Genomic DNA, 52,815 nt, shown 5'->3' on the forward strand with positions numbered 1-52,815 from the left:
TCCTCAACAGTCCGGATGTATGGCCGCAATCTCAATCCCATCTGCCGATCGTTCGCGAAGGCCTTGCAAAACGGGGGCGTCCATGTATGTGGGAGGGGATCGCTCAGGCTACCTGAGCGCCCCTATCCCGTTTACCGCTTCGGTGACGGCGGGGTCAGCGCGCGGCGAACGCGAACCAGCCGGTGCTGGCTGCCAGACGGCGCGGACGGCGGCCAGCACCGCGCGGCGAAACGGTCGGTGTGCGGCGCGAGGCCGATGAGCGCAGCGTCAGCGGCGAACTCGGCAGCAGCGTTCGCAGCGAGAAGCGCGAGAAAGGACGCGCGCCTGCGCGTACGCGCAGCATCGAGAAGAGCGACTGGAACCAGGCGCGCAAGCCGTCGGCGGACGAGGCTTGCCGCTGTTGCGCGAGCTGGCGGGTGCGCGTGGCGTGGTGGCGCAGCGCGCGCACGATGCGGCGCTGTGCCGGGCGGGCCGCCTTCAGGGCGACGCGCTTGATGCGGGTAGTCAGACGAGTGTGCATGGTTCGGGCGTGAGAGCGAGAGCGTCGGGAAGGGCGTCGCAGGAGATGAGCGGCGGCATGCTGAAAGGAGCACCAAGCATGCCAACTGGCGAGACCGGACGGCCCGGATGGTGGCCCGACGCGGCGGCGATCGCAGTGGATCGCGCGCAGAAGAGAGAAGCAATCGACATCCGTGCAGGCTACACGCGAATCGTGACGGGAGAAAGTCTCGGTTGTCCTACTGCGGTTAGGGGTTTATCCGTAGGGAGATCGACGCTTTTTCGCCGCTGTTGTGACCGAATTGCGTGCATCGCTGCTCCAGCGCCGTGCAGCATGCGCGCGCGCCGTTCATGCCCGTTTTACAATCGGCATATTCACCAAAACGTCAACCTGGGTAAAACGGAACGCTTCATGGCAGAGCATTCAAAAAAGGAACAGGTGCAGATGCTGCGGGAACGCGGCTTCGTGGTCGTGCCCGGACTGGTTGCGTCCGAGCGCTGCGCCGCGATCAAGGCGCTCGCGCAGCGGCAGCTCGAAGAAGCGGCGGCGCCGCTCGAGTACGAGGCCGACTTACGCTATCCCGGCGCGCCGGATTCGAAGCAGGCGCCGGGCGGTCACACGGTGCGGCGTTTGCTCGACGCCTACGTGCGTCACGAGCTCCTTCGCGAATGGGCGACCGCGCCCGAAATCAAGGGCTGGATGGAGCTGTATTTCGGCGAGGAGCCGCGGCTGTCGCGCGCGCATCATAACTGCACGATGACGAAGCATCCGCGCTACGGCAGCCTGACCGGCTGGCATCGCGACGCGCGCTACTGGTCGTTCGAGCGCGACGACCTGGTGTCGACGTGGCTCGCGCTCGGCCCCGAGACTGTCGACAACGGCGGGCTCTGGTTCGTGCCCGGGTCGCACAATACGGCGTTCACGTCCGATCGGTTCGACGAGGCGAAGTTCTTCCGCTCCGATCTGCCGGAGAATCAGGCCCTCATTCACACGGCGGTGTCGCCGGAGTTGCAGCCGGGCGACGTTGTCTTCTTCCACTGCAACACGCTGCACTCCGCGGGGCAGAATCTCACCGGCGACGTGAAGTTTTCGCTCGTGTTCACCTATCACGGCGCGAGCAACGTGCCGCTGCCGGGGTCGCGTTCGGCTTCGAAGCCAGAGGTGGCGCTTTAAGCTTGTTGCAACGTTTCAGCGCTTGCGCGAGGAGGCCGCGAGGCCGGTCAGCCCGGCGATCGTCGCGATGACGCCGCCGGTGATCAGCAGGATCGTCTTGTTGGTCGGCGCGCCGGTGAAGAGGCGCGACATGTCGTTGGCAAACGAGTGGAACGACTGGCCGCCGAAGTACAGCAGCACCACGCCGCCGACGATCAGCGCAAGCGAAATCGCCTTGATCATGAGAAGCCCTCATCGACAAAACACGGACGCGGCAGTGTATGGGAGCTGCCGGGCGGCGTCCATCCCTCGCGCGTTTGCGGCGTAGCCGCGCCATCGAAGCTGCCGGGGCCGCACTCGCGTCTGCCGCCGCACGCGGAACCCCGCCAAATCCTGCTATTCGGGCCGTCGGCCGCCGTCAGCGCGGACTGACGCGTTTGGCTAACATACCCGGTCGGGCGGCCGCGCGAGGCCGCGCTCATCCACGCACTCATCGAGGACTCACATGGCCTACGAAGCAGCATCGGAACGCTATTCAGACATGCAATACCGCGTGTGCGGCAAGTCGGGGCTCAAGTTGCCGGCAATCTCGCTCGGGCTGTGGCACAACTTCGGCGATACGACGCCGCTTTCGACGCAGCGCGAGATCCTGCGCACGGCGTTCGACCTGGGTATCACGCACTTCGATCTCGCCAACAACTACGGGCCGCCCTACGGTAGCGCCGAGACCAACTTCGGGCGCCTCTTCAAGGACGATTTCAAGCCTTACCGTGACGAGTTGCTGATCTCGTCGAAGGCCGGCTGGGATATGTGGCCCGGCCCTTACGGCCAGGGCGGCGGTTCCCGAAAGTACGTGCTGGCGAGCCTCGATCAGAGCCTGCAGCGCATGGGGCTCGATTACGTCGACATCTTCTACTCGCATCGCTTCGACGCCGACACGCCGCTCGAGGAGACCGCCGGCGCGCTCGCGACCGCAGTGCAGCAAGGCAAGGCGCTTTATGTCGGGATTTCGTCTTATTCGGCGGCGAAGACGCGCGAGATGGCGAAGCTGCTGCGCGAGCACAAGGTGCCGTTACTCATCCATCAGCCGGCGTACAACATGCTCAACCGCTGGATCGAAGGCGAACTGCTCGATGCGCTCGACGAGGTCGGCGCGGGCAGCATCGCGTTCACGCCGCTCGCGCAAGGGCTCCTGACTGGCAAGTACCTGAACGGCGTGCCCGCCGATGCGCGCGTCAACAAGCCGGGCGGCGGTTCGCTGCAGGAGGGTCATCTCAGCGCGGAAAACATCGAGCACGTGCGCAAGCTCAACGCGATCGCCGAGCGGCGCGGCCAGAGCCTTGCGCAGATGGCGCTCGCGTGGGTGCTGCGCGATTCGCGCGTGACTTCGGCGCTGATCGGCGCGAGCAAGCCCCAGCAGGTGCGCGAGAACGTCGCCGCCCTGCGGAACCTCGCGTTCACGCCGGATGAGCTCGCGGAAATCGACCGCTACGCGACCGAGGGCGGCATCAATCTATGGGAGAAGCCGTCCACCGATCAGGCGATTGGATGATGAGGCGCCGGGCCGCTACATGAGCGCCGGCAGCCCTTCGACCAGCACCACGGCGAAGGCCGCGCCGAGCAGCGCGCCCAGCACGCGCAGGACATTGTGCTTGAACGAGGACGACGTCGGCAGTGCGCCGAGAAAGAGTGCCCCGGCAAACGCCATCGGAAGGATCAGGATCAAATCGCCGATGGTGAAGTATGTCGACATGCTGTGTCTCCTTTGTCGATCGGAGTTAGTGCTTCAGCACTTACTCCGATCCCATGCTGTGGTTGTCTGGAGTTAGCGCTTCAGCACTTACTCCGATCCCATGTGTCGCGCCAAGCGGTCGTACGCATTAACTGAGTATAGGAGACAAATCGAGTGCCGCTCGCCGGCGCAGGGCTGTGCGGCGTTTAGTTTTCGATCGCCGAAAGCCCCGTGCGGCGGGGCTTGCGGGGATTCGTCGCGGGGTGCTCAGGGCGATGCGCCGCTGGTGCGCACGCTTGCGTTCAGCTTTCGTGTCAAGCGTTCGTAAGGACGATCTCCGAAACTAGAGGCATTTGTACTATCAGCTTTCGCTTTCCAGTTGCCGTTATCGCAGGAACAATTAGATGCACGCGCAACGGCTCGTTCGTCGCGCGGTTTCACCGCCGGGGCGGCTCGCCCTGGCTTCGCAGCAACATAGAACGGGGGAAATATCATGCAAGTCGGTTCGATCGTCCGGTCCGTGCATATCGCCGTGCCCGCGGGTGCGCGCGGCATCGTCATGCGCATTCTCGGGGACATGGCGATGGTGGTCTGGTATGCCGGCGAGCCCGGCGCGTCCCTGCAACTCAACACTGAACCGTTCTTTCTCGAAGATCTGATCGACACCGGCGACCTCGTGCGGCCGGCTTCCGAATTGATGCACTGAACCCGCTTTTGGCCGCCACGCCAAGCGGTCTTTTGCGTCGGTTTTGCCCGCTTGTGCGGCGGCGCGTTCGGTAACGAGCGCGCGCATGCGGCACAATGCGGGCATGAACGATTCCCGCTTCGACTCATCCTCCGATACGGGCGGCCCCGCCGCCGCCCATCCCTTCACCCGGCTCACGCCGGAATGCGTGCTCGACGCCGTCGACACCGTGCTCGCCGCCACCGGCGTGCGCACCGATGGGCGCCTGCTGCCGCTCAACAGCTACGAGAACCGCGTGTACCAGGTGGGCGTCGAGGACGGTCCGCCCGTGATCGCGAAGTTCTACCGGCCGCAGCGCTGGTCGGACGAAGCCATACTCGAAGAGCACGCGTTCGTCGCCGAGCTCGCCGCGCGCGAGATTCCGGCCGTGCCGGCGCGTATGAGCAAGGGGCGGTCGCTGCACGAATTCGACGGCTTTCGCTTCGCGATCTTCGAGCGGCGCGGCGGGCGCGCCCCCGAAATCGACCGGCGCGACACGCTCGAATGGCTCGGGCGCTTCATCGGCCGCATTCACGCGGTTGGCGCGAGCGCGCCGTACGCCGCGCGTCCGTCGCTCGATATCCGCACCTTCGGCTACGAGCCGCGCGACTACCTGCTGGCGAGCGATTTCATCCCGCCCGACGTGCGCGCGCCATACGAAGCGGCGATGAGGCTCGCGCTGGAAGGCGTCGAGCGCGCATTCGAGCTTGCGGGCGAGGTGCGCCCGTTGCGCCTCCACGGCGACTGCCATCCGAGCAACGTGCTTTGGACCGACGCCGGCCCCCATTTCGTCGATTTCGACGACAGCCGCATGGGCCCCGCGGTGCAGGACTTGTGGCTGCTGCTGCCGGGCGGCCGCGCCGACGCGTCGCACGCGCTCGCCGACCTGCTCGCGGGCTACGAGGACTTCTGCGAATTCGAGCCGCGCGAGCTGTATCTGATCGAGGCGCTGCGCACGCTGCGGCTCATTCATTACGCAGCGTGGCTCGCGCGCCGCTGGGACGATCCGGCGTTTCCCGCCGCGTTCCCGTGGTTCAACACGCAGCGCTATTGGGAAGAGCGCGTGCTCGAACTGCGTGAGCAGATCGGCGCGATGCAGGAAGGGCCGCTCTGGCCGTTGTAAGTTCGCGCCATTCACCCAAGGGTAGGTGCGCTCACCGCTTCATCATCAGCCTCAGGATCGCCCGCACGCGCCACCCATAAGGCGGCGCGATCAGCGCGCGCGTATTGAAACGCGGCTGCGTCAGCACCGGCTTCATCTTCGAGAACGTCACGAAGCCGTCGTAGCCGTGGTACGCGCCCATACCGCTCGCGCCGACGCCGCCGAACGGCAGGTCGTCGCACGCGATGTGCAGCAGCGTCTCGTTGACCGACACGCCGCCCGAGATGGTCTCGCGCAGCACGCGCTCGATCGTCGCGCGGTCCTCGTCGAAGAGGTAGAGCGCGAGCGGACGTTCGCGCGCGTTCACGTAGCGCAGCGCGTCGTCGAGCGTGTCGTAGGGCACGAGCGGCAGCAGCGGGCCGAAGACTTCCTCGCGCATCAGCGCAGAATCGTCGGGCGCGCCGGTCACCACGCAGGGCGCGAAACGCCGGATCGACGCATCGGCGCCCGACGCAACGGCGCCCGAAGCATCGGCGAGCGGATGCAGTTGCGCGCCGCCAGCGGCCGCTTCGTCGGCGAGCCGCTGCAGCCGCGCGAAGTGCCGCTCCGAGACGATCGACGTGTAATCGCGATTGCGCGCGAAGTCCGGATACAGCCGCGCGACGCACGCGCGGGCTCGCGCGATGAACGCCTCCTCCTTGCCGCGCGGCACGAGCACGTAATCGGGCGCGATGCAGGTCTGTCCGGCGTTGAGCGTTTTGCCCGTGACGATGCTGTCGACCGCCGCGTGAAAGCGCGCCCGCGGGCCGATGATCGCAGGCGACTTGCCGCCGAGCTCGAGCGTGACGGGCGTGAGATTGCCGGCGGCGGCGCGCATCACTTCGCGGCCGACATGCGTCGAGCCGGTGAAGAGCAGATGGTCGAACGGCAGCGCGCTGAAGGCGGCGCCGACCGACGCATCGCCGTTGACGACCGCGACGTGATTACGCGCGAATGTCTTCGTGACGAGCTCCTCGAAGAGGGCCGAGGTGCGGGGCGTCAGCTCGGACATCTTGATGAGCGCCCGGTTGCCGGCCGCCAGCGCGCCGACGAGCGGTCCGGCCGCAAGCAGGATCGGGTAGTTCCAGGGCGCGACGATGCCGATGACGCCCAGCGGCTGCGGCATGACCGTCGCGCGGGCGGGCTGGAGCCAGAGGCCCGCGCTCCTGCGCTGCGGTTTCATCCAGCGCTTGCCGTGCTTGAGCGCCGCCTCGATTTCGATCTTCACGAGCGCGATCTCGGAGAACAGCACTTCCTCCTTCGCGCGGTTGCCGAAGTCGGCGCTGACCGCTTCGGCGAGCGCGTCGCTGTGGTCGAGCAGCATCGCGCACAACGCCTTCAGGTGCGTGGCGCGCGTCTCCCACGATGGAAACGGCGTACGCAAGTGCGCTTGGCGTTGCTCGCGCCACAATGCTTCGAGCGCGGCATAGCCGGGCAGATCGTTTTTCATCGTCACTCCCTGATCCTGGTTGTCGCGCTCGGCGGCGCGCTTTTCGAGCGGCAGTTGTCGACGGTCACGCGGCAAACGCCCGCGCGACGATCGCCGCGTGGTCGAACGATGCCGGCAACGTGCCGTAGACACGCCCGCATTGCGCGGCGGACGCGGCGCCGTCGGCCAGGCGGGTCGCGATGAACGCGTCGGCGACCGGCGCGGGAGCATGGCGCAGCAGCAGCACCGCTTGAGCCGCGAGCACGAGTTGCTGAGCGATGCGCCGCGCACCCGCTTCGAGCGCATCCGGCGCGGCGGCGAGCGAGCCCGCAAGCCGTTCGAGCGCGGCGCGCAAAGCGGGATGCCCCTGCGCATCGGCAAGCCATGCTGCAAGCAGCGCCTGCGCGCCTTCGGGATCGCGCTCGATCGCGCGCAGCACATCGAGGCACATTACGTTGCCCGAGCCTTCCCAGATCGAATTGACCGGCGCCTCGCGATAGAAGCGCGCCATCGGGCCTTCTTCGACGTAACCGTTGCCGCCCCACACCTCCATCGCCTCGCCGGTGAATTCGAGCGTCCGCTTGCAGATCCAGAACTTCGCGGCCGGCGTGACGATGCGCCGCCACGCGCGATCTTCGGGCATTGCTGCGGCCGGGTCGCTGTCGTACGCCCGCGCGAGCCGCATGAAGAGCACCGTCGCCGCTTCGGATTCGAGCGCGAGATCGGCGAGCACGTTGCGCATCAGCGGTTGCTCGACGAGCTTTTTGCCGAAGGCGGCGCGGTGCCGCGCGTGGTGGATCGCCTGGACGAGCGCCGCGCGCATCAGCGCGGCGCTGCCGATCACGCAGTCGAGCCGCGTGTAGTTCGCCATCTCGATGATGGTCGGCACGCCGCGGCCTTCGTCGCCGATCATCACGCCGTAGGCATCGAGGAATTCGACTTCGCTGCTGGCGTTCGAGCGATTGCCGAGCTTGTCCTTGAGGCGCTGGATCTGGACGGGGTTCTTCGTGCCGTCCGGCGCGAAGCGCGGGACGAAGAAGCACGACAGCCCTTCGTGCGTCTCAGCACGCGCCGGGCCGCCCCAAGCGTGCTGAGACGCCCCCTCGGGGGGCAGCGAACGAAGAGAGCGTGGGGGGCGTTCCATCCCGCTGCGTGCGAGCACGAGGTGCGCGTCGCACTGCGGCGCCGAGAAGAACCACTTGTGGCCGACGAGCCGGTACGCGGCGCCGCGGCCCTCGCCTTCCACGGCGAACGCGCGCGTCTGGTTGCTGCGCACGTCGGAGCCGCCTTGCTTCTCGGTCATGCCCATGCCGACCATCATCGAGCGCTTTTGCGCGAGCGGAATGTCGCGCGGGTCGTGCTCGCGGGACAGCAGCTGGTCGCGCAACGCCGCATAGAGCGCGGGCTCGCGCTGCAGAACGGGGATGCTCGCGAAGGTCATCGTCAGCGGACACAGCGAGCCCGATTCCAGTTGCGCATGCAGGAAGTAGCCGGCGCAGCGCGCGGGCATCGCGCCCGGCTGCGGTTGCTCGAAGGGCAGCGCGTGCAGGCCCTCGGCGCGCAGCAGCGTCAGCAGCTGGTGCCAGCTCGGATGAAACTCGATGGCGTCGATGCGCTCGCCGCGCGGGCTGAAGGTGAAGAGCTCGGGCTCGTGCCGGTTCGCGGCGCTGGCCAGGGCGAGCGTTTCCGGCTTGCCGAGCTGCGTGCCGTCGCGGGACAGCGCTGCAAGGTGCCAGCGCGCGCCTTCACGCTCGACGGCTTCCATCAGGGCCGGGTCGCTTTCGAAGAGGTTGTAGTTTTCGAGCGGCGGAGCCTGGTTCGTGACTTCGTGCGTCGCCATGTGCGTCTCCTTATGCGATGGGCGCCTCTCTTATTGTCGCGCCGGGCGGCCTGAAATGCCCATGCATGATAGGTAGGGGCGGCGGATTCCGTTTAGAGGAATCGTTCTTGCCGCCTTTGTCGCGCCGGGGCGCCGCTCAATCCTCAGGCGTGCCCGTCAATCGGCGCGAGCGGGTATAGGCGAAGTCGTCGCCGGGCTGGCCGGGGAGCGTCTCGCGCGCGACCGCCAGCCATGCGCGCGCCGCGTGCGAGAGGTAGCCGTTCTTGCGCCAGCCGACCGCCATGCGCCACGGAATCTCCGGCTCGACGACCGGCTTGCAGGTGAAGTGCGTCGCATCGAGCCGCCGGCAATACGGCGACGGCAGGAGCGCGATGCCGACGCCCGCATGCACGAGCGCCGCCATGAAATCCCAGTGACTGCTGCGGCCGGCGATGGCGGGCGTAAAGCCGACGCCGCGGCACGCTTCCATGACGACGTCGTTGAGCGCCAGGCTCTCGTTGTAGAAGACGAAGGGCTCGCTCGCGAGATCGGCGAGACGCACGTTCTCTGCGTCGTCCCAGCGCGAGCCGCGGCGCGCGACGACCCACAACAGCTGGTTGGTCATCGGCAGCACGTCGAACATGTTCATGTCGACCGGCTGCAGCACGCCGCCCAATTCCAATTCGCCCGCGATCAGCGCCGCCTCGATCGCGCGCGAGCCGTGCTCGTAGAGCTTCAATTCGACCTTCGGATAACGCCGCCGGAATTCGGCGATGGCCGGCGTGAAAAGCGAGCCGCCCATCGGCGGAATGCCGATGGCCAGCTCGCCGCGGCCGAGCGTGCCGACGTCGTCGAGCTCGGCCTGCAGTCGAGCGTGCGCGGCGAGCACCTCCTGGCCGCGCTGAAAGACGATCCGGCCCTCGTCGGTCAGCATCATCTGGCGGCCTTCGCGCAACAGCAGCGGCGCGCCGATCTCATCTTCGAGCGCCTTGACCATCTTGCTGATGGTCGGCTGGGTGACGAACATCCGCTCGGCCGCGACGGTGAAGCTCTGCTGGCGGACCACTTCGATGAAATAGCGCAGCGCGCGGAGTTCCATGGGCAATCCTTCGCTGAAATTCCAATCTGGAATGCATTAGATGATTCTAAGTCATTTTATTTATGGCGAGGCTATTTCTATACTTTCATGCGTCAGATCAAAGAAAGGTTGCTGCCATGACCCCAAGTCGTTCCATCAGCCTCGCATCGACGCGGTTGGTTGGCGTCGCGGTGCGGGCCGGCAAGATTGCTTTCCAGACCGCGGCGATTGCCGCCGTCTGGTATGCCGCCGATTTCATCGTGCGCCGGACCGGGTTGCCGGTGTCGGGCGGCGTCGCGGGCCTGGGCCTGCTGCTCGCGCTGCTGTTCATCGGCCGCGGGGCGGCGCGCTGGATCGAGGACGGCGCCAACTGGCTGCTGTCCGACATGCTGCTGTTCTTCATCCCCGCGACGATCGCGGCCGTCAAGTACGGCGGCCTGTTCGAGAAGGACGGCTGGCGCCTGGCGCTCGTCGTGATCGCCGGGACGGTGAGCGTGATGATCGCCGTGGCGTTCGCGGTCGACAGGGCCGCGCGTTTCGAGCGCCGCCTCGCGTTGCGGCGCGTGCTTGCCGCGCGGGACGCGCGCAATTGATGGAGCGGGCGCCGGCACTCGAACCGCCGTGCCCCGAAAACGAATGAATCCCTTCACATCCCAGTTTTTCGCCGGCGTCTCCGCTCAGTGGATCGCCGCCGGTTGCTTCGTTCTGACCGTGGCGCTGTATTTCGCGATGAAGCGCGTCTACGCGAACGCAAAGAAGCCGTGGCTCGCACCGTTCATCGTGGTGCCGGTGCTGCTGATCGGCTTCCTGGTCGCCGAGCACATTCCTTATGCCCTGTACTTCCAGGACACGCGCTGGCTGCTGTGGCTGCTCGGCCCGGCGACGGTCGCGTTCGCGGTGCCTATCTACCAGTATCGCGAGTTGATGAAGCGCCATTGGATCTCGCTTGCGGCGGGCGTGACGGTCGGCATCGTCGCGGCGGTGGGCGGCTCGCTGCTGCTCGCGAAGCTGCTGCACCTCTCGCCCGATCTGCAGCGCAGCCTCATGACGCGCTCGGTCTCGACGCCGTTCGCGCTGGCCGTCTCCGACAAGATCCACGCGCCGCGGGAGCTGACCGCGCTGTTCGTGATCGCGACCGGCATGTGCGGGATGCTGCTCGGCGAGCTGGTGCTCGCGTTCATTCCCGCCAGGACGCGGCTCGCGCGCGGCGCGCTGTATGGGGCGTCGTCGCATGCGGCCGGGATCTCGAAGGCCCGCGAGCTGGGCGGCGAGGAAGGCGTGGTCGCGAGCCTCACGATGATGATGACGGGGATCGTGATGGTGATGATCGCGCCGCTCTTGCCGATGATCCTGCCGATTTAGGGTGCGAACCGCTTGACGGAGCGCGGGCTTCCCGGCCTGCGCCGCCTGCGAAACCCATCGCAAAACTTCGCTTTCCTTTGCTACAATCGCGCTTCGTTCCGAGGAGCGTTGCGACGGATTCTCATCCGCCAGGCTCGGGACGCTTCAATCGGACCACCCGCGCGTGCAGCTCGCACGACCCCCGCTGGCCGGCTCCATCGAACGGCGCTCACGTCTTAAATTTCTAGAACTTTTTAGAAAGGAGGGCGTGATGAACGCCGCAGTTATGGATTCCAAGACTCAAGATTTCGTCGTTGCCGACCTCTCCCTCGCCGACTGGGGCCGCAAGGAACTGAACATCGCCGAGACCGAAATGCCGGGTCTCATGCAGATCCGCGAAGAGTACAAGGCGCAGCAGCCGCTGAAGGGCGCGCGCATCGCGGGTTCGCTCCACATGACGATCCAGACCGCCGTGCTGATCGAGACGCTCAAGGCGCTCGGCGCGGACGTGCGCTGGGCCTCGTGCAACATCTTCTCGACGCAGGACCACGCCGCCGCGGCGATCGCCAAGGGCGGCACGCCGGTGTTCGCGTTCAAGGGCGAATCGCTCGACGAATACTGGGAGTTCTCGCACCGCATCTTCGAATGGCCGAACGGCGAGTTCGCCAACATGATCCTCGACGACGGCGGCGACGCCACGCTGCTCCTGATCCTCGGCTCGAAGGCCGAGAAGGACCGCTCGGTCGTCGCCAAGCCGACCAACGAGGAAGAGGTCGCGCTCTTCAAGTCGATCGAGCGCCACCTCGAAATCGATCCCGCGTGGTACTCGAAGCGCCTCGCGCAAGTGCAGGGCGTCACCGAGGAAACCACGACCGGCGTGCACCGCCTCTATCAGATGGAAAAGGACGGCCGCCTGCCGTTCCCGGCGATCAACGTCAACGATTCGGTCACGAAGTCGAAGTTCGACAACCTGTACGGCTGCCGCGAGTCGCTCGTCGACGGCATCAAGCGCGCGACCGACGTGATGATCGCGGGCAAGATCGCGGTCGTCGCGGGCTACGGCGACGTGGGCAAGGGCTGCGCGCAGTCGCTGCGCGGCTTGGGCGCCACGGTGTGGGTCACCGAAATCGATCCGATCTGCGCGCTGCAGGCGGCGATGGAAGGCTACCGCGTCGTGACGATGGAATACGCGGCCGACAAGGCCGACATCTTCGTGACGGCCACCGGCAACTACCACGTGATCAACCACGATCACATGAAGGCGATGCGCCACAACGCGATCGTCTGCAACATCGGCCACTTCGACTCGGAAATCGACGTCGCGTCGACGCGCCAGTACCAGTGGGAAAACATCAAGCCGCAGGTCGACCACATCATCTTCCCGGACGGCAAGCGCGTGATCCTGCTGGCCGAGGGCCGCCTCGTCAATCTGGGCTGCGCGACGGGCCATCCGTCGTTCGTGATGTCGAACTCGTTCGCGAACCAGACGCTCGCGCAAATCGAGCTCTTCACGCGCGGCGGCCAGTACGAGAACAAGGTGTACGTGCTGCCGAAGCACCTGGACGAGAAGGTCGCGCGCCTGCACCTCGCGCGCATCGGCGCCAACCTGACCGTGTTGTCCGACGATCAGGCAGGCTACATCGGCGTCGACAAGAACGGTCCGTTCAAGCCGAACCACTACCGTTACTAAGCAACAATACGGCAGTAATCGAGCCGCAATCGGGCAGAAGGCGGGCAGTGCACGGACGGACGCGATACGCGCCGCCGAGCCTGACCGCCCGATGCCGCCCAAGCCGCCGCGCCACGCTTTGTCCCGGCGCGGCGGCGCTTCATCGTGCCGGGCCAGAACCGGATAGGAGTTTTCGATGACTTGGCTGCTAACCTGGGTGATCAACGCACTCGCGCTTCTGATCATCACCTACCTCGTTCCGTCGATCCACATCCGCAGCTTCGGCACCGCGCTCATCGTCGCGCTCGTGCTCGGGCTCATCAACGCGATCATCCGGCCGGTGCTGATCGTGCTGACGCTGCCCGTCACGCTCGTCACGCTGGGCCTCTTCATTCTGGTGATCAACGCGCTGTGCTTCTGGCTGTGCGCGTCCTTGCTGAAGGGCTTCGAGGTGTCGGGCTTCTGGGCGGCGTTCTTCGGCTCGATCCTCTACAGCATCGTGTCGTGGCTGCTGTCGGCGCTGATCTTCGGCAACCGCAACCTCGTCTGAAGCGGTCGCTGCCGGAAACCCCAAAGAATCATGAAACCGATCGAAATCTCATTCGAGTTCTTCCCGCCGAAGACGCCGGAAGGCATCGAGAAACTGCGCGAGACGCGCAAGCAGCTCGCGCTTCTGAAGCCCAAATTCGTGTCCGTCACGTTCGGCGCCGGCGGCTCGACGCAGCAAGGCACGCTCGACACCGTCCTCGAGATGGCCGCCGACGGCCTTGAAGCCGCGCCGCACCTGTCGTGCATCGGCTCGTCGAAAGACAGCCTGCGCGGGATCCTCAACCAATACCGCTCGCATGGCATCCGCCATATCGTCGCGCTGCGCGGCGACCTCCCTTCGGGGATGGGCGAAGTCGGCGAGCTGCGCTATGCGTCGGAGCTCGTGAGCTTCATTCGCGCGGAGCATGGTGACTGGTTCTGGATCGAAGTGGCGGGCTATCCGGAATACCACCCGCAGTCGCGCTCGCCGAAGCACGATCTGGAGAACTTCGCGCGCAAAGTGAAGGCCGGCGCCAACTCGGCGATCACGCAGTACTTCTTCAATGCGGACGCCTACTTCCGCTTCGTCGACGACGCCCGCAAGCTCGGCGTCGACGTGCCGATCGTGCCGGGCATCATGCCGATCACGAATTTCTCGCAGCTGATGCGCTTCTCGGAGATGTGCGGCGCGGAAGTGCCGCGCTGGGTCGCGCGCCGGCTCGAGAGCTTCGGCGACGATCGCGAAGCGATTCGCGCCTTCGGGCTCGATGTCGTGACGGGTCTGTGTCAGCGGCTCGTCGACGCGGGCGTGCCGGGGCTGCACTTCTATACGCTCAATGCCTCGGCGGCGACCAAGGCGATTTGCGAGCGCCTGGGCGTTTGAGCGGTTCGGTTTGCGCACGGCTCGCCGTCGTGCGCAGGCGTCGCCTCGCCTCACCTCACCGATCGGCGGGCCGCAGCCGCGGCTCGTCTTTCTTTTCCCTCCGGTGCATCCATTACCGCCGCTTATCGTTCGTAAGATCGGCGTAATCCCCACCTTCGCCGCAAAAAATATTGACTAAGCTACGATCACGTCGCTGAACGCATCGCTCGAACCAGAACGGTTACCCAAAGGAGCGCGTCATGTCGAAAGATCGCCGGCTGTCTGTCTTGCGCAAGATCGCCTGTTTCTTGGCTTTCGGCTGTGTTTTCGCCGCCGGGAGCCTCTCTGCGGGCGCCGCGTCGCTGCCCAACAAGACCCTCGTCTACTGTTCCGAAGGCAGCCCCGCCGGCTTCGACGCCGCGCAGTACACGACGAGCGTCGAGTTCAGCGCGTCGGCCTACACCGTCTATAACCGGCTCGTCGAATTCGAGCACGGCGGCACGAAGGTGGAGCCGGGGCTGGCCGAATCGTGGGAAATCTCCCCGGACGGCCTCACCTACACGTTCCACTTGCGCCACGGCGTGAAGTTCCAGACGACCTCGTTCTTCAAGCCGACCCGCGAGTTCAACGCCGACGACGTGATGCTGACGTTCGAACGGATGTTCGATCCGAACCACCCGTTCCGCAAGGCTTACCCGGTGCAGTTGCCGTACTTCACGGACATGGGGCTCGACAAGAGCATCGCGAAGATCGAGAAGCTCGACCCGTACACGGTCCGCTTCACGCTGAACGCGGTGAACGCGCCGTTTCTGCAGGAAATCGCGATGCCGTTCGCGTCGATCCTGTCGGCCGAGTACGTCGAGCAGCTGATGAAGGCCGGCAAGGCGTCCGACATCAATTTCTATCCCGTGGGGACGGGGCCGTTCATTTTCCGCAGCTACACCAAGGACGCGACGATCCGCTTCGACGGCAATCCTGACTATTGGAAGCCGGACGTCGTCCAGGTCGGCAAGCTGATTTTCTCGATCGCGGTCGACCCGGCCGTGCGCGAGCAGAAGCTGCGGCAGAACGAATGCCAGGTGATGAGCTATCCGCGCCCGCAGGATATTGCGGGGCTGAAGTCCGATCCCGATCTGCAGCTGCCGAGCGAAGTTGGCTTCAATCTCGGCTATCTCGCCTACAACGTGACGCACAAGCCGCTCGACAACGCCCAAGTGCGCCAGGCGCTCGACATGGCGATCAACAAGAAGGCGATCATCGATTCGGTGTATCAGGGCGCGGGGCAGGCGGCGACCAACCCGATGCCGCCGACGCAATGGTCGTATGACAAGAGCCTGCGCGACGCGCCGTACGATCCGGACAAGGCCAAGGCGCTGCTCGCCCAGGCCGGCTTCCCGGACGGATTCGACATCACGCTCTGGGCGATGCCGGTGCAGCGCCCGTACAACCCGAACGCGCGCTTGATGGCCGAGATGATCCAGGCCGATTGGGCGAAGGTCGGGGTGCGCGCGAAGATCACCACCTACGAGTGGGGCGAGTACATCAAGCGCGGCCACGCGGGCGAGCATGATGCCATGCTGATCGGCTGGACCGGCGACAACGGCGATCCGGACAACTGGCTCGGCGTGCTGCTCGGCTGCGATGCGGTGAACGGCAGCAATTTCGCCAAGTGGTGCTACAAGCCGTTCGAAGAGCTGATCCAGAAGGGCCGCACGACCACCGATATCGCGGAGCGCACGAAGTACTACACGCAGGCGCAGCAGCTGTTCAAGCAGCAAGTGCCGTTTACGCCGATTGCGCACTCGACGGTCTACCAGCCGCTGCGCAAGAACGTCACGGGCTTCAAGATCGATCCGTTCGGGCCGACCCAGTTCTGGTACGTCGGACTCAAATAGAGCGTCTGCGGTTCGATGACGCGGCCTTGTGAGGCACCGCGACGCGGGGCGGGGCACGTTCGCTGCCGGCTTGGCAATGCCTAATTTCCTCCGCTTGTTCGCGTCGGGGAAGGTCAGTAATATCGCGCTACGCCGGCCAGGGCCCGGCTTGAAAACTGGAGGAAACATGATTCAAACCCGACTGTTGCACGCCTTGCGTACCACCGCGCTCGCCGGCGTTGCCGCAGCGGTATCGTTGGGCGCTGCGACGATCTCGCACGCCGCGATTCCGAACAAGACGCTCGTCTACTGCTCAGAAGGCAGCCCCGCAGGCTTCGATCCGGGTCAATACACGACCGGTACGGATTTCACGGCCAACACGTTCACCGTCTATAACCGCCTCGTCGAGTTCGAGCGCGGCGGCACCACGGTCGAGCCTGGCCTTGCCGAGAAGTGGGACGTGTCGCCCGATGGCCTGACCTACACGTTCCACCTGCGCCACGGCGTCAAGTTCCAGACGACGGCCTACTTCAAGCCGACGCGCGAATTCAACGCGGACGACGCCGTGTTCACGTTCCAGCGCATGCTGGACCCGAACCAGCCGTTCCGCAAAGCCTACCCGGTGCAGTTCCCGTACTTCACCGACATGGGCCTCGACAAGCTGATCACGAAGGTCGAGAAAGTCGACCCGTACACCGTCAAGTTCACGCTGAAGGAAGTGAACGCGCCGTTCATCCAGAACATGGCGATGGAGTACGCCTCGATCCTGTCGGCCGAATATGCGGACCAGCTGCTCAAGGCCGGCAAGGCCGCGGACATGAATCAGTATCCGGTCGGCACGGGTCCGTTCATTTTCCGCAGCTACACGAAGGACGCGACGATCCGCTTCGATGGCAATCCTGACTATTGGAAGCCCGACGCGGTGAAGATCTCGAAGCTGATCTTCGCGATCACCCCCGACGCGGGCGTGCGGGTGCAGAAGCTGAAACAGAACGAGTGCCAGGTGATGGCCTATCCGCGCCCGGCCGATATCGCGACGCTGAAAGCCGATCCGAACCTCGACATGCCGTCGCAGCCGGGCTTCAACCTCGGCTACCTGTCGTACAACGTGACGCACAAGCCGCTCGACAACGTGCAGGTGCGCCAGGCGCTGGATATGGCGATCAACAAGAAGGCGATCATCGATTCGGTGTATCAGGGCGCGGGGCAGGCGGCGACCAACCCGATGCCGCCGACGCAATGGTCGTACGACAAGAACCTGAAGCTCGCGTCGTACGATACGGCGAAGGCGAAGGACCTGCTGACGAAGGCCGGCTTCCCGAACGGCATCGACATCACCCTGTGGGCGATGCCGGTGCAGCGCCCGTACAACCCGAACGCGCGCCTGATGTCGGAAATGATCCAGGCTGACTGGGCCAAGATCGGCGTGCGCGCGAAGATCGTCACCTATGAGTGGGGCGAGTACATCAAGCGCGCCCACGCCGGCGAGGACGACACGATGCTGATCGGCTGGACCGGCGACAACGGCGATCCGGACAACTGGCTCGGCACGCTGCTCGGCTGTGATGCGGTGAACGGCAGCAACTTCGGCAAGTGGTGCTACAAGCCGTTCGACGACCTCGTCAAGAAGGGCCGCGAAACGCCGGACCAGGCGCAGCGCTCGCAGATCTATACGCAAGCGCAGCAGATCTGGGCGCAGCAGCTGCCGTATTCGCCGATCGCGCACTCGACCGTCTATCAGCCGGTCAGGAAGACCGTGACCGACATGCGGATCGAGCCGCTCGGCTATCTGCGTTTCGACGGCGTCGGCGTGAAGTAACAGGCTCGCCGTAAGGCGGGCAAGGTACGCTTCTTGGCGTACGCCGACAGTCCACGCAATCGTCCGGCGACGAGGGGAGGCCCCCCTCGTCGCCGTTCGCGCTTTTCCTCCTCGAAGATTTAGGGACGAACCATGTTCCGATTCGTTTTGCGCCGCATCGGCATGGTGATACCGACATTCATCGGCATTACCATCCTCGCTTTCGCGCTCATCCACCTGATACCCGGCGACCCGATCGAGCTGATGATGGGCGAGCGCGGCGTCGACCCCGCGATGCACGCCGCAGCTCTCCATCAGCTCGGGCTCGACCAGCCGCTGCCGCTGCAGTATTTCCACTATGTCGGCCGCGCGCTGCACGGCGATCTCGGGATGTCGCTGATCACCAATACGAGCGTGATGGGCGAATTTCTCGCGCGCTTTCCGGCGACCGTCGAGCTGTCGTTCTGCGCGATGCTGTTTGCGCTCGCCGTCGGCCTGCCGGCCGGCGTGTTCGCCGCGCTCAGGCGCGGCACCATCGTCGACCACGGCGTGATGGGCACCGCGCTCACCGGCTACTCGATGCCGATCTTCTGGTGGGGCTTGATCCTCATCATGGTCTTTTCGGGCTATCTCGGCTGGACGCCGGTGTCGGGCCGCATCGACGTCGAATATGACCTCCCGCATGTGACCGGCTTCTTTTTGATCGACGCGCTTCTCGCGCCCGATGAGGGCTCGTTCAAGTCGGCGGTGAGGCACCTGATCCTGCCGGCGATCGTGCTCGGCACGATTCCGCTCGCGGTCGTCGCGCGGATGACGCGCTCGTCGATGCTCGAAGTGCTGCGCGAGGACTACATCCGCACCGCGCGCGCCAAAGGGCTTTCGCCCGTGCGCGTGGTCGTCGTGCATGCGCTGCGCAACGCGCTGATTCCCGTCGTCACCGTGATCGGCCTGCAGGTCGGCACGCTGCTCGCGGGCGCCGTGCTGACCGAGACGCTGTTCTCGTGGCCGGGTGTCGGCAAGTGGCTCATCGATGCGATCAGCCGGCGCGACTATCCGGTCGTGCAAGGCGGGATCCTGATGATCGCGACGCTCGTGATCGCCGTGAATCTCGTCGTCGATTTGTTGTACGGCGTGCTCAATCCGCGCATTCGCCATACGAGGTAAGGGTAGATATGGCAGATATTCAAAACACCGTCCCCCAAGCGGTCACGCCGCCAAGCGGCCGCGTGCTCGCGCTGCGCGAATTCTGGGCCAACTTCTCGCGCAATCGCGGCGCCGTCACGGCGGGCATCGTCGTGCTGGTGCTCATCTTCGTCGCGATCTTCGCGCCGCTGATCGCCCCGCACAGCCCGATCGAGCAGTACCGCGATTCCGTCAAGATCCCGCCCGCGTGGCTCGACGGCGGCAACTGGAAGTTCGTCCTCGGCACCGACGAAGCGGGCCGCGACATCCTCTCGCGCCTGATGTACGGCGCGCGGATGTCGTTCTGGATCGGCTTTGTGTCGGTCGTGCTCGCGCTGATTCCGGGCATCGTGCTCGGCTTGATCGCCGCGTTCTTCGACAAGTGGGCCGACACGCCGATCATGCGTCTCATGGACGTGCTGCTCGCGCTGCCGTCGCTGCTGCTCGCGGTGGCCGTGGTCGCGATCATCGGCCCCGGCCTCACGAACACGATGTTCGCGATCGCAATCGTCGCGCTGCCGGGCTATGTGCGCCTGACACGGGCGTCGGCGCTCGGCGAGTTGCAGAAGGAGTACGTGACCGCGTCGCGCGTGGCCGGCGCGGGCACGCTGCGGCTGATGTTCTCGCAAGTGCTGCCGAACTGCACGGCGCCGTTGATCGTGCAGGCGACGCTCGGATTCTCGTCGGCGATTCTCGATGCGGCCGCGCTCGGCTTCCTCGGCCTCGGCGTGCAGCCGCCGGCCGCGGAGTGGGGCGCGATGCTGGCCTCGGCGCGCGACTACATCGAAAACGCCTGGTGGATCGTGACGTTGCCGGGCCTGTCCATCGTGATCTCGGTGCTCGCGATCAACCTGCTCGGCGACGGGCTGCGCGACGCGCTCGACCCCAAACTGAAACGGATGGCCTGACATGAAGAACAATCTTCTGACCGTCCGCAACCTGCGCGTGAATTTCGGCGGCCTGCCCGCCGTCGATGGCGTCGACATCAACATCGCCCCGGGCGAGGTGATCGGCATCGTCGGCGAGTCGGGCTCGGGCAAGAGCGTGACGATGATGGCCCTGATGGGCTTGATCGACGCGCCCGGCATCGTGACCGCCGACGAAATCACCTTCGACGGCAAGGACCTCCTGAAGGCGACGGCGAAGGAACGCCGCAAGATCGTCGGCAAGGACATCGCGATGGTGTTCCAGGATGCGCTGACGAGCCTGAACCCGAGCTACACCGTCGGCTATCAGATCAAGGAAGTGCTGAAGTTGCACGAGGGGCTGCGCGGCGACGCTTTGCACAAGCGCGCGATCGAGCTGCTCGACCAGGTCGGCATTCCCGACGCGAAGAACCGCATCACTTCGTTTCCGCACCAGATGTCGGGCGGGATGAACCAGCGCGTGATGATCGCGATGGCCGTCGCCTGCAACCCGAAGCTCCTGATCGCCGACGAGCCGACCACCGCGCTCGACGTCACGATCCAGGCGCAGATCATGGACCTGCTCGTGAAGCTGCAGAAGGAGCGCGGCATGGCGCTCGTGCTGATCTCGCACGACCTGGCGGTGGTGTCCGAGGTCGCGCAGCGCGTCGCCGTGATGTACGCGGGCGAGGTGATCGAGACGAACCGCGTGCCAGATATCTTTGCCGCGCCGCATCATCCGTACACCGAGGCGCTGCTCGCGGCGATTCCCGAGCACAACGTCGGTGCGATGCGGCTCGCGGCCTTGCCGGGCATGGTGCCGGGCCGCGACGACCGGCCCAGGGGGTGTCTGTTCGCGCCGCGCTGCAAGTACGTGGTGGACGATTGCATGAAGGCGCGTCCGGGGCTTGATATGCTTGCTGCGCCCGACGAACGCATGCGGGCGCGCTGCATCAAGCCGCTCAATCTCGATCTGTCGAGCCGAACGCACACCCCCGCCGGGCACGGAGGCGCATGATGAACGCAGTACCTCAAACGCCTCACGCGCAGCATGGCGAGGATCTCGTGCTCGTCGCGGACCAGCTGGCGAAGCACTATCAAGTCCGGCGCGGGATGTTCGGCCACGGCACCGTCAAGGCGCTCAACGGCGTGTCGTTTGCGCTGACGCGCGGCAAGACGCTCGCGGTGGTCGGCGAGTCCGGCTGCGGCAAGTCGACGTTGGCGCGCCAGCTCACGATGATCGAGCCGCCGACTTCCGGGCGGCTCGTCGTCGACGGCATCGACGTTGCGAGCGCCGACAAGACGAAAATCGCGCGGCTGCGCCGCAACGTGCAGATGGTGTTCCAGAACCCGTTCGCGTCGTTGAACCCGCGCAAGACCGTCGAGCAGACGCTCGGCGAGCCGCTTGCGATCAACACGAGCCTGAGCGCGGCCGAGCGCGCCGAGCGCATCGCGCAGATCATGCGCACGGTCGGCCTGCGGCCCGAGCACGCGAAGCGCTACCCGCACATGTTTTCGGGCGGGCAGCGCCAGCGCGTGGCGATCGCGCGCGCGATGATCCTCGATCCGCAGATCGTCGTGGCCGACGAGCCGGTGTCGGCGCTCGACGTGTCGATCCAGGCGCAGATCCTGAACCTCTTCATGGACCTGCAGGACCAGTTCAAGACGAGCTACGTGTTCATCTCGCACAACCTGGCCGTGGTCGAGCACGTCGCCGACGACGTGATGGTGATGTACTTCGGCAGCGTGGCCGAGCTCGGCGACAAGAAGACGGTCTTCGCGAAGCCGCGGCATCCGTATACGCGCTCGCTGATGTCGGCGACGCCGGCGATCTTCGAGTCCGACCGGCGCATCAAGATCAAGCTGCAGGGCGAGCTGCCGTCGCCGCTCAATCCGCCGTCGGGCTGCGCGTTCCATCAGCGCTGCCCGTATGCGGTCGAGCGGTGCCGCAGCGAAGTGCCGCAACTGCGCGAAGTGGATGGACGGCAGGTGGCGTGCCACCGCGCCGAGGAGGTGGGGGAGGCGGATGCCTGAAGCGCGGGCGGCGCGTCGCATTGCGCGCCGCTTGCACGGAGGGGGCCGCAGCGCCGCCTTCGCGCGGCGCTGGACAGCGTTCCTCTTGGCGAGCGCTGCGCTTGCGCTCATCCCGCCGGGCTTCGGCGTACCGATAGGTATGGCGCGTGCGGCCGGCGCGCCGGGCAATACGGCGATGCCGCCCGCACATTTGCCGGTTCCGGCGAGCGGGCCGGCGGTGCCGCCCGCGACCTCTCAGCCTCGGGCGTCGCTGCCGGGCTTCCATCCGCCGCCGCTGCCGTCCACGAGCGGCGGCACGACGGCAAGCGGGCCGGTGACGGTGCAGCCGGCGCACATGCCGTTCTATGTCGCGACCAAAGGGCAGACGACGATCTATCTGCTCGGGACGCTGCATGTCGGCGACCCGTCCGACTATCCCGCCGGTCAGCCGTTTCGGCGGCCGATCCTGGCCGCGTTGGCGGCGTCGCCGACGCTCGCGCTCGAGCTGTCTCCCGATGATTTGATCGAGTCGCAGGACGACGTGACGAAGTACGGCGTCTGTGCGCGCGAGTGCCTGCCGCGCTTGTTGCCGGAGGCGCTGTGGCACAAGCTTGCGCAGCGTTTGCGCGGCAATCCGGCGGCGCTCGATGAGATCAAGAAGACGCGGCCCTGGCTCGCGGCGCTGCTGGTCGAGACCTACGACTCGCTTGCGGCCGGGCTGCAGACGGAGTACGGATCGGAAGCGCAGTTACAGAACGTTTATCTGAAGACGAAGGGCAAGGTGGTCGGGCTCGAGACACTAGGCGAGCAGATGCGCGCGTTCACGGGGCTGACGCTTGCCGAGCAGCGCGAGATGCTTGCGCAGGACCTTCAGCAGACGCCTGCGCAAAATGTGGCCGATGTGATGGAGTTGCATCGGTTGTGGCGGATTGGGGATGTGGATGCGATCGCGGCGTGGGCTTCGGCGAAGTCCGACAAGCTCGCGCGCTCGCAGCCGGTTTCGGATGCGATCGACAACAAGATCGTTTATGAGCGGAATCGGCGGTTTGTCGCGCGGATGCTGTTGATTGCCGCGCCGAATAAGCCAATCTTCGTGGCGATCGGGGCGCTGCATCTCGGCGGGCCGAAAGGCGTGCTGGGGCTGTTGCGCCAGCATGGGTTTGTGGTGGAGGCGGGGTGACGCAGCCCGCATATCCGGGCTGCGCCGTAACGAAGAACAGACTTGGCCTTGCCGAACTTCTTAGAGGCTTGGCGATTTCTGACTGGTTTCTTGAGCGCTGCCCGGTGACTTCGGTACGACTGGCTGATTGCGCGTCCAGTTAATGAACCCGTTAAGCATCGGGTGAAACAGTGGATCGTCAAGTCCCGCCATGTTGAACGCGGTAGTGTCGATCAGCAAAACCGGCTTTCCAGTCGAGGCGTCAGTTGCTTTTAATGTTCCTTCGAACATATAACCACCTTTGAACACCGCATTGGGTTCGACGATCAAGAACGGACCGATTTCCTTGCTAAGATTATTTAGCCCAACCAGATCCGATACGCTCGGGACCTTGGCGCCCAGGTTGCGTTCGATAACAATCTGCTGCAAGTCGTCCTTCGTGACGACTTTCTTGAAGGTATTCATATCCTTGAGCGCCGCGACAAAGAAATCTACAAAGCGCGGGTTCGGCTGTTCGGCGTTGATCTTCAAGTAAACCATTTGCGTATATGCCGGGTCGAATTTCTCGGCGACACGCACGTCTTCGGGTTTGAGTGCGGAATGAGTTGCATAGAGACCTGTGGCGGCGTCAGGTTTTGCCACTTGAAGAGTCGTATTGCAGCCTGCAAGAAGGCCTGCAAGCAATATAGTACCGACAACGAGGCGCATTTATCCCTCTCGAGAGTTTGTTTGTCTCCCCCATATCGGCATGTCGATTGAAAACTTTAGCCGGCAAATCCAGATTCTGAAGGCCTGCTTTCTGCGGCCCGGAGTGTCAAATCTAGGTAAATCACAATGCACGGAAGAAAAGAACTTGCTTTCTTTGTCGTGTCGTTCATCGTGACTCAACAGTCTTTTGCTCTTTCTGTCGATGAGTTGAAGCGCGGTCTTGAGCAAGCCTCCGAAGTGCCGACGATGATTCATCGTGTGTGGCGAGCCAACGAACTCCGTGACCCCAGTCTCCCGGCTGGGGCGCCAGCTTCACCAATCCGGTCTTCTCCGGCGACACCCCGCGCCTTCACAAAAACATCAGCCAGTTCAACAAGAAAATATTGACGACAAGCAACGTCAACGCCGTCGGCACCTGCGCTTTAATGACCGCATTCTTATCCGGCAACTCCAGCAACGCCGCCGGCACGATATTGAAGTTCGCCGCCATTGGGGTCATCAACGTCCCGCAGTAGCCGGAGAACATCCCGATTGCCACCATCGTCGCCGGGTTGCCGTGAAACCCGTTGACGAGAATCGGCACGCCGACGCCGCCCGTCATCACCTGAAACGCGGCGAAGCCGTTGCCCATCACCATCGTGAAGAGCGCCATGCCGACGCAGTAGACGATCACCGCGACGACGGGAATCGTCAGCGCCGGCACGAAGAGCCTGTTGCCGAGGCGCGTGGCGTTGGCGCGGCGCGCGTCTTCGGACGGCATCTTCGGCTTACCCGCCGTCACGCCGCCAAAGCCCGCGATCAGCGCCATCACGACCACGAGCGCACCGACGGCTTCGACCGGCAGCTTGTCGCCGGCGAGGAACACGAGCGCGTACAGGACCCAGAAGCCGCCCGCCGTGAAGCGCCGCGGATGTTCCTTGTCGACGAGCTTTTCTCAGAATCGCGCCGGGGATGCCCGGCGCGGGTTCGCTACATGCGGCTCTTATGTTGGTCTCGTTTTTGAGGCCGCTTGGACTGCATTTGACGAGCGCCTTGCGGTGATGCAAGGCGCTCGTTGTTTCTAGATGGGTGGCAGCGCCGATCCCGCCGGGGCGGCAATCAGGCGATTCCGACCGCTCAGGCCCGCAGCGCGCTGGCCGGATGCACCTCGATGCCGTTGTCCTCGAGCGCGCTGCGGATCCGCTTCGCGAAGTCGAGGGCGTGCGGGCCGTCGCCGTGCAGGCAGATCGTCTGCGCGTTGAGCGGCACCCACTTGCCGTCGATCGCCTTGACCTTGCGCTCGCGCACCATCGTGAGCGTGCGCTCGAGCATCTCGTCCTCGTCGTCGATCAGCGCGCCCGGCTCGCTGCGCGGCACGAGCGAGCCGTCGGAGCGGTAGCCGCGGTCGGCGAAGACTTCCTCGATGGCGGTGAGCCCGGCGCGCCGCGCGACTTCGACGAAGCTGCTGTTCGCGAGGCCGAACACGGCAACCGACGGATCGAAGTCATGCACGGCCGACACGATCGCATCGGCGATCGCCGGATCGCGCGCGCCCTGGTTGTAGAGCGCGCCGTGCGGCTTCACGTGGACGATGCGTCCGCCCTCGGCCTGCGCGATCGCGGACAGCGCGCCGAGCTGGTAGAGCACGCCGGCGTAGATGTCGCCGGCCGGCAGGTCCATCTCCTTCCTGCCGAAGTTTTCCGGATCGTTGAAGCTCGGGTGCGCGCCGATCGCCACGCCTTTCTGGACGGCCCAGCGCACGCAGTCGCGCATCGCGTTGGCGCCGCCCGCGTGCCAGCCGCACGCAATGTTCGCCGAGCTGACGAAATCCAGCAGAGCCTCGTCGAATCCACAGCCTTCGCCGAGATCGGCATTCAAATCGATTTCCATGGTGGTGACCTCTTTCATATGCTCAAGCGGCGCGCGTCCGGCCACGCAGCCGCTCCTCATGCATGGCGATTGCGGCGTCGATCTGCCGCAGATACGCCCGTTCTTCGTGGAGCGCGGAGAGCGCTTCTTCTTGCGTTGTCGGGATGAAGCGCAGGCTGCCGTTCAGGCGCACCTGCGCGAGCTTCCAGAGGTCCGCGCGGATCACCGCGCCGATCTTCGGATAGCCGCCCGTGGTTTGCGCGTCGCCCATCAGCACGATTGGCTGGCCGTTGGGCGGCACCTGGATCGTGCCCGGCAGCACCGCGTGCGACAGCAATTCCGTCGGCCGCGTGCGCGCGAGCTGCGCGCCCGCGAGCCGGTAGCCCATGCGGTTGCTGTTCGGCGTCACGACCCATTCTTCTTCCCAGAAGGCGTTTTGCGCATCCGCGGTGAAGCCGTCGTACTCCGGGCCGCGCAGCACGCGGATCGGCACGGCCCAGTCGGCGCCCGGCCCGTGCTTGCCGCGCCGCACCGGCTGGTGCGCGAGCAGCACGAAGCGGCACCAGGCCGGCGCCTTCACGCCGAACTCCGGCGCGTCGGGCGACACGAGCGCATCGGGCGAGAACAGGTTGCCGACCGGCAGGCGGTCGCCGTCCTTCAGCGCGCGGCCGCCCAGGCCGCCGAAGCGCGCGCCGAGATCGGTGCTGCGCGAGCCGAGCATCGGCAGCACGTCGATGCCGCCCGCGACGCACACATACGCGCGCATCCCGCGCTTTGCCGCGTGCAGGATCAGTTCCTGACCGGGTTTCACCGGCAGGCTCCACCAGGAGTAGACCGGCTTGCCGTCGAGCGTCGAGCCGAACTCGGTGCCCGTGACAGCGACGCGCGTCGCGCGCGCAAAGCGCAGCACTGCCGGTCCCATCGTCACTTCGAGCGCGGCCGCCTGCGGACGGTTGCCGACGAGGCGATTGCCGACTTCGAGCGCGAGCGTATCGAGCGCGCCGCCTTGGGCGATGCCGAGGTGCCGCCAGCCGGGGCGTCCGAGATCCTGGATCGTGGTGAGCAGCCCGGCGCGAATGACGTCGATCATCGGTGGATCCCCGCGACGGTGAAGCGCACCCGGTCGCCCGGCTGCAGCAACGTGGGCGGCGTGCGCGCCGGATCGAACAGCGTGAGCGCGGTGCGGCCGATCAATTGCCAGCCGCCGGGCGCCGCGGCTGGATAGATGCCGGTCTGCGCGCCGCCGATGCCGACCGAGCCCGCCGGCACTTCGAGCCGGGGCGCGGCGCGGCGCGGCGTATGGAGCGCTTCCGCCAGTCCGCCCATGTAGGCGAAGCCGGGCTGGAAGCCGAGGAAGAAGACCGTGTAGTCGCCCGCTGCATGCCGCTCGACCACTTCGTCCGGCGTGAGCCCCGTGTGCTCGGCGACCGCCAGCAGGTCGGGCCCGAACTCACCCCCGTACTGGACCGGCACCTCGACTTCGCGTCCGGCCGCCGACGCGTCCGGCTCGCGCTCCATGGCGGCCGCGAGTTCGGCCGCGAGCGCCTCGCTGCCGGTGGCGAGCGGGTCGAAGACGAGCGTCAGGTTGTTCATGCCCGGCACGACCTCGAGCACATGCGGCCAGTGCCGCGCTGCCTCGGCCGCGGCCCAGATGCGCCGCTGGCAGTCCAGTGTCGCGGGAGGCGGCGCTTCGCAGACCAGCGCGCAGTCGCCGAACGGATAGATTCGAGGTTGGCTCATCGGTATGAAGAACGGTTGATCGATGGCGGCGCAGGGGTGAACGACGCACCGCGCCCGTCGAAGTCGATAGGGTACATTGTCAATAAAATATCGAGAAATTACCAATAAGCGTTTTTGCTAGGAGTACAACGGCGTGTACGCGTCGTACACTTCGGGCTCGTTCACTTTCGTCTTGACAATGACCGACATGTCGCGTCACCCGACCAAGATCGTTTCCTCGGAACATCTCGTCTCTGAAACGAGTGCGGAATTATCCGAGTTCGAATATGGCCTCATCATGGCAAGCAACGCATTCAATCGCTGGATGGTGCGCTGCATGTCGGCCGCGGGTGCGAAGGACATGACGGCGATCGAAGTCTCGCTGCTGCATCACGTGAGCCATCGCGAGCGCAAGAAGAAGCTCGCGGACATCTGCTTCGTGCTGAATATCGAAGACACGCACGTCGCCACATACGCGCTGAAGAAGCTGGTGACTAGAGGGTACGTAAAAAGCGAAAAGACAGGCAAGGAAGTGTTCTTTTCCGCTACTCAGGCGGGGCGCGACCTTTGCCTGCGGTACCGCGAGGTGCGCGAGAGCTGCCTGATCGCCACGCTCAAGGAAAGCGGCCTGACCAACCAGCAGATCGGCGAGGCAGCGCAGCTGATGCGCAACGCATCCGGCTTGTACGACACCGCGGCGCGCGCGGCGGCGTCGCTGTAGGCGCTGGTTTGGGGGCAAGCGTTCGGCGGAATAGCCCTGACAATTCGCATGGGAGATCTCGGCAGTTTCGCGGCGAGCATCGCGCAGAATACTTATTGATGTTGGCTGCTCTACAACAGTGGGCTGACTATTGCCCGGTCGACACGGTCGTGGATGCGTGGTGAGAGAGCGGCGCGACTTGACGCTCGGCACGATGCAAGAACTGAGATAGTCGTAAGAACGCGCTTATATTCCGATCGAGTAAATATTCTTTTTGCATTGATCGATATCATGCTCCAGTTCCAGTGAGAGCATTCCTCAATATTTAGAGATGCAAAGGGACATACAATGAGCGGCTGGGCCGATTGACGGCGTGTTCGTCATCTAACGTCGGTGCTCATGCATGTCACTTGGCGCGCCTTTAAAGCTCGGGAGGATAATTCATGGAATTGTATGTTAAATACGGTGCGCCCACCGGAATGTAAGTGCTCGTAGAGCAAATATACACAAAATCCGGCATGCCATCTATTGCGAACACTGTTGGCCCTACGTTGTTTCAGATTTCTCGGACGGTGCTTCAAGTTTATAGTCTTGGCGATATTTATATCGATGGAAAACTAGTTGATGCTTCATCGATGACGATGTGGGACATGATCAAGGGCTCGCTTGGCATCGGAGTGACGAGCAGGCCGAGTGGTCAAACGTCTCTTAAGCTTGAGTATTCGGGGTTTTATAATGAAATTCAACCCTTGCCGGAAATTAGGGCGATTGTGCCAAGAGCTTTAAGTGCGGAGTATGCCTTCGATGTCAGATCGCCATATATCTATGGTCACGATCCTTTAAGTAGCATCCGCCTTTACAGAAACCCCGCGGTGACCTTTGTGCAAGCCGATGGCGGAAGGTCGCCCGCTACTGCTATCGCGAAATTTAATCAAGGCAATCATGAGTTGAAAACTCTGGATTCTGCGCTTCAGATTTCTCAGGCGATAAGGGAGCTTGAGGGTAGTAATCCGGCTCTGCGGTTTTAGTTTTTGTGTAAATGAATAGCTTGGCCAGTGACAAGCTCCATGCGCAGAATGAGGTAAGCGTATTTTGCGTGATTCTGCGCGTCAAGCAAGAGGTGATGTGATGTTTAAAATCATTGTGCTGGTTTCTGCTGTGGTTTTTCTGTTTGCTGGGAATTTCTTTTATAATTTTGCTCTCTTAAATGTGGTTGGTGGATCGGGCATAAGTTTAGTGGCTATGAATGTGCGCGGAGTGTTCTATCACCGATTGCAAATGATTGGAGCGAGTAGCTTCCTAGGGTTTTCGGTTGGACTTGGGGTGTTGGCATGTAGACAATTTTTGAATTCACCGGCCGCCCGTCGAGGCGCTGTTGCGGCTTTGGTGATTTTGACAGTTGCGTCACTCATGACCTCATTTTTGTTCGTCAAAAAAGAAACTAGGCTTGCAGTGGAGGCCGTGGGGAGTATGGGAGGCACTTCACTCCCGCTTGAAAGCATCCCGCTGTATCAGGTTGGGTTACTGCCAGGCCTTTGTGTACTGGGCTACGCTGCCATAGTATTTATTTTGTGTCTAAAAAGAAAAGATGCCTGAAAATATCGTTAAAGTCGTTGCGAAGGCATGGCTTCGCGGCTACGGACGAATGTTAAAATTTTCCGGTCGGGAGGTTCGGGCCGATTTTTTTATTTCTTGGTGGTTCACTATTCCGTAGTCTATCTAGTGACTTGGGTCGTGACTGATCGGCTTGGAGTTAAAAATCAAAGTTCAGAAATTTTGATTTTTATAATTGGATTAATTTCTCTTGTATCCACGCTGTCATATAACGTCAGGAGGCTTCACGACAGTAACCGCTCCGGAATTTTGTGTGCAGGATATTTTTTATTTGTTGCCCCGGTCGTAATATTGGTTTCTCTGTTGTTGCCGCCGCGAAATGCCGGAAATCGACACGGCCCGGATCCTAGGTCGGATCAATGCATATAACTCCCCGCATCCGTCACAATTGCATCAAGCGGCACATCATGCGCTTCGCGCGGCAGGTCGTTGATTCGACATGCCTCGAACGCAACACCCACGGTAGCGGGCCGAACTGCTCCCGGCCACGCGGCGAGCGTGCGGTCGTAGTAGCCGCCGCCATAGCCGAGCCGATAGCCGTCGCCATCGAAACCCACGCAGGGAATCAGCAGCAGATCGGGCACCAGCACGCGCGCCGATTCCGGCTCGGGAATCCGGTGATGGCCGATTTTCATCGGCATGCCCGGCGCCCACTCATGAAACTCGAGCGCCGTGCCGATAACCGGAATGACAGGCAGCGCGGCTTGCCGGCGAGCGTCGAGCGAGAGCCATTCGGCGAGCGCGTCGCGCGCGTCGAATTCGCCGGTCAGCGGCCAGTAAAAAGCGGCGACGCGCGGTGCGTAGTGTTCCAAAATATCGAGGATACGAGCGCCGAGCGCAGCGGCGGCATCGGGCGCGCAGCACGCGGTTTTACGCGCTTCAAGCAGCATTTTTCGCAGCTCGCTTTTCCGTTTTGCAGCGGGGTTGCGTGCTATGCTTTCGCTCAATTTTTGTGCTCCAGAAACAACGCAGAAACAAGATGTCGAAACGATTTCATCGAGTATATCGCGCGGTCAGCTACGTTCTTGCCGCTGCGACGCTCGTCGCGTGCGGCACGGCTTCCGCCGTGCGTCCGGCGCCTCTTTCCCAGCTCTCCGGCGACGATCAGATCTTCATTCAGTTGCGTGAGGCTGCCCGCAACAATGATCCCGATCGCGCGGCGCAATTGGCGGGCATGATCCCCAACTACCCGGCGCCGTCGTACCTCGAATACTTCCAGATCAAGCCGCAGCTGTTCGACGGCGCGGGGCACGCGCGCGTCGACGCGCCCGATGCGCCGGTGCTCTCGTTCCTGCAGCGCTACGACGGCACGGCGATCGCCGATCGCCTGCGCAACGACTACCTGACCGTGCTCGGCGCGCGCCACGACTGGCCCAATTTCGACGCGCAATATCCGCGCTTCGTGCTCAACGACGATACGCAGTTGAAGTGCTACGCGCTCGAATCGAAGCTCTCGCGCGGGCAGAACGTCGCGGATGCGGCGCGCGCGTTGCTCGTCGAGCCGAAGTGGTACGGCGACGGCTGCATCGACCTGATCACCGCGCTCACGGCCAGCAAGCAGTTCACGGCCGACGACGTCTGGCAGCAGATCCGCCTGTCGTTCGAGCAAGGGCAGACGTCGACGGGCGGCAAGCTCGTCGACGCGCTCGGCGCGGCCGCGCCCGATCCGGTGCTGTTCCAGCAGGCGGCCACCACGCCGCCGCTCCTGCTCGCCAAGGGCGTCACGCCCGACACCACCTCGCATCAGCTCGCGCTGCTCGCCATCACGCGCATGGCGGCCAACGATCCGGCCGCCACCGCGGCCACCTTCACGTCGCTCGCGCCGTCGCTCGCGTCGCCGGAGCGCGCGATCGGCTGGGGCACGATCGCCTATCAGGCGGCGGCCAGGCAGATTCCTGGCGCGGTCGACTGGTTCCGCCTCTCGGCGAACGCGCCGCTTTCGTGCCCGGCCTACGAATGGCGCGTGCGCAGTGCGCTCCTGGCCGGCGACTGGACGATGGTGCGCTGGTCGATCGAGCAGATGCCGGCCGAGCTGCGGAACCGTCCGGCCTGGGTTTACTGGCATGCGCGCGCGCTCAAGCAGGCAGGCGACGTCGTCAACGCCAACCAGGAGTTCGAGCAGATCGCGGGCAACTTCAGCTTCTACGGCCAGCTCGCGTCCGAGGAGCTTGGCCAGAAGATCGCGATTCCGCCGCAGACCAAGGTGACGGATGCCGAGGTCGAGCAGGCGGGCCAGACGCCCGGTTTCGCGCTCGCGCAGCGCTTCTATGCGATGAACCTGCGGCTCGAAGGCAACCGCGAATGGAACTGGCCGCTGCGGCAGATGACTGACCGGCAGCTGCTCGCCGCCGCGGAGTACGCGCGCCGCATCGAACTGTTCGACCGCACCGTGAACACCGCCGATCGCACGCAGGTCGAGCATGATTTCTCGCTGCGGTATCTGTCGCCGTTCCGCGATATCGTCGAGCGCGACGCGCAGTCCACGGGGCTCGACGTCGAGTGGGCCTATGGCCTCATCCGCCAGGAGTCGCGCTTCATCATCAATGCGCGTTCGGAAGTCGGCGCGGGCGGGCTCATGCAGCTGATGCCGGGCACCGCGCAGATGGTCGCGAAGAAGATCGGCCTGGGCCCGCTCTCGCGCGCGCAGATGAACGACATCAACACCAATATCCTGCTCGGCACGAACTATTTGTCGATGATCTACAATCAATTCGACGGTTCCGCCGTGCTCGCGACGGCCGGCTACAACGCCGGTCCCGGCCGGCCTCGCCAGTGGAAGGCCAACTTGCCGCGCGGCGTGGAAGGCGCGATCTTCGCGGAAACGATTCCGTTCAACGAGACCCGCGATTACGTCAAGAACGTGCTGTCGAACACGGTCTATTACGCGGCACTGTTCGAAGGCAAGCCGCAATCGCTGAAGGAGCGGCTCGGCTACATCATGCCGTAGCGTGTAGCGCGTAGCGCGCGCCGCGCGGTCCTTCAGGCACCGCGCGGCAAGCTGGCCGTAGCGCCAGCCGTTGCAGCGGCGTCTCTCCACCCAGGGAGTCGAAGATGCGACATCAATCCATTGCACTCGTGGGCGGCTCCGGATTCATCGGCAGCCATCTCGCCAATGCGCTCGTCGCAGCCGGCAAGGACGTACGGATCGCCACCCGGCGCCGCAGCCACGCCAGCCATCTCACCCTGCTTCCGCTCGACGTCGTCGAAACCGACGTGTTCGATCCCGTGCAGCTCGCTGGTTTCGTCGAAGGGGCGGATGCGGTCGTCAACCTCGTGGGCATCCTGAACGGGCGCCGCGGCGATCCTTACGGCCCCGAGTTCGCGAAGGCGCATGTCGAATTGCCGTCGAAGATCGTCGCGGCGTGCGAAGGCAAGGGCGTGCACCGCCTGATTCATATCAGCCCGATCGGGGCCGATCCGCGCGGACCGAGCATGTACCTGCGCTCGCGCGGCGACGGCGAGAAGGCCGTGCGCGCCTCGACGTCGCTGGCGGCGACGATCTTCCGCCTCTCGGTCGTGTTCGGCCCCGAGGACACCTTCCTCAACAAGCTCGCGTTCCTGCAGCGCGTTTTTCCCGTGATTCCGCTTGCCAAGCCGGATGCGAAGTTCCAGCCCGTCTATGTCGGCGACGTCGCGAAGGCGATCGTCAACGTGCTCGATCTCGATGCCGCGAGCGGGCATACTTACGAACTCGGCGGCCCGCAGGTCTATACGCTCGAGCAGCTGGTCAAGTTTTGCGGCGACACGATCGGCCGCAACGCGCGCATCGTCCGGCTGCCCGATGCGTTGGCGCGCCTTCAGGCGCTGTCGTTCGAGATGCTGCCCGGCGAGCCGATGCTTGCGCGCGACAACCTCGATTCGATGAAGATCGACAGCGTCATGAGCGGGCCGCTCGCGCCGGAGCTGGGCGTCGAGCCGGCCAGCATCGAAGTCATCGCTCCGGTGTACCTGAGCGGCGCGTCGCTGCGCTCGCGCTTCAACGCGTTTCGCGCGCACGCGGGGCGCTGAGCGGTCCCCTGTCTCATCAACCTTCCTCTTGCCAAGAACATGAAGCTGATAATCGGTGACAAGAACTATTCGTCGTGGTCGATGCGTCCGTGGGTGCTGATGAAGCATTTCGGCATCCCCTTCGAGGAGGTCCTGATCTGGCTGAACGAGGCCGATACGAAAACGCGCATCCTCGAGCATTCGCCGTCGGGCAAGGTGCCGTGTCTCGTGACCGATGACGACCGCTCCGTCTGGGAATCGCTCGCGATCTTCGAGATGCTCGCCGAGCTTTATCCGCAGCACGCGCTGTGGCCGCGCGATGCGGCGGCGCGCGCGCAGGCGCGCAGCATCGCCGCCGAGATGCATGCAGGGTTCGGCGAGATGCGCTCGTCGATGTCGATGAACATCCGTGCCGCGCGGCCGGGTAAAGGCGCGACGCCGGGCGCGCTCGCCGACGTGGCGCGCATCGACGCGATCTGGAGCGCGTGCCTGGCCGAATCGGGCGGCCCATTCCTGTTCGGCGAGTTCGGCATCGCCGATGCGATGTATGCGCCCGTCGTGATGCGCTTCAACACCTATGTTCCGAAGCTGTCCGAGGCGGCGCAGGCGTATGTCGCCCACGTCAACGCGCTGCCGGCGGTGGGCGCCTGGGTCGAAGCAGCGAAGCGCGAGCCGCATCCCGTCGCCTATCTCGACCAAGACGAATGAAGATCTACGCGGTAGGCGGCGCGATCCGCGACGAACTGCTCGGCATGCCGGTGTCCGATCGCGATTACGTCGTGGTCGGCGCGACGCCCGAGCAGATGGTCGCGCAGGGATTCCGGCCGGTCGGCAAGGATTTCCCGGTGTTCCTGCATCCGCAGACGCAGGAGGAATACGCGCTCGCGCGCACCGAGCGCAAGACCGCGGCCGGCTACCACGGCTTCCAGTTCTTCTACGCGCCCGATGTCACGCTCGAGGAGGACTTGGCGCGCCGCGACCTGACGATCAACGCGATGGCGCGCGAGGTGCGTCCGGACGGCGAGCTGACCGGACCGGTCATCGATCCGTTCAACGGCCAGGCGGATCTTCGCTCGCGCGTCTTCCGCCATGCCGGCGAGGCGTTTGTCGAGGATCCGGTGCGCATCCTGCGGCTCGCGCGTTTTGCCGCGCGCTTTCACGATTTCACGGTGGCGCCCGAGACGCTTGCGCTGATGAAGACGATGGTCGCGGCGGGCGAAGTCGATGCGCTCGTGGCGGAGCGCGTGTGGCAGGAGGTGTCGCGCGGGCTGATGGAGAAGAAGCCCTCGCGGATGTTCAGCGTGCTGCGCGAATGCGGCGCGCTCGCGCGGATTCTGCCCGAGGTCGACGACCTGTTCGGCGTGCCGCAGCGCGCGGACTACCACCCGGAAGTGGATACGGGCGTGCACGTGATGATGGTCGTCGACCACGCGGCAGCGCAGGGCTACACGCTGCCCGTGCGCTTCGCGGCGCTCACGCATGATCTCGGCAAGGCGACGACGCCCGAGGACGTGCTGCCGCGCCACATCGGCCACGAAGGGCGCAGCGTCGATTTGCTCGAGCCCCTGTGCGACCGGCTGCGCGTGCCGAACGAATGCCGCGAGCTGGCGATGCTCGTCGCGCGCGAGCACGGCAATATTCATCGCGTGATGGAGATGGGGGCCGCCGCGCTCGTGCGTCTCTTCGAGCGCAGCGATGCGCTGCGCAAGCCGGCGCGTTTTGCGGAGTTCCTGCAGGCGTGCGAGGCGGATGCGCGCGGACGTCTCGGGTTCGAGGCGCGGGCGTTTCCCGAGGCCGCGCGGTTACGCGATGCGCTGATCGCGGCGCGCTCGGTCGACGCCGGGGCTGTGGCGCAGGCCTGCGCGGGCCAGCCGGAGCGGATCAAGGAAGCGGTGCATCAGGCGCGCGTGGCAGCCGTGGCCGAAGCGCTCGGGGCAAAGTGACGGCGCCCGAGGCGTAGCGCGCCGCCGCCGGGCTGCTCAGGCAAACGAGATCACGAGCTTCTTGCCGCACGCCGCGGCGTATTTCCTGAGCGTGGCAAAGGACGGCGAGTGCTTTTCGCTCGTGAGCGAGGCTTCGAGCCGCGAGACGGCGGATGCGGTCGTCCCCATGCGCTCGGCGACCTGCGCCTGCGTCAGCCCGGCCTCGCGGCGCGCCGCCAGGATCGCGCGGAGCGCCGAATATTCGTCGTCGAGCGCGTCATAGGCTTCTCTGACCGCGGGATCGGCGAGCAGGCGCGCCGTGTCCTCGGCGGTGTGCGGCACGGGGGCGAAGCCCCCGGTGCGCTCGCGCTTGGGTTGTGCCTTAGCCATTGCGTACCTCCTTCAGACGCGCGCGGGCTTTGCGCAATTCATGATGTGGCGTTTCCTCAGTCTTCTTGACGAAGGAATGCAGGACGACGACCTGTTGACCTGCGTGGGTGCAATACAAGACGCGTCCGATGCCTTCGCGCCCCATGGGGCGCAGCTCGAACAGGCCGTCGCCCATCGCGCGCGAGTGCGGCATGCATAGATTCGCGCCGAACTCCTGCATGAGATCGAGCAGCCGGAGATAGTCCGCAAGAATGCCGGTAGGCAGGGCAAAGACATCCCGTTTGACCCGCTCGTTGTAGTAGGTGACGGTCCAGTTCATGGGGATGTTAGCAAAATTGCTAACATACGGCAAAGCCCTCTATCGCTGAATTCCGCCGGACGGCCAACGCGCCGGCTGACGCATCAGAACGTCAAAGCACCCGCACCAGCAACGAAAGCACCAGCGACACCACCACCGTCGACATGAACGGAAACGGATACTCGCGCCCGCCGATCTTCAGCGTGAAGTCCCCCGGCATCCGGCCGATGCCGAGCTTCCTGAGCCACGGCCACGAGCCCGACAGGATCGCGATCGCGAGGAAGGTGGTGAGGAGCCAGCGGATCATCGCGCCGCTCAGAGCGTGTGCGAGCGGTCGCCGCGCGCGAAGGCGTCGAGCGTGCCGTCGATGCCGCGCGAGAACGCGATCACCTTGAAAAGCTCGCCCATCTCCGCTTCCGAGATCAGCTTCTGCACGGCGTTGGCGGCCGGCAGGAAGCGGGCGGCGTCGCGCGGGTCGAGCTCGGCGAGGGCTTCGGTGATGCCCGCGTTCAGCAGGAAGCGCGCCTGCGACGTGTAGCCGAGCAAGTCCGCGCCGGTCTCGACGCCGGCCTCGGCGATGCCCGTGAATTCGACGTGCGCGGTGATGTCCTGCAATCCCGGGTAGACGAACGGGTCGCCGTGCGCGCGATGCCGGTAGTGGCACATCAGCGTGCCCTGCGCGCGCTGCTGATGGTAGTACTCGTGGCGCGGAAAGCCGTAGTCGATGAAGAACGCCGCGCCGCGCGCGAGCATCGTGCAGATCGTGCGCGTGAAGGCTTGGCCCGCTTCGTGCGTTTCGGTCACGTAGTCGCCGGCGATGCCGGTTTCCTCGATGTCGGCGAGGCGGACGGCATCTGCCGTTGTGCTCACTGGCCGGTCTTCGAACGCGAGCGCGCCGTCCTTGAGCGCGACGCCGCGCTCGTGCCACGCTTCGCCGGTGTGCGAGAACAGACGCACCGGCATGGCGTCGAGCACTTCGTTGCCGATCACGACCCCTTCGAATGTCTCCGGCAGCGCGTCGAGCCAGCGCACGCGCGCCGCGAGCGTCGGCGCCTGCGCCTCGATCGTTTCGCGCTGCCGCTCGCGCAGCTCGCCGGAGAGGTCGACGATCGAGTAGCTGTCGAACGAGACGCCGAGCCTGTCGAGCGCGGTGAGGAGGCCCGCTGCCAGCCTGCCCGTGCCCGCGCCGAATTCCATCAGATGTCGCGTGCCGCTCGCTTCGAGCGCCTGCGCGAGCGGCTGCGCGAGCGTCGCGGCGAAGAGCGGCGACAGCTCCGGCGCGGTGACGAAGTCGCTGCCGTCCTCGGCGCGGCGGCCGAATTTGACGGCGCCGCCGCTGTAGTAGCCGAGCCCCGGCGCGTAGAGCGCGCGTTCCATGTAGCGGTCGAACGGCAGCCAGCCGCCGGCCGTGGCGATCTCGCCGCGGATCAGCGAGACGAGCTTTTCGGACGCGGCGAGCGCGGTCGGTCCGGGAGCAGGTAAACTGTCGGGTTGGTGAGCTTTCTGATTCATCCCGGCATTGTAAATGACCGTCTCCTCCGACATCCCAGGCAATTCCGCGGCCAGCGGCGCGAGCGCCGCCGCCCGCGTCGTGCTGATCACCGGCGCGGCGCGCCGGATCGGCCGTGCGCTCGCGCTCGGCTTCGCCGCGCGTGGCTGGGACGTCGCCGTGCATTTCAGCACGTCGCGCGAGGAGGCGGAGGCGCTCGTCGCCGAAATCTGCGCGCTCGGCCGCCGCGCGGCGGCGTTGCGGGCCGATCTGGCCGTCGAGGCGGAGGTGGCGCGGCTCGTGCCCGCCTGCGCCGCGGCGCTCGGGCGGCCCTCGTGCGTCGTCAACAACGCGTCGCGCTTCGCCGAAGACCGCGCGCAGGACATCGGCTACGACAACCTGCTGACGTCGATGGCGGTCAACGTCGGCGCGCCGCTCGTGCTGGCGCGCGCGCTCCACGACGCGACGCCCGCGTCGGCCGCCGAGGACGAAAGCCAGCGCGCGGTCGTCATCAACGTGCTCGACCAGAAGCTCTACAACCTGAATTCCGACTACCTGTCGTACACGCTGTCGAAGGCCGCGCTGCGGACGGCAACGGTGACGCTGGCCCAGGCGCTCGCGCCGAAGGTCCGCGTGGTGGGGCTCGCGCCGGGGCTGACGCTGCAATCGGCCGACCAGACGCCCGAGGGCTTCGCCGCCGCGCACCGCGTGACGCCGCTTGGCCGCGCGTCGCGGCCCGAGGATCTGGTCGCGGCGGCCTGCTATCTCGCCGATGCGCCGGGCGTGACCGGCACCACGCTCGTGGTCGATGGCGGCCAGCACCTCGTGCCGCTGCCGCGCGACGTGATGTTTTTGACTTGAGCTTGTGAACGGTGCGCCGCGGCCTTCGGGCCGGCGCCGGCCGCACACCGGCGCGAGCGCTTTTACTGCGTGCCCGCCACGCACTTTTTGGATTGGAACGAACATGTCAGCCGCACTCTCGCACCCCCGGCTCGCCGACTGCCGCAGGCTTTTCCTGCGCAACTACGAGGTGTACATCAACATCGGCGTGCACGACTTCGAGAAGCGCGGCGAGCAGCGGGTCATCATCAACGTCGAGCTGTTCGTGCCGCTCGCGCTGTCGACGCCCGTCGAAGACAAGCTGCGCGAAGTCGTCGACTACGATTTCATGCGCGCGACGATCGCCAGGCGCGTTGGGCAGGGGCACATCCACCTGCAGGAGACGCTCTGCGACGACGTCGCCAAAGTGATGCTCGAGCACCCGCACGTGCGCGCCGTAAGCGTATCGACCGAAAAGCCCGACGTTTATCCGGACTGCGACGCCGTCGGCGTCGAAGTCTTTCGCATCAAAGAGGTTTGAGCATGAATGCTTCCGGGATCCTGACGAGCGGCGCCGAACCGGCCGCTGCCGAAGAGGCGAGCGAGCGCCGTGCGCTCACGCGCCGCGAGCAGAAAGAGGCGTACGAGAACAACAAGCTCTTCAAGCGGCTCGCGCGCCAGGTCGGCCAGGCGATCGGCGACTACAACATGATCGAGGACGGCGACAAGGTGATGGTGTGCCTGTCGGGCGGCAAGGATAGCTACGCGATGCTCGACGTCCTGATGCGTCTGCGCGAGCGCGCGCCGATCGACTTCGAGATCGTCGCCGTCAATCTCGACCAGAAGCAGCCGGGCTTTCCCGAGCACGTGCTGCCCGAGTACCTGGCGAAGCTCGGCATCCCGTTCCACATCGAGAACCAGGACACCTACAGCATCGTCAAGCGCCTCGTGCCCGAAGGCAAGACGACCTGCTCGCTGTGCTCGCGGCTGCGGCGCGGCATCCTGTACCGCGTCGCGGGCGAGCTCGGCGCGACCAAGATCGCGCTCGGCCACCATCGCGACGACATCCTGCAGACGCTGCTCCTGAACCTGTTCTACGGCGGCAAGCTGAAGGGGATGCCGCCGAAGCTGCAATCGGACGACGGCAAGAACGTCGTGATCCGCCCGCTCGCCTACGTGAAGGAGACGGATCTCGAGAAATACGCGGAGCTGCGCGAGTTTCCGATCATCCCGTGCAACCTGTGCGGCAGCCAGCCGAACCTGAAGCGAGCGGAGATGAAGGCGCTGATCCGCGAGTGGGACAAGCGCTTTCCGGGCCGCGTCGAGAACATGTTCAACGCGCTGTCGAACGTGGTGCCCTCGCACTTGATGGATGCCGGGCTGTTCCCGTTCGCGGGCCTGCGCGCGACGGGCGAGGCCGACCCGGCGGGCGACATCGCGTTCGACGAGGAGCCGTGCTCGACCGATGCGCCGGACGCCTCGCCGGGCGGGAGCGGCAAGCCGATCTCGATCGTGCAGTTCGACGATCTCTGATCTGACCAAGGATGGCGCGAGACTATCGCGCCATTTTCTTGTCGGCCCGCGCCGGGCCGCCCCCAAGTGTACTGACCGCCCCCTCGGGGGGCGGCGAACGAAGTGAGCGTGGGGGCAGTTTCTTTTCCAGCATCGCTTTTACTTCGGGCCATTCCGTGTCGATGATGCTGAAGCGCACGGAGTTGCGCCTGCGTCCGTCCGGCATGATCCGCTCGTTTCGCACGATGCCTTCCTGCTTCGCGCCGATGCCGAGGATCGCGGCGCGCGACTTCGCGTTCAGCTCGTCGGTCGTGAATTGCACGCGCACGCATTGCATTGTCTCGAATGCGCAAGCCAGGAGGAGGTACTTCGCCTCCGTGTTGATGCCGGTCCGCTGGGCCGACGCCGCGAGCCACGTCGAGCCGATCTCCAGCTTGCGATTGTCGCGGTCGATTTTCCAGAAGCGCGTGGTGCCGACGATCTTTCCGGTGTCGCGCCTCGCGATCGCGAACGGCATCACGGTGCCGTCCCGGCGGCCCGCCAGGGCTCGCTCCAGGTACGCGTCGATCGTGTCCGGCGCGGGGACGACCGTGACTTTCAGGTTCCATAGCTCGCCGTCCTTGGCCGCGTCGAGGAGCGCCGCTGCGTGGCCGTACTGCAGCGGCAGGAGTTCGACGGTCTTTCCTGTCAGGGTGGGCTGCTCGGCGGCGGGGGTGTCGAGAATCATCGGGAAGGGCGGCGTTGTCGGCGAAGATGGGGGCATCGTACGAGGCTGGGACGTAGCGGGCAAGAGCCGGCTTCGGCGCGGAACCCGCGCGGGCTCGTGGCTCTAGACGGTGCGTCTGGCGTGGCTCTTTTGGTGGAGCCACGAATTCCGTAGATTAAGCATTTGTCCGGCACCTCGCCGGTGCTTCACCCACCAAGAGACGCCCTTATGTCTTCCACGACGAACATCTATCAGCAACCGATCGGGGAGCCACTCCCCGAATGGACTGCGCGTCCTCAGCCGCCGCGTGTTTCCCTCGACGGCCGATATTGCCGGCTCGAGCCGCTCGACGCCACCCGCCACGCCGCCGGCCTCTACGACGCCTACAGCCGAGCCGACGGCGGCCGCGACTGGACTTACATGTCGGCCGGGCCGTTCGCCGATGCCACCGCCTATCGCGAGTACGCCGAGCGGACCGCCGCGAGCCGCGATCCACTGCACTACGCGGTGATCGACCTGAAAACACAGCGCGCGGTCGGCACGCTGGCGCTGATGCGCATCGATGCGGCCAACGGCGTGATTGAAGTCGGTTTCGTCGCGTTTTCGCCGCTGCTCCAGCGCACGCCGGTCTCGACCGAGGCGCAGTATCTGCTGATGAAGCACGTCTTCGACGATCTCGGCTACCGCCGCTACGAATGGAAGTGCGACAGCCTGAACGAGCGCTCGCGCCGGACGGCGGAGCGGCTCGGTTTCCAGTTCGAAGGGATTTTCCGCCAGGCCATTGTCTACAAGGGACGCAGCCGCGATACGGCGTGGTTCTCCGTCATCGACAAGGAATGGCCCGCACGGCGCGCCGAGTTCGAGCAATGGCTCGCGCCGGAGAATTTCGACGAGCAAGGCGTTCAGCGCCGCTCGCTGACGGAAATTCGCGGCGCGTGAGACGCAGGCGAGCAGCAGGCGGCAAGGCGCGGTAACGAGAGGCAAGGGAGCGGCAAGGCGCCCCCGCGACAGGCTCGCGGCACGGCGTCCGGCGCGGGGAAGGAGCGTGCGGAAGCCCTCACGGCAAGCGTGGGACGCCAGACCCCACATGTTAGAATGGCCCGCTCAAAACTCCTCTCATCGCCGATGCCATGAACATCGTGATTTTGGCGGCAGGCACCGGCAAGCGCATGCGTTCGGCGCTGCCCAAGGTGCTTCATCCTCTGGCCGGCAGGCCGCTTCTGTCCCACGTCATCGATACCGCCCGCACGCTGAAACCCGTGCGGCTCGTGGTCGTGGTCGGCCATGGCGCCGAGCAGGTGCGCGCGGCAGTCGCCGCGCCCGACGTCCAGTTCGCCGTGCAGGCCGAGCAGCTCGGCACGGGGCATGCGGTTCAGCAGGCGCTGCCGCTGCTCGACCCGGCTCAGCCGACGCTCGTGCTCTACGGCGATGTGCCGCTCACGAAGGCGAGCACGTTGAAGCGCCTGACCGACGCGGCCGTCGAAGGCCGCTACGGCGTGCTCACCGTGACGCTCGACGACCCCGCCGGCTACGGGCGCATCGTCCGCGACCAGGCAGGCTACGTCCAGCGCATCGTCGAGCAGAAGGACGCCACGCCCGAGCAGCAGAAGATCCGCGAGATCAACACCGGCATCGTCGTGACGCCGACGGCGCAGCTCGCGATGTGGCTCGCGTCGCTGAGGAACGACAACGCGCAGGGTGAGTATTACCTGACGGACGTCGTCGAGCGCGCGATCGAAGCGGGCTTCGACATCGTCACGACGCAGCCCGACGAGGAATGGGAAACGCTCGGCGTGAACAGCAAGGCGCAGCTCGCCGAGCTCGAGCGCGTGCACCAGCGCAACGTCGCCGATGCGCTGCTCGCGGCGGGCGTCACGCTCGCCGACCCGACGCGGCTCGACGTGCGCGGCACGCTCGAATGCGGGCGCGACGTCTCGATCGACGTGAACTGTGTGTTCGAAGGCCGCGTGACGCTGGCCGACAACGTGACGATCGGCCCGAACTGCGTGATCCGCGATGCGGCGATCGGCGCGGGCACGCGCATCGACGCCTTCACGCACGTCGAAGGCGCGCAGGTCGGCGCGCAAGTCGTGCTCGGCCCGTACGCGCGCCTGCGTCCCGGCACCACGCTTGCGGACGAAGCCCACGTCGGCAACTTCGTCGAAGTGAAGAACGCGGTGCTCGGCCATGGCTCGAAGGCGAATCATCTGACCTATATCGGCGACGCCGACATCGGCGCGCGCGTGAACGTCGGCGCGGGCACCATCACCTGCAATTACGACGGTGCGTTCAAGCACCGCACCGTGATCGAGGACGACGTCTTCGTCGGTTCGGATACGCAGCTCGTGGCGCCGGTGCGCGTCGGGCGCGGCGTGACGATCGCGGCGGGCACGACAGTCTGGAAGGACGTGCCCGAGGGCATGCTGGTCCTGAACGACAAGACGCAGACGTCGAAGAGCGGCTACGTGCGCCCGACGAAAAAGAAGAGCTGACCGGTCCCGGCAAGTCTTCTCGGCCGCCCGCGCCTGAATGCACCTGAGCGCGGGGGCCGAACACTCATGAGCAAAGGAATCGAACACCATGTGCGGCATTGTTGGCGCGGTAGCGCAACGTAACATCGCTTCCATCCTGGTCGAAGGGCTGCGACGCCTCGAATATCGCGGCTACGATTCGTGCGGCGTCGCCGTGCTGGCCGACGGCGCATTGCGCCGGGCGCGCAGCGTCGCGCGCGTGGCGGACCTCGACGCGCAGGTGCGCGAGTCGGATCTCGACGGCGTGACGGGCATCTCGCACACGCGCTGGGCGACGCACGGCGCGCCCGTCACCGACAACGCGCACCCGATCTTCTCGCGCGACACGGTGGCGCTCGTGCACAACGGCATCATCGAGAACTACGAGTCGCTGCGCGAGATGCTGCGCGGCAAGGGCTACGAGTTCGCCTCGCAGACCGATACCGAAGTCGTCACGCACCTGATCCACAGCCTGTACCGCGGCGACCTTTACGCGGCGGTGCGCGAGGCCGTCAAGCAGCTGCACGGCGCCTATGCGATCGCCGTCATCCATAAGGATCAGCCGCACACGGTCGTGGGGGCGCGCGCGGGCTCGCCGCTCGTCGTCGGTCTGGGCGAGGGCGAGAACTTCCTCGCCTCGGATGCGCTCGCGCTCGCGGGTAGCACCGAGCGCTTCATCTTTCTCGAGGAAGGCGACGTTTGCGAGCTCTCGCTTAACGGCGTGAGGATCGCCGATCGCGACGGCAACGACGCCGTGCGCGAAGTGCGCACGGTCGTCGCTTACGGCGGCGCGGTCGAGCTCGGGCCGTATCGCCATTTCATGCAGAAGGAAATCTTCGAGCAGCCGCGCGCGATCGCCGACACGATCCCGCAGGCCGAAGCCTTCGACGCCACGCTCTTCGGCGAGAAAGCGGCCGAGGCCTTCGCCGGGATCGACAGCCTGCTGATCCTCGCGTGCGGCACGAGCTACTACTCGGGGCTCACCGCCAAGTACTGGCTCGAATCGATCGCGAAGATCCCGACGCAGGTCGAAATCGCGAGCGAGTACCGTTATCGCGATTCGGTGCCGAACCCGAAGGCGCTCGTCGTCGTGATCTCGCAATCGGGAGAGACGGCCGATACGCTCGCGGCGCTCAAGCACGCGCAGTCGCTGGGCCACCGGCATACGTTGTCGATCTGCAACGTCGGCACGAGTGCGATGGTGCGGCTGACCGAGCTGGCGTTCCTCACGCACGCGGGCCGCGAGATCGGCGTGGCGTCGACCAAGGCGTTCACCACGCAGCTCGTCGCGCTGTTCGTGCTGGCGGTGACGCTCGGCAAGATGCGCGGGCATGTCGATGCGGCGCAGGAAGCGGGCTACATCAAGCAGCTGCGGCACTTGCCGGCTGCGTTGAACAGCGTGCTGGCGCTGGAGCCGCAGATCATCGCGTGGTCGGAGGAGTTCTCGCGCAAGGAGAACGCGTTGTTCCTCGGTCGCGGGCTGCACTATCCGATCGCGCTCGAAGGGGCGCTGAAGCTCAAGGAAATCTCCTATATCCACGCCGAGGCGTATCCGGCCGGCGAACTGAAGCACGGGCCGCTCGCGCTCGTGACGGAGGCGATGCCGGTCGTGACCGTGGCGCCCAACGACGCGCTGCTCGAAAAGCTCAAGTCGAATATTCAGGAAGTGCGGGCGCGCGGCGGGCAGCTCTATGTGTTTGCCGACGCGGATACGCGCATCGTCAACGACGAGGGCATCCATGTGATCCGCATGCCCGAGCACTATGGGCTGCTCTCGCCGATCCTGCACGTCGTGCCGCTGCAGTTGCTCGCGTATCACACGGCGTGTGCGCGCGGGACGGATGTCGACAAGCCGCGCAATCTGGCGAAATCGGTGACGGTCGAGTGAGAGGGGAGGGGCGGGCGTCGCGAGCGGCCCGCCTTCATGCGATCGACTCACGGCCCGCGGACGCCGCGTCCGCGGGCCGTGAGTCGAGTGAAGCGGATTACGACTTCGCGGGCCGGCCGGTCTTGACCGGTTCCAGCGCCGAAACCGCCGCGATCAGACGCTTTTCCGGCGCGAACGCCAGCATATGCAGCCCGGCGCGCAGCAGCTCGCTCTTCTTGACCGAGATGCCGGCGGCGACGCAGCGCTTCTTGAGCTCGTCGATCTTCTCGTAGTCGGACTTGGGCATCGTGAAGCTGTCGCGCACGACCTTTTCCTTCTTGGCGCGGCGCGCTTTCTCTTCGGCTACGGCGGGGGCGGCTTCCGTCTTCTTGGGAGCGGCGTCTGCCTTTTTGGTCTTGCGGGCTTCAGCCGGCTTTGCAGCGGCTTTCTTGGCGGTTGCCTTCTTGGCGGGGGCCGCTGCCTTGCTGGCCTTGGCAGGCTGCTTTTCCTGTTTTTCCGCTTCGGCGGCAGGTTGCGCGGCGCTCTTGGGGAAGTGGAACTTCTTCTTGGTCGGCTCTTTGATGACGGGTGTGTTCATGTCGATTCCTTGGAAACAGTAAAAACAGTATATACGATTTATATTGAAATTCCGCGGGGCGGCCATCCGCCGTGGCGGCGGTTGGGCACGCCGCCGTATCGCGCTTCTGTCTGATGATTGGGTGCGGACGCGGCGTTTGAAAAAAGTGCGATCGAGAGATGCCGGCGGCGTTCGAGGCAGTGCTCGAAAAGCTGTCACCGGCTTGCAAAACTGGCTCGGCAAGATGCCGGGTACAAAAAATACGTAACCGGGGCGAAGCAGTGACCAAAAAACACCATGTGCTGTTTCTCTGCAGGGAGAACGCGGCACGCAGCATCATGGCGGAGGCCTTGTTGCGCGAGTTGGGCGGGGGGCGTTTCGAAGCGTTCAGCGCGGGGGCCGATCCCGCCGCGCGCGTTCATCCGCTTGCCATCGCGCAGCTGCGCGCCGGGATTTCCGATCTCGGCCTGCTCGGTCCCAAGAGCTGGCTGGAGTTCACCGGCGAATGGGCGCCGCGCATGGACCTCATCGTCGCGATGGACAGCAGCGTCGCCGAATATCACGCGCCTCGCTTTCCCGGCGAACCCGAGTTCTACGAGTGGAGCTTCGCGAACCCGCTCGCGGAAGGCATGAACGACGAAGAAAGGACGCGTTCGTTCGAGAGCGTCTTCTGGCAGATTTTGCGGCGCATCAGCGTCCTGATTGCCTTGCCGCATTACACCTTGGGGGTGCCGGCGGCGCATCGGCCCGTCGGCGCGGGCGAAACGCTTCTACAGGATTGACGGGTCACGGCGGGCGGCTGCAGCGTCACTGAGCGCGCATTCGGGCAATTCGCCGAACTGCCATGCAAATCGCCCTCGTATCGCCGAATTGTTTTACGGCTTCACCTTCTACACTGCTTTCCATGGAGCGAGTTGTTGAGCCCATCGGCGCGGTCTCCCCCCGCGTTGGTTGTCCGTACCAGTACCCTGTGTTTGGCAGTTCGAGCAGTTGCAGTGGTAGTCGCAGTCGAAGCAAAGGTAAGCGCGGTAACGGTATCTGCAGCAACGGTAGTGGCAGTGCACGCAGCAGACGCACCCAGCAGTCGTAGCTCAGGCGGTATCAGCAACATGGAAATGCAGTTGGGGTTAGTAACGAGGAGTAGGCGCGGGCCAATCGAAGCAGCAAGCAGTCAGCAACAATAGCTTCACCTGTGATGAGAAGACGTCGGCAAGCATCCACGCGCCTGCTCGATCCGTGACTCATCCACCGGAGCCCTGTTTCCCGCGAAACAGGGCTCTTTTTTTATCCGCCGAGCGCCGACAGCACCAGCGCATGCGAGCGGCCGATCCAGATCGCGGCATCGCGATGATCGCGCAGCGGATCGCCGGTATTGGGATGCACGAAGACGTCCAGCTCGCCATGATTCAGCGAGAGCCAGGCGACGATCGGCGCGAAGTGCTCGTTCTCGAAGGCAAGCTGATACGACCACTGCGGATGCGGCCCGACGGGGCGCTCGTGAAAGCGGCCGAGCGTCAGGATGTCGGCGAAGCGCGCTTCGATCGCCTCGCGCAGCGTCCAGGCTGCGTCGCGGCTTGCGGCGTCGAAATACACGTGTGCGTGCCAGTTCGCGATGTCGGCGGTATCCAGGTAGGTCATGGTCGGCTCGGAAACGTTGTTGGGTCGATGCCATCGCGAAGCCTGCGCGGGCTTCGTGCGTCGAGCGTGTCAGTTCGCGTGGGCGTACTCGAAGCTCAGCCCCTCGGGAGACGGCGCTTCCACCACGCAATTCCTGCCCATTGCCTTCGCGCTATACAGCGCGGCGTCGGCTCTCGCGAGGACCGTGGCGAGCGTGTCGCCGTCGCCGAATTCGTCGACGCCCGCGCTGAACGTGCAAGCGATCGCGCCCGATCCGGAGGGCGCCGGCGACGCCGACACGGTGCTCTGCACGGTGCGCAGCAATTGCGCTGCCTCGGCCTTGCCGGTCGACATGAACAGCACCGCGAACTCTTCGCCGCCGAGGCGCCCGAGGACGTCGGTGCCCCGCAGGCCTTGCGACAGCACCGAGACGAAGTGCGCGAGCGTCCGGTCGCCGGCGGCATGTCCGTGGCGGTCGTTGACGCTCTTGAAGTGGTCGATGTCGAGAATCGCGATCGAGAGCGTTATCCGCGCGGCGCATGCCGTGCGCAGCAGTGCTTCGACACGCGCGATGAAGGCGCGGCGCATGAGCGCGCCGGTCAGCTCGTCGATGGTCGCGAGCCGCTCCATGCGCTCGGCGAGGCGGTCGTGGGCGAGCATCACGATGCCGATCGACAGGCAGGGCAGCGTCACGATGCCGAGCCCGAGGAGGGCGGTGTTCAACGGCGTGGGCTCGAGCAGTGCTGTCTGATGCGTCCAGCCGAGCCCGTAGGCGAGGCTCCGGCCGACGTGAAAGAGCGTCCCGAGCAGCGCGGCAATCGATACGAACAGGTAAGCGTACTGGGGCCGGTGCGGCGGCCGGAAGCGGTACGCGACCCACGCGATGGCGAAGCGCACGTAGGCGAAGAACATCGACATCAGCATCACGCGCACGTCGAGGTTCGACGAGACGAAGTTCCAATAGGTGAGCGCAAGGAAAAGCGCGCCGCATCCGGCAAGCTCCAGCGGGCGCCAGACGGGGCGCCCGAAGAACTGCCGGCAGCCTTGCAGCATCAGGTACGCGCCGGCGAGGAGCAGTGTGCTCGCGGTGAAGTAGACGAGGTTTTCTGGCTCGTGGCCGCGCAAGGCGAGCACGGTGAGCGCGACGGTGACGAGCGCATAGGCCGAGAACCAGCGGGTGAGCCCTGGGATGGCGGCGCGCAGCAGCGAGCCGAACACGCCCATGCTTATCGCGCAGGAGAGAATCGCGATGCCGATCAGGGAGACGGGGCTCAGCATGGTGTGCGGCACGACTGCAAACGGAATTGGCTGCCACTATAGCAGCGCTTCGCAACCGCTCAGGAAAGTTTTGACGGGCGCAGGCGGCGTTATCGAAAGCTCGGGCCATCACTCCTGCAACTGCTGTGCTGCAATATCCTCGAGCGAGCGTCCGCGCGTCGGCACGCCCATCAGCACCACGGCCAGCGCGCCGATGACGAGCACGGTCGTGGTCGCGCCGAACACGCCCGCGAAGCCGAGCAGCGGATACACGTAGCCGACGAGGATCGGCGCCGCGATCGCGCCCAGCCGCCCGATCGACGATGCGAGCCCGACGCCCGTGGTGCGCACGCCGGTGGGAAACACTTCCGGCGTGTAGGCATAGACGCCCGCATACGTGCCGTTCATGAAGAACGAGAGCAGGATGCCGGCGATCATGATGCCCGCGTCGCTGCGCGTGAGCGCGAGCCCGAGCGCCGACGCGCCGCCCAGCACCATGTACGACGCGATCGTCGCCTGCCGGCCGATCTTTTCGTTGAGCCACGCGCCGGTGAAGTAGCCCGGTATCTGCGCGAGGTAGATCACGAGCGAATACGAAAAGCTCTTCGTGATGGTCATCCCGCTTTGCACGAGCAGGCCCGGAATCCAGGTGAAGAACGCGTAGTAGCTGAAGGTGATCGACAGCCACATCAGCCAGGTCATCGCCGTGATGCGCGCGAGATGGTGCGACCAGAGCGCCTTGACGTTGCCGGCGAGCGAGCGGCGGGCCGCCGCCACCGGCGCCGCGCCCGCTAGCGCCGCATCTTCGGGTGCGGCTTCGAATTGCACGCCATCGGCTGCCAGCTCGGCCTCCGCGCGGGCGACGATCGCGTCCGCCTCGTCATGGCGGCCTTGCGCTTCGAGCCAGCGCGGCGACTCGGGCAGCGCGCGGCGCCACCACAGGAGCATGACGATCGGCAGCGCGGTGATCACCATGACGGCGCGCCACGCTTCCGAGCCGAGCGGGATCACGAGGTAGCCGAGCAGCGCGGCGGCGACGAAGCCGAACGAGAAGAACCCGGCCAGCGCGCCGGTGAACGCGCCGCGATAGCGCCGCGCGACGAACTCGGAGAGGAACGGCGCGACGATCGCGCTTTCGGCGCCCGTGCCCACGCCCGCGACGATCCGCGTGCCGAGGAAGAACGGCCAGTCGTGCGCGACGGCGCTCGCGAGCGACGCCACGCAGTAGATCACGAGCGCCCACATCATCACGCGCCGCCGGCCGATCAGGTCGCCGAGCATGCCGGCCAGCATCGCGCCGAAGAAGTACCCCATGAAGGTGCCGCTGCCGAGCACGCCCGTCTGCACGCTGGTGAGTCCCCACTGCTGGCGCAGCACCGGCAGCAGGAAGGCCAGCACCGCGGCGTCCATCGCGTCGAACGTATAGCCGAGGCCGCCCATCAGCAGCAGGCGGCGATGAAAACGCGCATAGGGCATGCGCTCGATACGGGCGGCAATCGATGTCATGGCGTCACCTGCAAGGAAAGGTGAACCGAAACGGTACTGCGGCGCGGCGTTCGCTTATGCGCTTTCCAGCTCATTGAAGTGGATGTGGCCTTCCTTCATCACGAGCGGAATGTGATCGCCCTGGCCGAGCAGGCAGTCGACCGACGCGAGCGGATTGCCGTCGACGACCAGCACATCGGCGATCGCGCCCGGCGCGAGACGCCCGAGCTTGCCGGTCATGCCGAGCACCTCGGCGCCCACCAGCGTCGCGCTTGCGATGATCTCGGCCGGGCTCAGCACCTGCGCACGGATGCGGAACTCGTCGCTCTGCAGGCGCTGCGCCTCGCCGAGCAGGTCGGTGCCGAAGCCCATCCGCACGCCGGCGCGCTTGAGGATTTCGAGCGAGCGCAGGCCGGCTTCGTGAACCGCTTCGACCTTGGCCACGCTCTCCGGCGGCAGGCCGTATTTCTCGCCTTCGCTCGCGAGCGCGTCGTAGGTGACGAGGGTCGGCACCACGAACGCGCCGTGCTCGGCGACGAGGCGCGCGGTGGCGTCGTCGATCAGGTTGGCGTGCTCGATCGTGCGCACGCCGCAGCGCACCGCTCGGGCGATCGCCTCCGCCGTGTAGGCGTGCGCGAGCACGTAGGTGCCCCGCGCGCGGGCCTCTTCGACGATCGCGCGGATTTCGTCTTCTGAATAGCCCCATGCGCCGACCGGGTCGGTCGGCGAGGAGACCCCGCCCGAGGCCATGATCTTGATCTGGTCGGCGCCCATCTGCAGCTCTTCGCGCGCGGCGCGGCGCACCGCGTCGACGCCGTCGGCCACGCGCCCGAGCGCGCCCACGCGCACGCAGCACTGGCAGGGCATGTCGGGGGCGATGAAGTCGTGGCGTGCGCGCATGTCGGCGTGGCCGCCGGTCTGGGAGAGCGCGCGTCCCGAGACGAACATCCGCGGACCCTCGGCGAGCCCGCTCTCCACGGCCTCTTTGAACGGAAAGCCCGCGCCGCCCGCGTCGCGGATCGTCGTGAAGCCGCGGCGCAGCATCGCGCGCATCAGCGGCAGCGCGCGCAGCGTCACGAGCACGTTGGGCAGCGTGGCGATGCGCGGCAGGTTGAATTCGATGGCGATGATGTGCGCGTGCAGGTCGATCAGGCCCGGCATGATCGTCTTGCCTTTCAGGTCGATGACCGTCGCGCTCGCGCTCTTGATCGGCTTGTCCGAGATCTCGCGCACGGTCTTGCCTTCGACGAGGACGTCATGGCCGGGCAGCAGTTCGGGTTGCGTAGGGTCGAGCAGGGCGCCGTTGCGGAACAACACGGGGTTCATCGTGGGGGTCTCCGGTTCCAGTGAGTGGGTCGCCGCGTCGATGGCGCGGCTGTTGGTGTGGTGAGCGGACGGGCCTGGGAGTTCCGTGCCCGCAGGACGCGGACGTCCGGCGAGGCCGCGCCGCATTGATCTTTGTGCATAGGATGGTATACCGTTCCCGGTGGCTGAAACGTCGAACGTCCGGTTCCGACGATCCCAGACAATCCACTACGCGGTTTCGACCGCCTCACGCGAATTCCTCACCATGTCGTCCCTCCTCAAAATCGAACGCAGTGTGAAGACCCTGCGCGAGCTGACGCTCGACAAGCTGCGCGGCGCGATCGTCCAGGGCTATTTCAAGCCGGGCGACCGGCTGGTCGAGCGTACGCTCTGCGATGAGCTCGGCGTGAGCCGCACCGTCGTGCGCGAAGTCCTGCGCCATCTGGAAACGGAAGGGCTCGTCGAGATCATCGCGCATCAGGGGCCGATCGTCGCGCGTCTCGATCCGGCGCAGGTGGACGAGATCTACGAGCTGCGCGGCCTGCTCGAGGCGCACGCGGCGCGCGCCTGTGCCGAGCATGCGGCGCCGGAGCTCGTGGGCCGGTTGCGCGAGGAGCGCCGCGAGATCGAAGACGCGTTCCGCAGCAACGACTTGCCGCGCGTGCTCGAGTACACCGAGCGTTTCTACGAGACGATGTTCGAAGGCGCCAACAAGCCGATCGCGCACGATGTCGTGAGGTCGCTGAACGCGCGCATCAACCGGCTGCGGGCGCTGACGATCGCGGTGCCGGGGCGCGGCGACGAGTCGAACCGCGAGATGAATGCGCTGCTCGACGCGATCGAGCGGCGCGACGGCGACGCGGCCTCGGCGGCGTCGTTCGCGCATATCCGGCGCGTCGCGGAGCTTGCCAAGGCGGTGCTGGCGCAGGGCGCGGGCGACGCTTGATCTTTCTGCCTCCGGCATCGGCGGCGTGCTCGCCGGCCGGGCTACATGCCCGGATAGTTCGGCCCGCCGCCGCCCTCGGGCGTGACCCATACGATGTTCTGCGTCGGGTCCTTGATATCGCAGGTCTTGCAGTGCACGCAGTTCTGCGCGTTGATTTGCAGGCGGTCGCTGCCGTCGTCGTGCTTCACGAACTCGTAGACCGCCGCCGGGCAGAAGCGCCCCTCCGGCCCCGCATAGGTGCGCAGGTTCACGTTCACCGGTACGCTCGCGTCCTTCAACGTCAGATGCGCCGGCTGGTTCTCCTCGTGGTTCGTGTTCGAGATGAACACCGAGGACAAACGGTCGAACGTCAGCTTGCCGTCCGGCTTCGGATACGCGATCGGCTTGCATTGCGAGGCGGGCTTGAGCATCTCGTGGTCCCAGTGCTGGTGGTGCAGCGTCCACGGCACGTTGCCGCCCAACAGCTTCTGCTCGATGCCCACCATCAGCGTGCCCAGGTACAACCCCTTGCTCATCCACTGCTTGAAGTTGCGCGCGCGGTGGAGCTCGCTGTAAAGCCACGAAGTCTTGAACGACGCCGGATAGGCGGCGAGCTCATCGCCCTGGCGGCCCGCCTGCACCGCCTCGAACGCCG

Annotated in this window: 53 protein-coding genes, 2 pseudogenes and 1 riboswitch; of the genes and pseudogenes, 32 read left to right on the forward strand and 23 right to left on the reverse strand. The window is 65.4% G+C overall.

Going from position 1 to position 52,815, the window contains the following annotated elements:
• Nucleotides 1-154 precede the first annotated feature (154 nt).
• Nucleotides 155-520 carry a hypothetical protein gene (locus tag FAZ69_RS31845; protein WP_136899264.1) on the reverse strand — a complete coding sequence of 122 codons (366 nt, stop codon included), beginning with the start codon at nucleotides 518-520 and terminating at the stop codon, nucleotides 155-157.
• 390 nt (nucleotides 521-910) lie between these two features.
• Here FAZ69_RS31845 and FAZ69_RS31850 point away from each other — a divergent pair, with 390 nt between their 5' ends.
• Entirely contained in the window at nucleotides 911-1,672 is a 762-nt protein-coding gene (locus FAZ69_RS31850; protein WP_136899266.1) for a phytanoyl-CoA dioxygenase family protein, read from the forward strand.
• 15 nt (nucleotides 1,673-1,687) lie between these two features.
• Here FAZ69_RS31850 and FAZ69_RS31855 read toward each other — a convergent pair whose 3' ends face one another.
• Nucleotides 1,688-1,894, reverse strand: coding sequence for a DUF3185 family protein (locus tag FAZ69_RS31855; RefSeq protein ID WP_136899268.1), 207 nt, complete (start codon nucleotides 1,892-1,894; stop codon nucleotides 1,688-1,690).
• 262 nt (nucleotides 1,895-2,156) lie between these two features.
• Here FAZ69_RS31855 and mgrA point away from each other — a divergent pair, with 262 nt between their 5' ends.
• Nucleotides 2,157-3,203, forward strand: a complete 1,047-nt coding sequence (mgrA, locus tag FAZ69_RS31860) for an L-glyceraldehyde 3-phosphate reductase (RefSeq protein WP_136899270.1) — start codon at nucleotides 2,157-2,159, stop codon at nucleotides 3,201-3,203.
• A 15-nt stretch (nucleotides 3,204-3,218) separates the two neighbouring features.
• On the opposite strand, the gene FAZ69_RS31865 is transcribed toward mgrA, so the two are convergent.
• On the reverse strand, nucleotides 3,219-3,404 hold the full coding sequence (locus FAZ69_RS31865; RefSeq protein WP_136899272.1) for a hypothetical protein: 186 nt from the start codon (nucleotides 3,402-3,404) through the stop codon (nucleotides 3,219-3,221).
• A 472-nt stretch (nucleotides 3,405-3,876) separates the two neighbouring features.
• Here FAZ69_RS31865 and FAZ69_RS31870 point away from each other — a divergent pair, with 472 nt between their 5' ends.
• Together FAZ69_RS31870 and FAZ69_RS31875 are read left to right on the forward strand one after the other, a co-directional pair.
• A complete protein-coding gene (locus FAZ69_RS31870; RefSeq protein ID WP_136899274.1) occupies nucleotides 3,877-4,089 on the forward strand; it encodes a hypothetical protein in 213 nt (70 codons plus the stop codon).
• Nucleotides 4,090-4,192: 103 nt separating this feature from the next.
• A complete protein-coding gene (locus FAZ69_RS31875) occupies nucleotides 4,193-5,230 on the forward strand; it encodes a serine/threonine protein kinase (protein WP_136899364.1) in 1,038 nt (345 codons plus the stop codon).
• 31 nt (nucleotides 5,231-5,261) lie between these two features.
• Here FAZ69_RS31875 and FAZ69_RS31880 read toward each other — a convergent pair whose 3' ends face one another.
• The 3 genes from FAZ69_RS31880 to FAZ69_RS31890 all read right to left on the reverse strand — a co-directional run bounded on the left by FAZ69_RS31880 (nucleotide 5,262) and on the right by FAZ69_RS31890 (nucleotide 9,595).
• A complete protein-coding gene (locus FAZ69_RS31880) occupies nucleotides 5,262-6,698 on the reverse strand; it encodes a coniferyl aldehyde dehydrogenase (protein WP_136899276.1) in 1,437 nt (478 codons plus the stop codon).
• Between the two features lie 64 nt (nucleotides 6,699-6,762).
• Nucleotides 6,763-8,517 (reverse strand): acyl-CoA dehydrogenase family protein, encoded by a 1,755-nt coding sequence (locus FAZ69_RS31885; protein WP_136899278.1) that lies wholly within the window; start codon nucleotides 8,515-8,517, stop codon nucleotides 6,763-6,765.
• A gap of 136 nt (nucleotides 8,518-8,653) precedes the next feature.
• A complete protein-coding gene (locus FAZ69_RS31890) occupies nucleotides 8,654-9,595 on the reverse strand; it encodes a LysR family transcriptional regulator (protein WP_136899280.1) in 942 nt (313 codons plus the stop codon).
• Nucleotides 9,596-9,711: 116 nt separating this feature from the next.
• Here FAZ69_RS31890 and FAZ69_RS31895 point away from each other — a divergent pair, with 116 nt between their 5' ends.
• The 12 genes from FAZ69_RS31895 (at nucleotide 9,712) to FAZ69_RS31950 (ending at nucleotide 22,926) form a co-directional block, all read left to right on the forward strand.
• Nucleotides 9,712-10,167, forward strand: a complete 456-nt coding sequence (locus FAZ69_RS31895; RefSeq protein ID WP_136899282.1) for a CidA/LrgA family protein — start codon at nucleotides 9,712-9,714, stop codon at nucleotides 10,165-10,167.
• Nucleotides 10,168-10,210: 43 nt separating this feature from the next.
• Nucleotides 10,211-10,936, forward strand: a complete 726-nt coding sequence (locus FAZ69_RS31900; protein WP_136899284.1) for an LrgB family protein — start codon at nucleotides 10,211-10,213, stop codon at nucleotides 10,934-10,936.
• Between the two features lie 94 nt (nucleotides 10,937-11,030).
• A riboswitch (S-adenosyl-L-homocysteine riboswitch) is annotated at nucleotides 11,031-11,153 on the forward strand.
• 33 nt (nucleotides 11,154-11,186) lie between these two features.
• Complete coding sequence (gene ahcY, locus FAZ69_RS31905; RefSeq protein WP_136899286.1) at nucleotides 11,187-12,605, forward strand: adenosylhomocysteinase; 1,419 nt, start codon at nucleotides 11,187-11,189, stop codon at nucleotides 12,603-12,605.
• A gap of 175 nt (nucleotides 12,606-12,780) precedes the next feature.
• Nucleotides 12,781-13,134, forward strand: coding sequence for a phage holin family protein (locus FAZ69_RS31910; RefSeq protein ID WP_136899288.1), 354 nt, complete (start codon nucleotides 12,781-12,783; stop codon nucleotides 13,132-13,134).
• Nucleotides 13,135-13,164: 30 nt separating this feature from the next.
• On the forward strand, nucleotides 13,165-13,995 hold the full coding sequence (gene metF, locus FAZ69_RS31915) for a methylenetetrahydrofolate reductase [NAD(P)H] (protein ID WP_136899290.1): 831 nt from the start codon (nucleotides 13,165-13,167) through the stop codon (nucleotides 13,993-13,995).
• A gap of 239 nt (nucleotides 13,996-14,234) precedes the next feature.
• Nucleotides 14,235-15,869, forward strand: a complete 1,635-nt coding sequence (locus FAZ69_RS31920; RefSeq protein WP_136899292.1) for an ABC transporter substrate-binding protein — start codon at nucleotides 14,235-14,237, stop codon at nucleotides 15,867-15,869.
• 166 nt (nucleotides 15,870-16,035) lie between these two features.
• On the forward strand, nucleotides 16,036-17,667 hold the full coding sequence (locus FAZ69_RS31925; RefSeq protein ID WP_136899294.1) for an ABC transporter substrate-binding protein: 1,632 nt from the start codon (nucleotides 16,036-16,038) through the stop codon (nucleotides 17,665-17,667).
• Nucleotides 17,668-17,799: 132 nt separating this feature from the next.
• Complete coding sequence (locus FAZ69_RS31930; RefSeq protein ID WP_136899296.1) at nucleotides 17,800-18,810, forward strand: ABC transporter permease subunit; 1,011 nt, start codon at nucleotides 17,800-17,802, stop codon at nucleotides 18,808-18,810.
• A gap of 8 nt (nucleotides 18,811-18,818) precedes the next feature.
• The gene (locus FAZ69_RS31935; protein ID WP_136899298.1) at nucleotides 18,819-19,736 is read left to right on the forward strand and encodes an ABC transporter permease subunit; all 918 of its coding nucleotides are present in this window, start codon (nucleotides 18,819-18,821) and stop codon (nucleotides 19,734-19,736) included.
• 1 nt (nucleotide 19,737) lies between these two features.
• A complete protein-coding gene (locus tag FAZ69_RS31940) occupies nucleotides 19,738-20,751 on the forward strand; it encodes an ABC transporter ATP-binding protein (RefSeq protein WP_136899300.1) in 1,014 nt (337 codons plus the stop codon).
• Entirely contained in the window at nucleotides 20,751-21,767 is a 1,017-nt protein-coding gene (locus FAZ69_RS31945; protein WP_136899302.1) for a peptide ABC transporter ATP-binding protein, read from the forward strand. Before FAZ69_RS31940 ends, FAZ69_RS31945 begins: the two co-directional genes overlap by 1 nt.
• Nucleotides 21,760-22,926, forward strand: a complete 1,167-nt coding sequence (locus FAZ69_RS31950; protein ID WP_136899304.1) for a TraB/GumN family protein — start codon at nucleotides 21,760-21,762, stop codon at nucleotides 22,924-22,926. The genes FAZ69_RS31945 and FAZ69_RS31950 overlap by 8 nt, the downstream gene beginning before the upstream one ends.
• 60 nt (nucleotides 22,927-22,986) lie before the next feature.
• Here the strand turns inward: FAZ69_RS31950 and FAZ69_RS31955 are convergent, their stop codons facing one another.
• From FAZ69_RS31955 to pxpB, 5 genes and pseudogenes are all read right to left on the reverse strand, one after another.
• Complete coding sequence (locus tag FAZ69_RS31955) at nucleotides 22,987-23,613, reverse strand: hypothetical protein (protein WP_136899306.1); 627 nt, start codon at nucleotides 23,611-23,613, stop codon at nucleotides 22,987-22,989.
• A gap of 349 nt (nucleotides 23,614-23,962) precedes the next feature.
• Nucleotides 23,963-24,541: pseudogene (locus FAZ69_RS31960) on the reverse strand (5-oxoproline transporter, DUF979 family subunit); the annotation flags it as partial.
• 188 nt (nucleotides 24,542-24,729) lie between these two features.
• Entirely contained in the window at nucleotides 24,730-25,482 is a 753-nt protein-coding gene (pxpA, locus tag FAZ69_RS31965; RefSeq protein WP_136899308.1) for a 5-oxoprolinase subunit PxpA, read from the reverse strand.
• Nucleotides 25,483-25,504: 22 nt separating this feature from the next.
• A complete protein-coding gene (locus FAZ69_RS31970) occupies nucleotides 25,505-26,551 on the reverse strand; it encodes a 5-oxoprolinase subunit C family protein (protein WP_136899310.1) in 1,047 nt (348 codons plus the stop codon).
• Nucleotides 26,548-27,201, reverse strand: a complete 654-nt coding sequence (gene pxpB, locus FAZ69_RS31975; RefSeq protein WP_136899313.1) for a 5-oxoprolinase subunit PxpB — start codon at nucleotides 27,199-27,201, stop codon at nucleotides 26,548-26,550. Before pxpB ends, FAZ69_RS31970 begins: the two co-directional genes overlap by 4 nt.
• Before the next feature lie 187 nt (nucleotides 27,202-27,388).
• Between pxpB and FAZ69_RS31980 the strand changes: the two genes are divergently transcribed.
• The 4 genes from FAZ69_RS31980 (at nucleotide 27,389) to FAZ69_RS34505 (ending at nucleotide 29,863) form a co-directional block, all read left to right on the forward strand.
• Nucleotides 27,389-27,901 (forward strand): winged helix DNA-binding protein, encoded by a 513-nt coding sequence (locus FAZ69_RS31980; RefSeq protein ID WP_136899366.1) that lies wholly within the window; start codon nucleotides 27,389-27,391, stop codon nucleotides 27,899-27,901.
• Between the two features lie 464 nt (nucleotides 27,902-28,365).
• A complete protein-coding gene (locus FAZ69_RS31985; protein ID WP_136899315.1) occupies nucleotides 28,366-28,908 on the forward strand; it encodes a hypothetical protein in 543 nt (180 codons plus the stop codon).
• Between the two features lie 100 nt (nucleotides 28,909-29,008).
• A complete protein-coding gene (locus FAZ69_RS31990; RefSeq protein WP_136899316.1) occupies nucleotides 29,009-29,476 on the forward strand; it encodes a hypothetical protein in 468 nt (155 codons plus the stop codon).
• Nucleotides 29,477-29,503: 27 nt separating this feature from the next.
• Nucleotides 29,504-29,863 carry a DUF805 domain-containing protein gene (locus tag FAZ69_RS34505; RefSeq protein ID WP_136899318.1) on the forward strand — a complete coding sequence of 120 codons (360 nt, stop codon included), beginning with the start codon at nucleotides 29,504-29,506 and terminating at the stop codon, nucleotides 29,861-29,863.
• Here the strand turns inward: FAZ69_RS34505 and FAZ69_RS32000 are convergent.
• Nucleotides 29,851-30,441, reverse strand: coding sequence for a 5-formyltetrahydrofolate cyclo-ligase (locus tag FAZ69_RS32000; RefSeq protein ID WP_136899320.1), 591 nt, complete (start codon nucleotides 30,439-30,441; stop codon nucleotides 29,851-29,853). The genes FAZ69_RS34505 and FAZ69_RS32000 overlap by 13 nt on opposite strands.
• Before the next feature lie 32 nt (nucleotides 30,442-30,473).
• On the opposite strand from FAZ69_RS32000, the gene FAZ69_RS32005 reads away from it, so the two are divergent.
• The 4 genes from FAZ69_RS32005 (at nucleotide 30,474) to FAZ69_RS32020 (ending at nucleotide 35,424) form a co-directional block, all read left to right on the forward strand.
• Nucleotides 30,474-32,441, forward strand: a complete 1,968-nt coding sequence (locus tag FAZ69_RS32005; protein WP_136899322.1) for a lytic transglycosylase domain-containing protein — start codon at nucleotides 30,474-30,476, stop codon at nucleotides 32,439-32,441.
• Between the two features lie 104 nt (nucleotides 32,442-32,545).
• Entirely contained in the window at nucleotides 32,546-33,502 is a 957-nt protein-coding gene (locus FAZ69_RS32010; protein ID WP_136899324.1) for a complex I NDUFA9 subunit family protein, read from the forward strand.
• A gap of 39 nt (nucleotides 33,503-33,541) precedes the next feature.
• On the forward strand, nucleotides 33,542-34,189 hold the full coding sequence (locus tag FAZ69_RS32015; RefSeq protein ID WP_136899326.1) for a glutathione S-transferase family protein: 648 nt from the start codon (nucleotides 33,542-33,544) through the stop codon (nucleotides 34,187-34,189).
• Nucleotides 34,186-35,424, forward strand: coding sequence for a multifunctional CCA addition/repair protein (locus tag FAZ69_RS32020; protein ID WP_136899328.1), 1,239 nt, complete (start codon nucleotides 34,186-34,188; stop codon nucleotides 35,422-35,424). Before FAZ69_RS32015 ends, FAZ69_RS32020 begins: the two co-directional genes overlap by 4 nt.
• Before the next feature lie 36 nt (nucleotides 35,425-35,460).
• Here the strand turns inward: FAZ69_RS32020 and FAZ69_RS32025 are convergent, their stop codons facing one another.
• The 4 genes from FAZ69_RS32025 to FAZ69_RS32040 form a co-directional block, all read right to left on the reverse strand.
• A complete protein-coding gene (locus tag FAZ69_RS32025) occupies nucleotides 35,461-35,793 on the reverse strand; it encodes a helix-turn-helix domain-containing protein (RefSeq protein WP_136899330.1) in 333 nt (110 codons plus the stop codon).
• Nucleotides 35,786-36,112 carry a type II toxin-antitoxin system RelE/ParE family toxin gene (locus FAZ69_RS32030; RefSeq protein WP_169708837.1) on the reverse strand — a complete coding sequence of 109 codons (327 nt, stop codon included), beginning with the start codon at nucleotides 36,110-36,112 and terminating at the stop codon, nucleotides 35,786-35,788. The genes FAZ69_RS32025 and FAZ69_RS32030 overlap by 8 nt, the downstream gene beginning before the upstream one ends.
• A 91-nt stretch (nucleotides 36,113-36,203) precedes the next feature.
• Complete coding sequence (locus FAZ69_RS32035) at nucleotides 36,204-36,398, reverse strand: DUF2905 domain-containing protein (RefSeq protein ID WP_136899334.1); 195 nt, start codon at nucleotides 36,396-36,398, stop codon at nucleotides 36,204-36,206.
• Between the two features lie 8 nt (nucleotides 36,399-36,406).
• Nucleotides 36,407-37,603: a class I SAM-dependent methyltransferase gene (locus tag FAZ69_RS32040; RefSeq protein ID WP_136899336.1), complete on the reverse strand. Its 1,197-nt coding sequence runs from the start codon at nucleotides 37,601-37,603 to the stop codon at nucleotides 36,407-36,409.
• A gap of 13 nt (nucleotides 37,604-37,616) precedes the next feature.
• Between FAZ69_RS32040 and FAZ69_RS32045 the strand changes: the two genes are divergently transcribed.
• The 3 genes from FAZ69_RS32045 (at nucleotide 37,617) to ttcA (ending at nucleotide 39,932) form a co-directional block, all read left to right on the forward strand.
• Nucleotides 37,617-38,441: an SDR family oxidoreductase gene (locus FAZ69_RS32045; RefSeq protein ID WP_136899338.1), complete on the forward strand. Its 825-nt coding sequence runs from the start codon at nucleotides 37,617-37,619 to the stop codon at nucleotides 38,439-38,441.
• Between the two features lie 103 nt (nucleotides 38,442-38,544).
• Nucleotides 38,545-38,940: a dihydroneopterin aldolase gene (locus FAZ69_RS32050; RefSeq protein WP_136899340.1), complete on the forward strand. Its 396-nt coding sequence runs from the start codon at nucleotides 38,545-38,547 to the stop codon at nucleotides 38,938-38,940.
• Nucleotides 38,941-38,942: 2 nt separating this feature from the next.
• On the forward strand, nucleotides 38,943-39,932 hold the full coding sequence (ttcA, locus tag FAZ69_RS32055) for a tRNA 2-thiocytidine(32) synthetase TtcA (protein WP_136899342.1): 990 nt from the start codon (nucleotides 38,943-38,945) through the stop codon (nucleotides 39,930-39,932).
• A gap of 22 nt (nucleotides 39,933-39,954) precedes the next feature.
• On the opposite strand, the gene FAZ69_RS32060 is transcribed toward ttcA, so the two are convergent.
• Nucleotides 39,955-40,638, reverse strand: a complete 684-nt coding sequence (locus FAZ69_RS32060) for a GNAT family N-acetyltransferase (protein ID WP_136899344.1) — start codon at nucleotides 40,636-40,638, stop codon at nucleotides 39,955-39,957.
• 207 nt (nucleotides 40,639-40,845) lie between these two features.
• Here FAZ69_RS32060 and FAZ69_RS32065 point away from each other — a divergent pair.
• From FAZ69_RS32065 to glmS, 3 genes and pseudogenes are all read left to right on the forward strand, one after another.
• Nucleotides 40,846-41,553, forward strand: a pseudogene (locus FAZ69_RS32065) (GNAT family N-acetyltransferase); the annotation flags it as partial.
• A gap of 194 nt (nucleotides 41,554-41,747) precedes the next feature.
• A complete protein-coding gene (glmU, locus tag FAZ69_RS32070; RefSeq protein ID WP_136899348.1) occupies nucleotides 41,748-43,109 on the forward strand; it encodes a bifunctional UDP-N-acetylglucosamine diphosphorylase/glucosamine-1-phosphate N-acetyltransferase GlmU in 1,362 nt (453 codons plus the stop codon).
• Nucleotides 43,110-43,197: 88 nt separating this feature from the next.
• Nucleotides 43,198-45,015, forward strand: coding sequence for a glutamine--fructose-6-phosphate transaminase (isomerizing) (gene glmS, locus FAZ69_RS32075; RefSeq protein ID WP_136899350.1), 1,818 nt, complete (start codon nucleotides 43,198-43,200; stop codon nucleotides 45,013-45,015).
• Between the two features lie 97 nt (nucleotides 45,016-45,112).
• On the opposite strand, the gene FAZ69_RS32080 is transcribed toward glmS, so the two are convergent.
• A complete protein-coding gene (locus FAZ69_RS32080; RefSeq protein ID WP_136899352.1) occupies nucleotides 45,113-45,592 on the reverse strand; it encodes a hypothetical protein in 480 nt (159 codons plus the stop codon).
• 260 nt (nucleotides 45,593-45,852) lie between these two features.
• Between FAZ69_RS32080 and FAZ69_RS32085 the strand changes: the two genes are divergently transcribed.
• Nucleotides 45,853-46,353 (forward strand): arsenate reductase ArsC, encoded by a 501-nt coding sequence (locus tag FAZ69_RS32085; protein ID WP_136899368.1) that lies wholly within the window; start codon nucleotides 45,853-45,855, stop codon nucleotides 46,351-46,353.
• 502 nt (nucleotides 46,354-46,855) lie between these two features.
• Here the strand turns inward: FAZ69_RS32085 and FAZ69_RS32090 are convergent.
• The 4 genes from FAZ69_RS32090 to FAZ69_RS32105 form a co-directional block, all read right to left on the reverse strand.
• Nucleotides 46,856-47,209 (reverse strand): DOPA 4,5-dioxygenase family protein, encoded by a 354-nt coding sequence (locus FAZ69_RS32090; protein ID WP_136899354.1) that lies wholly within the window; start codon nucleotides 47,207-47,209, stop codon nucleotides 46,856-46,858.
• A 69-nt stretch (nucleotides 47,210-47,278) separates the two neighbouring features.
• Nucleotides 47,279-48,466, reverse strand: coding sequence for a GGDEF domain-containing protein (locus tag FAZ69_RS32095; RefSeq protein ID WP_136899356.1), 1,188 nt, complete (start codon nucleotides 48,464-48,466; stop codon nucleotides 47,279-47,281).
• 108 nt (nucleotides 48,467-48,574) lie between these two features.
• On the reverse strand, nucleotides 48,575-49,951 hold the full coding sequence (locus FAZ69_RS32100) for an MFS transporter (protein WP_136899358.1): 1,377 nt from the start codon (nucleotides 49,949-49,951) through the stop codon (nucleotides 48,575-48,577).
• Between the two features lie 54 nt (nucleotides 49,952-50,005).
• Complete coding sequence (locus FAZ69_RS32105) at nucleotides 50,006-51,256, reverse strand: metal-dependent hydrolase family protein (RefSeq protein WP_136899360.1); 1,251 nt, start codon at nucleotides 51,254-51,256, stop codon at nucleotides 50,006-50,008.
• Nucleotides 51,257-51,500: 244 nt separating this feature from the next.
• On the opposite strand from FAZ69_RS32105, the gene FAZ69_RS32110 reads away from it, so the two are divergent.
• Complete coding sequence (locus FAZ69_RS32110) at nucleotides 51,501-52,181, forward strand: GntR family transcriptional regulator (protein WP_136899362.1); 681 nt, start codon at nucleotides 51,501-51,503, stop codon at nucleotides 52,179-52,181.
• 41 nt (nucleotides 52,182-52,222) lie between these two features.
• On the opposite strand, the gene FAZ69_RS32115 is transcribed toward FAZ69_RS32110, so the two are convergent.
• A partial coding sequence (locus FAZ69_RS32115) for a 4Fe-4S dicluster domain-containing protein (protein ID WP_169708838.1) occupies nucleotides 52,223-52,815 on the reverse strand: 593 nt, incomplete at its 5' end.

Source organism: Trinickia terrae (genome assembly GCF_005144415.1).
Classification (GTDB): domain Bacteria; phylum Pseudomonadota; class Gammaproteobacteria; order Burkholderiales; family Burkholderiaceae; genus Trinickia_A; species Trinickia_A terrae.

Excerpts from the sequence above, each read along its gene's own strand:
- FAZ69_RS31900 (WP_136899284.1), top strand. The coding sequence starts at position 10,211 with ATGAATCCCTTCACATCCCAGTTTTTCGCCGGCGTCTCCGCTCAGTGG.
- FAZ69_RS32025 (WP_136899330.1), bottom strand. The coding sequence starts at position 35,793 with ATGGCTAAGGCACAACCCAAGCGCGAGCGCACCGGGGGCTTCGCCCCC.
- FAZ69_RS31910 (WP_136899288.1), top strand. The coding sequence starts at position 12,781 with ATGACTTGGCTGCTAACCTGGGTGATCAACGCACTCGCGCTTCTGATC.
- FAZ69_RS32105 (WP_136899360.1), bottom strand. The coding sequence starts at position 51,256 with ATGAACCCCGTGTTGTTCCGCAACGGCGCCCTGCTCGACCCTACGCAA.
- FAZ69_RS32005 (WP_136899322.1), top strand. The coding sequence starts at position 30,474 with ATGTCGAAACGATTTCATCGAGTATATCGCGCGGTCAGCTACGTTCTT.
- FAZ69_RS31870 (WP_136899274.1), top strand. The coding sequence starts at position 3,877 with ATGCAAGTCGGTTCGATCGTCCGGTCCGTGCATATCGCCGTGCCCGCG.
- FAZ69_RS31950 (WP_136899304.1), top strand. The coding sequence starts at position 21,760 with ATGCCTGAAGCGCGGGCGGCGCGTCGCATTGCGCGCCGCTTGCACGGA.
- FAZ69_RS32035 (WP_136899334.1), bottom strand. The coding sequence starts at position 36,398 with ATGATCCGCTGGCTCCTCACCACCTTCCTCGCGATCGCGATCCTGTCG.
- FAZ69_RS31865 (WP_136899272.1), bottom strand. The coding sequence starts at position 3,404 with ATGTCGACATACTTCACCATCGGCGATTTGATCCTGATCCTTCCGATG.
- mgrA (WP_136899270.1), top strand. The coding sequence starts at position 2,157 with ATGGCCTACGAAGCAGCATCGGAACGCTATTCAGACATGCAATACCGC.
- ahcY (WP_136899286.1), top strand. The coding sequence starts at position 11,187 with ATGAACGCCGCAGTTATGGATTCCAAGACTCAAGATTTCGTCGTTGCC.
- FAZ69_RS32010 (WP_136899324.1), top strand. The coding sequence starts at position 32,546 with ATGCGACATCAATCCATTGCACTCGTGGGCGGCTCCGGATTCATCGGC.
- FAZ69_RS31930 (WP_136899296.1), top strand. The coding sequence starts at position 17,800 with ATGTTCCGATTCGTTTTGCGCCGCATCGGCATGGTGATACCGACATTC.
- FAZ69_RS32080 (WP_136899352.1), bottom strand. The coding sequence starts at position 45,592 with ATGAACACACCCGTCATCAAAGAGCCGACCAAGAAGAAGTTCCACTTC.
- FAZ69_RS32095 (WP_136899356.1), bottom strand. The coding sequence starts at position 48,466 with ATGCTGAGCCCCGTCTCCCTGATCGGCATCGCGATTCTCTCCTGCGCG.
- FAZ69_RS32060 (WP_136899344.1), bottom strand. The coding sequence starts at position 40,638 with ATGATTCTCGACACCCCCGCCGCCGAGCAGCCCACCCTGACAGGAAAG.
- FAZ69_RS31895 (WP_136899282.1), top strand. The coding sequence starts at position 9,712 with ATGACCCCAAGTCGTTCCATCAGCCTCGCATCGACGCGGTTGGTTGGC.
- FAZ69_RS31990 (WP_136899316.1), top strand. The coding sequence starts at position 29,009 with ATGTTTAAAATCATTGTGCTGGTTTCTGCTGTGGTTTTTCTGTTTGCT.
- FAZ69_RS32015 (WP_136899326.1), top strand. The coding sequence starts at position 33,542 with ATGAAGCTGATAATCGGTGACAAGAACTATTCGTCGTGGTCGATGCGT.
- FAZ69_RS31955 (WP_136899306.1), bottom strand. The coding sequence starts at position 23,613 with ATGCGCCTCGTTGTCGGTACTATATTGCTTGCAGGCCTTCTTGCAGGC.
- FAZ69_RS31880 (WP_136899276.1), bottom strand. The coding sequence starts at position 6,698 with ATGAAAAACGATCTGCCCGGCTATGCCGCGCTCGAAGCATTGTGGCGC.
- FAZ69_RS31970 (WP_136899310.1), bottom strand. The coding sequence starts at position 26,551 with ATGATCGACGTCATTCGCGCCGGGCTGCTCACCACGATCCAGGATCTC.
- FAZ69_RS31935 (WP_136899298.1), top strand. The coding sequence starts at position 18,819 with ATGGCAGATATTCAAAACACCGTCCCCCAAGCGGTCACGCCGCCAAGC.
- FAZ69_RS34505 (WP_136899318.1), top strand. The coding sequence starts at position 29,504 with ATGGCTTCGCGGCTACGGACGAATGTTAAAATTTTCCGGTCGGGAGGT.
- pxpA (WP_136899308.1), bottom strand. The coding sequence starts at position 25,482 with ATGGAAATCGATTTGAATGCCGATCTCGGCGAAGGCTGTGGATTCGAC.
- ttcA (WP_136899342.1), top strand. The coding sequence starts at position 38,943 with ATGAATGCTTCCGGGATCCTGACGAGCGGCGCCGAACCGGCCGCTGCC.
- FAZ69_RS32090 (WP_136899354.1), bottom strand. The coding sequence starts at position 47,209 with ATGACCTACCTGGATACCGCCGACATCGCGAACTGGCACGCACACGTG.
- FAZ69_RS32100 (WP_136899358.1), bottom strand. The coding sequence starts at position 49,951 with ATGACATCGATTGCCGCCCGTATCGAGCGCATGCCCTATGCGCGTTTT.
- FAZ69_RS32030 (WP_169708837.1), bottom strand. The coding sequence starts at position 36,112 with ATGAACTGGACCGTCACCTACTACAACGAGCGGGTCAAACGGGATGTC.
- FAZ69_RS32020 (WP_136899328.1), top strand. The coding sequence starts at position 34,186 with ATGAAGATCTACGCGGTAGGCGGCGCGATCCGCGACGAACTGCTCGGC.
- metF (WP_136899290.1), top strand. The coding sequence starts at position 13,165 with ATGAAACCGATCGAAATCTCATTCGAGTTCTTCCCGCCGAAGACGCCG.
- FAZ69_RS31875 (WP_136899364.1), top strand. The coding sequence starts at position 4,193 with ATGAACGATTCCCGCTTCGACTCATCCTCCGATACGGGCGGCCCCGCC.
- FAZ69_RS31850 (WP_136899266.1), top strand. The coding sequence starts at position 911 with ATGGCAGAGCATTCAAAAAAGGAACAGGTGCAGATGCTGCGGGAACGC.
- glmU (WP_136899348.1), top strand. The coding sequence starts at position 41,748 with ATGAACATCGTGATTTTGGCGGCAGGCACCGGCAAGCGCATGCGTTCG.
- FAZ69_RS31855 (WP_136899268.1), bottom strand. The coding sequence starts at position 1,894 with ATGATCAAGGCGATTTCGCTTGCGCTGATCGTCGGCGGCGTGGTGCTG.
- FAZ69_RS32040 (WP_136899336.1), bottom strand. The coding sequence starts at position 37,603 with ATGAATCAGAAAGCTCACCAACCCGACAGTTTACCTGCTCCCGGACCG.
- FAZ69_RS31845 (WP_136899264.1), bottom strand. The coding sequence starts at position 520 with ATGCACACTCGTCTGACTACCCGCATCAAGCGCGTCGCCCTGAAGGCG.
- glmS (WP_136899350.1), top strand. The coding sequence starts at position 43,198 with ATGTGCGGCATTGTTGGCGCGGTAGCGCAACGTAACATCGCTTCCATC.
- FAZ69_RS31885 (WP_136899278.1), bottom strand. The coding sequence starts at position 8,517 with ATGGCGACGCACGAAGTCACGAACCAGGCTCCGCCGCTCGAAAACTAC.
- pxpB (WP_136899313.1), bottom strand. The coding sequence starts at position 27,201 with ATGAGCCAACCTCGAATCTATCCGTTCGGCGACTGCGCGCTGGTCTGC.
- FAZ69_RS32050 (WP_136899340.1), top strand. The coding sequence starts at position 38,545 with ATGTCAGCCGCACTCTCGCACCCCCGGCTCGCCGACTGCCGCAGGCTT.
- FAZ69_RS31890 (WP_136899280.1), bottom strand. The coding sequence starts at position 9,595 with ATGGAACTCCGCGCGCTGCGCTATTTCATCGAAGTGGTCCGCCAGCAG.
- FAZ69_RS31920 (WP_136899292.1), top strand. The coding sequence starts at position 14,235 with ATGTCGAAAGATCGCCGGCTGTCTGTCTTGCGCAAGATCGCCTGTTTC.
- FAZ69_RS32110 (WP_136899362.1), top strand. The coding sequence starts at position 51,501 with ATGTCGTCCCTCCTCAAAATCGAACGCAGTGTGAAGACCCTGCGCGAG.
- FAZ69_RS31945 (WP_136899302.1), top strand. The coding sequence starts at position 20,751 with ATGAACGCAGTACCTCAAACGCCTCACGCGCAGCATGGCGAGGATCTC.
- FAZ69_RS31980 (WP_136899366.1), top strand. The coding sequence starts at position 27,389 with ATGTCGCGTCACCCGACCAAGATCGTTTCCTCGGAACATCTCGTCTCT.
- FAZ69_RS32045 (WP_136899338.1), top strand. The coding sequence starts at position 37,617 with ATGACCGTCTCCTCCGACATCCCAGGCAATTCCGCGGCCAGCGGCGCG.
- FAZ69_RS31925 (WP_136899294.1), top strand. The coding sequence starts at position 16,036 with ATGATTCAAACCCGACTGTTGCACGCCTTGCGTACCACCGCGCTCGCC.
- FAZ69_RS31940 (WP_136899300.1), top strand. The coding sequence starts at position 19,738 with ATGAAGAACAATCTTCTGACCGTCCGCAACCTGCGCGTGAATTTCGGC.